The sequence below is a fragment of the Pelobacter seleniigenes DSM 18267 genome (assembly GCF_000711225.1).
Classification (GTDB): Bacteria; Desulfobacterota; Desulfuromonadia; order Desulfuromonadales; family Geopsychrobacteraceae; genus Seleniibacterium; species Seleniibacterium seleniigenes.
On the sequence record NZ_JOMG01000004.1, the window covers coordinates 631,706 to 689,376 of the forward strand.

At 53.5% G+C, this 57,671-nt stretch carries 49 protein-coding genes, 2 tRNA genes and 1 other RNA gene (2 of these 52 running past the window's edge); 41 read left to right on the top strand and 11 right to left on the bottom strand.

Going from position 1 to position 57,671, the window contains the following annotated elements:
• From N909_RS0119880 to prsR, 4 genes are all read left to right on the top strand, one after another.
• Positions 1-581, top strand: partial view of an exosortase C-terminal domain/associated protein EpsI gene (locus N909_RS0119880; RefSeq protein ID WP_029917883.1) — the 3' portion only. Its footprint begins 58 nt before the window's first position; only the last 581 of its 639 coding nucleotides appear in the window; the start codon falls outside the window, past its left edge; its stop codon occupies positions 579-581.
• Between the two features lie 106 nt (positions 582-687).
• A complete protein-coding gene (locus tag N909_RS0119885) occupies positions 688-2,058 on the top strand; it encodes an MBL fold metallo-hydrolase (RefSeq protein WP_029917884.1) in 1,371 nt (456 codons plus the stop codon).
• A gap of 152 nt (positions 2,059-2,210) precedes the next feature.
• A complete protein-coding gene (gene prsK, locus N909_RS0119890; protein ID WP_051689978.1) occupies positions 2,211-4,286 on the top strand; it encodes an XrtA/PEP-CTERM system histidine kinase PrsK in 2,076 nt (691 codons plus the stop codon).
• A gap of 292 nt (positions 4,287-4,578) precedes the next feature.
• Positions 4,579-5,991, top strand: coding sequence for a PEP-CTERM-box response regulator transcription factor (gene prsR / locus N909_RS0119895; protein ID WP_029917886.1), 1,413 nt, complete (start codon positions 4,579-4,581; stop codon positions 5,989-5,991).
• 223 nt (positions 5,992-6,214) lie between these two features.
• On the opposite strand, the gene N909_RS0119900 is transcribed toward prsR, so the two are convergent.
• A complete protein-coding gene (locus N909_RS0119900; protein ID WP_029917887.1) occupies positions 6,215-7,093 on the bottom strand; it encodes a fibronectin type III domain-containing protein in 879 nt (292 codons plus the stop codon).
• Between the two features lie 367 nt (positions 7,094-7,460).
• On the opposite strand from N909_RS0119900, the gene N909_RS0119905 reads away from it, so the two are divergent.
• The 3 genes from N909_RS0119905 to N909_RS0119915 all read left to right on the top strand — a co-directional run bounded on the left by N909_RS0119905 (position 7,461) and on the right by N909_RS0119915 (position 9,630).
• Positions 7,461-8,138 carry a Crp/Fnr family transcriptional regulator gene (locus tag N909_RS0119905; RefSeq protein WP_029917888.1) on the top strand — a complete coding sequence of 226 codons (678 nt, stop codon included), beginning with the start codon at positions 7,461-7,463 and terminating at the stop codon, positions 8,136-8,138.
• 81 nt (positions 8,139-8,219) lie between these two features.
• The gene (locus tag N909_RS26510; RefSeq protein WP_029917889.1) at positions 8,220-8,594 is read left to right on the top strand and encodes a nitrous oxide-stimulated promoter family protein; all 375 of its coding nucleotides are present in this window, start codon (positions 8,220-8,222) and stop codon (positions 8,592-8,594) included.
• Between the two features lie 364 nt (positions 8,595-8,958).
• Complete coding sequence (locus N909_RS0119915) at positions 8,959-9,630, top strand: response regulator (RefSeq protein ID WP_029917890.1); 672 nt, start codon at positions 8,959-8,961, stop codon at positions 9,628-9,630.
• Positions 9,631-9,798: 168 nt separating this feature from the next.
• On the opposite strand, the gene tpiA is transcribed toward N909_RS0119915, so the two are convergent.
• Positions 9,799-10,554, bottom strand: coding sequence for a triose-phosphate isomerase (gene tpiA / locus N909_RS0119920; RefSeq protein ID WP_029917891.1), 756 nt, complete (start codon positions 10,552-10,554; stop codon positions 9,799-9,801).
• Between the two features lie 15 nt (positions 10,555-10,569).
• Positions 10,570-11,760 carry a phosphoglycerate kinase gene (locus tag N909_RS0119925; RefSeq protein WP_029917892.1) on the bottom strand — a complete coding sequence of 397 codons (1,191 nt, stop codon included), beginning with the start codon at positions 11,758-11,760 and terminating at the stop codon, positions 10,570-10,572.
• 272 nt (positions 11,761-12,032) lie between these two features.
• Here N909_RS0119925 and N909_RS0119930 point away from each other — a divergent pair, with 272 nt between their 5' ends.
• The 5 genes from N909_RS0119930 (at position 12,033) to pyrE (ending at position 18,833) form a co-directional block, all read left to right on the top strand.
• The gene (locus N909_RS0119930; protein ID WP_051689979.1) at positions 12,033-12,866 is read left to right on the top strand and encodes an MBL fold metallo-hydrolase; all 834 of its coding nucleotides are present in this window, start codon (positions 12,033-12,035) and stop codon (positions 12,864-12,866) included.
• Between the two features lie 124 nt (positions 12,867-12,990).
• Complete coding sequence (locus N909_RS0119935; RefSeq protein ID WP_029917894.1) at positions 12,991-15,972, top strand: phosphoribosylformylglycinamidine synthase subunit PurS; 2,982 nt, start codon at positions 12,991-12,993, stop codon at positions 15,970-15,972.
• Position 15,973: 1 nt separating this feature from the next.
• Positions 15,974-16,792, top strand: a complete 819-nt coding sequence (locus N909_RS0119940; protein ID WP_029917895.1) for a phosphoribosylformylglycinamidine synthase subunit PurQ — start codon at positions 15,974-15,976, stop codon at positions 16,790-16,792.
• A 24-nt stretch (positions 16,793-16,816) separates the two neighbouring features.
• Positions 16,817-18,226 (top strand): amidophosphoribosyltransferase, encoded by a 1,410-nt coding sequence (gene purF / locus N909_RS0119945; protein ID WP_029917896.1) that lies wholly within the window; start codon positions 16,817-16,819, stop codon positions 18,224-18,226.
• Between the two features lie 52 nt (positions 18,227-18,278).
• Complete coding sequence (gene pyrE, locus N909_RS0119950; protein WP_029917897.1) at positions 18,279-18,833, top strand: orotate phosphoribosyltransferase; 555 nt, start codon at positions 18,279-18,281, stop codon at positions 18,831-18,833.
• A gap of 63 nt (positions 18,834-18,896) precedes the next feature.
• Here pyrE and N909_RS0119955 read toward each other — a convergent pair whose 3' ends face one another.
• The 3 genes from N909_RS0119955 to nadB form a co-directional block, all read right to left on the bottom strand.
• Positions 18,897-19,106, bottom strand: a complete 210-nt coding sequence (locus N909_RS0119955) for a hypothetical protein (RefSeq protein WP_029917898.1) — start codon at positions 19,104-19,106, stop codon at positions 18,897-18,899.
• Between the two features lie 117 nt (positions 19,107-19,223).
• Complete coding sequence (locus N909_RS0119960) at positions 19,224-19,517, bottom strand: chorismate mutase (protein ID WP_029917899.1); 294 nt, start codon at positions 19,515-19,517, stop codon at positions 19,224-19,226.
• 11 nt (positions 19,518-19,528) lie between these two features.
• Positions 19,529-21,145, bottom strand: a complete 1,617-nt coding sequence (nadB, locus tag N909_RS0119965; RefSeq protein ID WP_029917900.1) for an L-aspartate oxidase — start codon at positions 21,143-21,145, stop codon at positions 19,529-19,531.
• A 155-nt stretch (positions 21,146-21,300) separates the two neighbouring features.
• Between nadB and N909_RS0119970 the strand changes: the two genes are divergently transcribed.
• The 16 genes from N909_RS0119970 to N909_RS0120045 all read left to right on the top strand — a co-directional run bounded on the left by N909_RS0119970 (position 21,301) and on the right by N909_RS0120045 (position 35,970).
• Positions 21,301-21,858: a lytic transglycosylase domain-containing protein gene (locus tag N909_RS0119970; protein ID WP_051690019.1), complete on the top strand. Its 558-nt coding sequence runs from the start codon at positions 21,301-21,303 to the stop codon at positions 21,856-21,858.
• Positions 21,858-22,445, top strand: coding sequence for a CDP-diacylglycerol--glycerol-3-phosphate 3-phosphatidyltransferase (pgsA, locus tag N909_RS0119975; RefSeq protein WP_029917902.1), 588 nt, complete (start codon positions 21,858-21,860; stop codon positions 22,443-22,445). The genes N909_RS0119970 and pgsA overlap by 1 nt, the downstream gene beginning before the upstream one ends.
• Before the next feature lie 115 nt (positions 22,446-22,560).
• Positions 22,561-22,635, top strand: a tRNA-Gly gene (locus N909_RS0119980).
• A 299-nt stretch (positions 22,636-22,934) separates the two neighbouring features.
• Positions 22,935-23,009, top strand: a tRNA-Gly gene (locus N909_RS0119985).
• Between the two features lie 800 nt (positions 23,010-23,809).
• Positions 23,810-25,339, top strand: a complete 1,530-nt coding sequence (locus N909_RS0119990) for a sensor domain-containing diguanylate cyclase (protein ID WP_029917903.1) — start codon at positions 23,810-23,812, stop codon at positions 25,337-25,339.
• A 287-nt stretch (positions 25,340-25,626) separates the two neighbouring features.
• Positions 25,627-26,835 carry a type II secretion system F family protein gene (locus tag N909_RS0119995; RefSeq protein WP_029917904.1) on the top strand — a complete coding sequence of 403 codons (1,209 nt, stop codon included), beginning with the start codon at positions 25,627-25,629 and terminating at the stop codon, positions 26,833-26,835.
• A gap of 158 nt (positions 26,836-26,993) precedes the next feature.
• On the top strand, positions 26,994-28,712 hold the full coding sequence (locus N909_RS0120000) for a GspE/PulE family protein (RefSeq protein ID WP_029917905.1): 1,719 nt from the start codon (positions 26,994-26,996) through the stop codon (positions 28,710-28,712).
• A gap of 5 nt (positions 28,713-28,717) precedes the next feature.
• Complete coding sequence (gene pilM / locus N909_RS0120005) at positions 28,718-29,647, top strand: type IV pilus biogenesis protein PilM (protein ID WP_029917906.1); 930 nt, start codon at positions 28,718-28,720, stop codon at positions 29,645-29,647.
• Positions 29,648-30,196 carry a PilN domain-containing protein gene (locus N909_RS0120010; RefSeq protein WP_029917907.1) on the top strand — a complete coding sequence of 183 codons (549 nt, stop codon included), beginning with the start codon at positions 29,648-29,650 and terminating at the stop codon, positions 30,194-30,196. It abuts the gene before it with no gap.
• Entirely contained in the window at positions 30,196-30,777 is a 582-nt protein-coding gene (gene pilO, locus N909_RS0120015; protein ID WP_029917908.1) for a type 4a pilus biogenesis protein PilO, read from the top strand. The genes N909_RS0120010 and pilO overlap by 1 nt, the downstream gene beginning before the upstream one ends.
• A complete protein-coding gene (locus N909_RS0120020) occupies positions 30,774-31,541 on the top strand; it encodes a hypothetical protein (protein WP_029917909.1) in 768 nt (255 codons plus the stop codon). The genes pilO and N909_RS0120020 overlap by 4 nt, the downstream gene beginning before the upstream one ends.
• Before the next feature lie 43 nt (positions 31,542-31,584).
• Entirely contained in the window at positions 31,585-34,077 is a 2,493-nt protein-coding gene (locus N909_RS0120025; protein WP_051689980.1) for a secretin N-terminal domain-containing protein, read from the top strand.
• Between the two features lie 14 nt (positions 34,078-34,091).
• Positions 34,092-34,574, top strand: a complete 483-nt coding sequence (locus N909_RS0120030) for a type II secretion system protein (protein ID WP_029917911.1) — start codon at positions 34,092-34,094, stop codon at positions 34,572-34,574.
• A complete protein-coding gene (locus tag N909_RS0120035; protein ID WP_029917912.1) occupies positions 34,575-34,988 on the top strand; it encodes a type IV pilin protein in 414 nt (137 codons plus the stop codon).
• 56 nt (positions 34,989-35,044) lie between these two features.
• The gene (locus N909_RS0120040; RefSeq protein WP_162179143.1) at positions 35,045-35,560 is read left to right on the top strand and encodes a type II secretion system protein; all 516 of its coding nucleotides are present in this window, start codon (positions 35,045-35,047) and stop codon (positions 35,558-35,560) included.
• A gap of 179 nt (positions 35,561-35,739) precedes the next feature.
• A complete protein-coding gene (locus N909_RS0120045) occupies positions 35,740-35,970 on the top strand; it encodes a hypothetical protein (RefSeq protein WP_029917914.1) in 231 nt (76 codons plus the stop codon).
• Between the two features lie 720 nt (positions 35,971-36,690).
• Here N909_RS0120045 and N909_RS0120050 read toward each other — a convergent pair.
• The 3 genes from N909_RS0120050 to N909_RS0120060 form a co-directional block, all read right to left on the bottom strand.
• Entirely contained in the window at positions 36,691-36,975 is a 285-nt protein-coding gene (locus tag N909_RS0120050) for a YkgJ family cysteine cluster protein (RefSeq protein WP_029917915.1), read from the bottom strand.
• Between the two features lie 5 nt (positions 36,976-36,980).
• A complete protein-coding gene (locus tag N909_RS0120055; protein WP_029917916.1) occupies positions 36,981-37,322 on the bottom strand; it encodes a zinc ribbon domain-containing protein YjdM in 342 nt (113 codons plus the stop codon).
• A gap of 244 nt (positions 37,323-37,566) precedes the next feature.
• Positions 37,567-39,792: a vitamin B12-dependent ribonucleotide reductase gene (locus tag N909_RS0120060; protein ID WP_029917917.1), complete on the bottom strand. Its 2,226-nt coding sequence runs from the start codon at positions 39,790-39,792 to the stop codon at positions 37,567-37,569.
• 369 nt (positions 39,793-40,161) lie between these two features.
• On the opposite strand from N909_RS0120060, the gene N909_RS0120065 reads away from it, so the two are divergent.
• From N909_RS0120065 to ssrA, 13 genes are all read left to right on the top strand, one after another.
• Positions 40,162-41,328, top strand: coding sequence for an aminotransferase class V-fold PLP-dependent enzyme (locus N909_RS0120065; RefSeq protein ID WP_029917918.1), 1,167 nt, complete (start codon positions 40,162-40,164; stop codon positions 41,326-41,328).
• Between the two features lie 51 nt (positions 41,329-41,379).
• Entirely contained in the window at positions 41,380-42,699 is a 1,320-nt protein-coding gene (locus N909_RS0120070; protein ID WP_029917919.1) for a PhoH family protein, read from the top strand.
• A gap of 26 nt (positions 42,700-42,725) precedes the next feature.
• Positions 42,726-43,739, top strand: coding sequence for a tRNA (adenosine(37)-N6)-threonylcarbamoyltransferase complex transferase subunit TsaD (gene tsaD / locus N909_RS0120075; protein ID WP_029917920.1), 1,014 nt, complete (start codon positions 42,726-42,728; stop codon positions 43,737-43,739).
• Between the two features lie 14 nt (positions 43,740-43,753).
• Positions 43,754-44,236: a DUF2062 domain-containing protein gene (locus N909_RS0120080; protein WP_029917921.1), complete on the top strand. Its 483-nt coding sequence runs from the start codon at positions 43,754-43,756 to the stop codon at positions 44,234-44,236.
• A gap of 2 nt (positions 44,237-44,238) precedes the next feature.
• A complete protein-coding gene (rsmA, locus tag N909_RS0120085) occupies positions 44,239-45,030 on the top strand; it encodes a 16S rRNA (adenine(1518)-N(6)/adenine(1519)-N(6))-dimethyltransferase RsmA (RefSeq protein ID WP_029917922.1) in 792 nt (263 codons plus the stop codon).
• Between the two features lie 124 nt (positions 45,031-45,154).
• Positions 45,155-49,918: an NAD-glutamate dehydrogenase domain-containing protein gene (locus N909_RS0120090; protein WP_051689982.1), complete on the top strand. Its 4,764-nt coding sequence runs from the start codon at positions 45,155-45,157 to the stop codon at positions 49,916-49,918.
• 536 nt (positions 49,919-50,454) lie between these two features.
• On the top strand, positions 50,455-51,258 hold the full coding sequence (panB, locus tag N909_RS0120095; protein ID WP_029917924.1) for a 3-methyl-2-oxobutanoate hydroxymethyltransferase: 804 nt from the start codon (positions 50,455-50,457) through the stop codon (positions 51,256-51,258).
• 15 nt (positions 51,259-51,273) lie between these two features.
• Entirely contained in the window at positions 51,274-52,128 is an 855-nt protein-coding gene (panC, locus tag N909_RS0120100) for a pantoate--beta-alanine ligase (RefSeq protein WP_029917925.1), read from the top strand.
• Positions 52,121-53,779, top strand: a complete 1,659-nt coding sequence (gene panP / locus N909_RS0120105) for a pyridoxal-dependent aspartate 1-decarboxylase PanP (RefSeq protein ID WP_029917926.1) — start codon at positions 52,121-52,123, stop codon at positions 53,777-53,779. The genes panC and panP overlap by 8 nt, the downstream gene beginning before the upstream one ends.
• On the top strand, positions 53,776-55,047 hold the full coding sequence (locus N909_RS0120110) for an amidohydrolase family protein (RefSeq protein ID WP_051689983.1): 1,272 nt from the start codon (positions 53,776-53,778) through the stop codon (positions 55,045-55,047). Before panP ends, N909_RS0120110 begins: the two co-directional genes overlap by 4 nt.
• A 56-nt stretch (positions 55,048-55,103) precedes the next feature.
• Positions 55,104-55,538, top strand: a complete 435-nt coding sequence (locus tag N909_RS0120115) for a SoxR reducing system RseC family protein (RefSeq protein WP_029917928.1) — start codon at positions 55,104-55,106, stop codon at positions 55,536-55,538.
• Between the two features lie 15 nt (positions 55,539-55,553).
• A complete protein-coding gene (gene smpB / locus N909_RS0120120; protein ID WP_029917929.1) occupies positions 55,554-56,009 on the top strand; it encodes an SsrA-binding protein SmpB in 456 nt (151 codons plus the stop codon).
• 89 nt (positions 56,010-56,098) lie between these two features.
• Positions 56,099-56,452: a transfer-messenger RNA gene (ssrA, locus tag N909_RS25105) on the top strand.
• A 419-nt stretch (positions 56,453-56,871) separates the two neighbouring features.
• Here ssrA and N909_RS0120125 read toward each other — a convergent pair.
• Entirely contained in the window at positions 56,872-57,294 is a 423-nt protein-coding gene (locus tag N909_RS0120125) for a hypothetical protein (RefSeq protein WP_011700568.1), read from the bottom strand.
• Positions 57,291-57,671: the 3' end of a recombinase family protein gene (locus N909_RS0120130; RefSeq protein ID WP_029917930.1), read on the bottom strand. The gene runs 1,206 nt beyond the window's last position; the window shows 381 of its 1,587 coding nt (coding positions 1,207-1,587); its start codon lies beyond the right edge, outside the window; the stop codon is at positions 57,291-57,293. The genes N909_RS0120125 and N909_RS0120130 overlap by 4 nt, the downstream gene beginning before the upstream one ends.

Below are 57,671 nucleotides of genomic sequence, written 5' to 3' on the forward strand. Positions count from 1 at the left end.
CATTGTATGTTCATACCCGTTCTGAGGCATCGGTGCCGGTGAATAAACCCCTTAATCTTTTTCCGCAAAAACAGGGGGATTGGGTAATGACCGGGCAGGCGCGGTTCGATACGCGGGTGCTGGAAGTTTTGCTACCGACGGATTATCTGTCACGAACCTATCAGGACAGCAGTGGAGATGTCGCTTCACTTTATGTCGGCTACCATGACGGCGGGCCTGACAGCGGGCCGATCCATTCTCCCAAGCAGTGTCTTCCGGGAAGTGGCTGGGATCGGGTCAATGCTGAAGTTCACCAGCTGGATGTCAATGGCACGGTCGTTTCCTATGTCAGCTCGCTGTATCAAAAAGATAGTGAGAAGCAGCTGTTCCTGTACTGGTTCCAGGTTGGGGATCGGTATCTCACCAACGAATATGCCTTGAAATTCTCCATGGCCAAAAATTCCATGTTGCATAACCGGCGCGAATCGTCTTTTATTAGAATTTCCGTGCCGGTCACCACCTCTGAAGAGGCGGCGCTGGAGATAGGGAAATCATTTATTAAGGGCTTTGCCCCGACCATTTCTGCATCTTTACCGAAATGAGATTTCAAGCCTCACCTGTACACTCTTAATTCTGACGAATTTGTTTTCAATTTATCTGCGATAATCTGTGTTCATCTGCGGCTATTCTTAGGGAGAGGGGAAAGTGATTTATCCGGATATTGTCTTCCATGGTGCGACCCAAGGTGTCACCGGTTCTTGTCATGAGCTGCGTGTTGATGCCGATCATTCCATTTTGATTGATTGTGGACTGTTTCAGGGGGATGAGAATCATGCTCTTGAAATGGACTTTCCCGTTGGGCAGATCAAGGCTCTGGTTTTAACCCATGTCCACATTGATCATGTCGGCCGTATTCCATACCTGTTGGCGGCAGGGTTTAGCGGGCCAATTTATTGCTCTGAGGCAACTGCAGCGCTGTTGCCGCTGATGTTGGAAGATGCCGTTAAAATTGGTTTTACCAGGGATCAGCGGCTGATTGAAAAATTCCTGGATAAAATAAATGCGTTGTTACGCCCGATCAAATACGGGCTGTGGCAGAATATTCCTCTGGGGGCAGCCCCGTTGCAAATCAAGCTTAAACCGGCCGGTCATGTTCTTGGCTCTGCGTATGTGGAATGTGACTGCGCTGGAAAGCGCCTGGTTTTTTCCGGCGACCTTGGGGCTCCATATGCTCCGCTGCTGCCAGCGCCCAGATCGCCTTATCGGGCGGATATCCTGGTTCTGGAAAGCACTTATGGCGACCGCTGCCACCCGTTGCGCCGGGATCGTCGTCGGCACTTGCAGCGTGTTATTGAGAAGGCTCTGGAAAACCGCGGTGTCGTTTTGATACCGGCCTTCAGCCTGGGCAGGACTCAGGAATTGCTGTATGAACTGGAAGATATCATTGACCGGTCAAAAGGACGCAATGCCGCAGCCGGGCTGCCTTGGCATGACCTGGAGATCATTGTTGATTCGCCGTTGGCCAGCCGATTTACTGAATCATTCCGGCAACTGAAGCCGTTCTGGGATGCTGAGGCGAGAAAGAAAGTGGCAGCCGGAAGGCATCCGCTCTCTTTTGAACAGCTCACCACCATCGGATCGCACGCCGATCATCTGCATACGGTTAAATACCTGAAAAAAACTGGGCGGCCCTGTATTGTCATAGCCGGTGGCGGAATGTGTAGTGGCGGTCGGATCGTCAATTACCTGAAAGCCTTGCTGGGCGATGAACGGACTGATGTCGTTTTTGTCGGTTATCAGGCAGCCGGGACTCCCGGGCGTGCCCTGCAGGAATACGGCCCGAAACATGGTTATGTGGTGCTGGAGAACAAGCGCTATCCCATTGCCGCTGCCGTTCACAACCTTTCCGGATACTCTGCCCATGCCGATCAGCATAACCTGGTCAACTTTGTCAGGAGAATGCGCAAAAAACCGGAAAAGATCTATCTGGTCCATGGGGATGCTGCGGCCAAATCAGCATTGAAAGATGAATTAAGCTTGTTGTCAGCACAGATTGAGATTGTCATAGCAGGTTCCTGAAAACCTGCCTGTTAAACCCGTTTTTCAACAACCTGATTCCTCAGTAATTTGTGACTGTTGTCCTCATTAATGGCATGGTAGACTGTTCAGAATTGTGAAGCACTATTGGTTTTTATTCACGATTCATTCATCACGTTTCAGGGTGCAGGCACATGCTCACGATTTTATTTCTGTCATTGCTGATTATTGTTGCTTTAATCGGGGCGTGCATTCTTTTTGTAAATCGCCGTTCCTACCCGGTGGCGACCTATCTTTATGTTCTTTCTTTACTGGTTCTGGCCGGCCTCTCCTTTGCTGATATTCATCTCTTGCTCAGCAACGCTGATTTTGTCATTTGGCAGAAGATAGCCGTTACTGGCGATGTCCTATTGGCGGTGTGTTTGTATTTTTATACCAAAACCATATTCCGGGATAACTCAAAGATTTACCTTGGTTTTGGTTTTTGGGCTTCGGTTGTTGTCGCTTGTGGAATGCTGGTTTATGTTGTCATGACCCCGCTAAACCAGTTGATCTTTGCCCCTGATTTTGCACAGGAAAAGATGTTTTTCCTGACCGATCAGGGATTTTGTGTTTATTTGTTGCTGATGGTTTTTCTGGTCTTCGGCCTGGTTCAGTTGGAGCGAACCTTTACCGGGCTGCACAGTTTGCAGCGCTGGCGCGTTAAAATTGAAATCATCGGCAGCGGTTTGCTGCTTGCCTCCTGTGCTCTGTACTACAGTCATAGTCTTCTGTACCGCTCCATCAATTTGAGTTACCTGGAACTTCTGGTCCTGGCGGCCCTGGCGGCGATAGCATTGGTTTGTTATTCAAGGCTTTTTCGAGATAAGCAGGGGGGGCGCTTAGCATTATCGCGGGGGATTGCCCACCGTTCTTTTGTTCTGCTTATTGTCGGGGGGTATCTGATTATCCTGGGCATTGTTGGTGAAGGACTTCGATATTTGAATGTCAGCAATGCCAAGCCGGTTTTTTATATCATCATGATCGTTGCCAGTCTTGGCTTGGTCGGTGTTTTTGTATCGGAGAAGTCCCGCCGTAAATTCAAAGTCATTTTGCATAAAAATTTTTACCAGAGTAAATACGACTATCGCGACCAATGGGAAGGCTTCGTAAAAAAAATCACGGTCAGTGACTCTTTGGCTGAACTTCAGCAAGGCATTCTTGATCTGTTCTGCGAGCCGTTGGCATGCAAAGGGGCCGCTCTTTATTTACATGATTCGGAAACCGGTGAATATCTCCCGAGCGCGGCATTCAATCTTATGAGAGATTGGCGACCGTTTCCGTTGGATGACCCGCTGATCGAAAAGCTGCAACAGAAAAACTGGATTGTGAATATGCGGGAAGAAAATCCGGATCTGGACGGGTCTATGATTCATACCTTTGGCCATTCTGGTATCTTCCTGGTTGTGCCAATGTTTTTTGATGAAGAATTGGCCGGCTTTGTGATCCTGGCTGAGCAGATCAATCCTGAAGAATTGTCCTATGAGGACTTTGATCTGTTGCGGATGCTGGCCGGACAGTCCATCGCAACGGTGCAGGGCCTGCGTCTGTCTGAACAGTTGACAGCAACTCGTGAACTAGCGGCGATCGGCAAAGTCGCGACGTTTGTTTTGCATGACCTTAAAAATCAGGTTTCAGGGTTATCGTTGATGTTGGATAACGCCCGCGAATACATCACGGATCCTGAATTTCAAAAAGATATGCTTGAAACGATCGGCAATACTGTTACAAATATGAATGGGCTGATTTTGCGCCTGAAAAACCTGAAAGAAAAACCGGTCCTTGTTGTTGCCACTGCCAATCTTGAAAAAATTGTCAATGAGGCTGTTGAAACTGCCGGTGGACATATTTCCGCTGCAGGTGAGCCGGTTGAGATCGCTGCCGATGATGAGGAGATCTATAAAGTCATTCTCAACCTGCTGGTAAATGCTCTTGAGGCCTCGGCTGACAGTCATGCGGTCACAATCGAATATGGCCGGGCTTCCCGGCAGGCGTTTGTCCGGGTCACCGATAAGGGCTGCGGGATGACGGCCGAATTCATCGAGGAAAAATTATTCAAACCCTTTGCCACGACCAAAAAACACGGCTTCGGAATCGGCCTGTATCAATGCCGGCAGATTATGGAAGCCCATGGTGGAAGTATCGATGTCGTCAGCCAGCCGGAAGAGGGCACGACCTTTACCTTGCTACTGCCGCTGGCTGGCGAGGCGTATGCGAACCTTAAGACGTAATGGATTTCGTGGGGATCCACTGAATGGCGCTAGTTTAAGAGTCGCTGGCAGCAAAACCGGGACTGTCCCCGCACGGGGGCTGTCCCAGGTTTTTGCGGTGCTAACCGCGACAGTTTCATGGCTCGCAAACTCTTGGGACAGCCCCCGATGACCCTGGGGACAGTCCCGAGTTTACTGCAAAGTTACTTAAACAAGCGCCATTCGGGGATGCACTGTAAACCTTTTCGCACTTCAAGACTTACACGATATAAATGAAAACCTTGCAACAGGGAGTGAGATCCAGGAGAGGGCTTTGGAAAAACTACTGATTGTTGACGATAGCAGTGAAATCAGAAAACAGCTTAAATGGGGGCTGGGTAAGGATTATCGCATTCTTTTGGCCGAGTCCGTGACCGAGGCGATCAGCTTGTTTGAGCAGCACCAGCCAGCTGTTGTGACCCTTGATCTGGGACTGCCGCCGGATATCGACGGCGCGACCGAAGGGCTGCGCTGTCTGCAACTTATTCTGCAAAGGCATCCTGAGACCAAGGTGATTGTTCTGTCCGGCAATGAGGAACATCAGAACGCCCTGGCGGCAGTCGATATGGGCGCTTACGATTTTTATCATAAACCCATCGACCTGGCCGAGTTGAAAATTATCCTGTCGCGGGCTTTTCATGTCGCCGCACTTGAGCAGGAGAATCGTCGCTTGCAGGAGGCAACCTCACAGCGTGACAAGGGGTTTAGCGGTATTTTCGGCCAGTGCCCGCAAATGCAGAAGGTGTTTGCCACCATCAAAAAGGTGGCCTCGATAAATGTTCCGGTGCTTATTCTTGGAGAAAGCGGCACCGGCAAAGAGGTTGTGGCTCAGGCTATTCACCGGCAGGGGGTGCGTGGGGAGCATAATTTTGTCGCCATAAACTGCGGGGCTATTCCGGAAAATCTCTTGGAATCAGAACTGTTCGGTCATGAGAAGGGGGCTTTTACCGGTGCCCAAAGTCGCGTTCTAGGCAAGGTTGAGTTTGCCGGGGGCGGAACCCTGTTTCTTGACGAAATCGGTGAAATGCCGACTTTGCTGCAGGTGAAATTGCTCCGTTTTCTCCAGGAAAAAGTCATCCAGCGGGTCGGCGGACGCGAAGATATCGCCGTGGATACGCGGATTATCGCTGCGACCAATATCGATATTGAACAATCGATCCGCAAAGGAGAGTTTCGGGAAGATCTTTTTTATCGGATCGGAGTTATTGCCATTGATTTGCCGCCGTTGCGCGACCGTGGTGAAGATATCGAACTGCTGGCCAACGTTTTTTTACAACGTTTTTCCCAGGAATTCGGGAAGAAGGTTCGAGGCTTCAGTTCCACGGCCATCAAGTGGCTGTATGATTATGACTGGCCGGGAAATGTGCGGGAACTGGAAAATAAAATCAAACGAGCGATTGTCATGGCAGAGAATCCCATTGTTGAACCTTGGGATCTTGGTTTTATCGACAGAGAAGAAGAGGACGTCAATGGCACTGCACCTGCCCAGTCGGTCGGGGTCGCTGATGCCTTTCTGCCTGAAGGCCTGACCTTAAAAGAGGCCCGCTATCAGGTTGAACATCGCCTGCTGCAAGCCACCCTTGAAAAAACTCAAGGGAATATTCAGAAATCAGCTGAAATCCTGGGAGTCAGTCGACCGACTTTTTATGACCTGCTGAAGAAACATGGACTGCATCAGCCGGAATGACAAATAGAACTCAACGTTTCATACTGCTAGTGTCCCGTTCGGTTAGTTATTTGAATTAATTTTGAGTCATTTTTGTTGCTGTCAAGGCGTGCCGCCGCAGGCCTATCTGGGGCTAAGCCGAGAAGGCAGAAGGTAGACAGCGGCAAAAATGACCGGAATTGGGATAGAGAACTAACCGTACGGGAGACGAGGGTAGAGCGACGTCCTCTGTGCTGCTTGCTATTCAATTGGTCGTAAAGCTGTAAACGTCACTCTGATACTCAAGAGCAGCATTTGTTTCATCAACCGCGACAACTTTCCAGTAGTAGGTCGTTCCCGTTTCCAAATCATAGATGGTCTGAGAGGTGACCGTCCCCGTATCGACGGAACTGAACACGGTGCCCGAGGGTGTGGACCCGTTATCTACCGTGCTGCCGTTATCACTGCCGCTGCCACTTCCCCCTCCGCCACCGCAGGCGGTCAGGGCAAGGCTTAAGGTCAGCAGCGCCCCTGCCATAAGGGGAGCGGGGTTCAGCCGTTGCCGGATTACTTTTATCCGCCCGAAAAAGAACACCAGCAAGGCGCTGAAAAAGAATGTTGGCAGCAGTTTGTGCGGAGGTGGGAGCTTCTTGATGGGAGAGACCGGAGGAAGCAATCCGGCGTTTTCGACTTCTTGGCGATCTGTGCCATAAAAAAGGATATAGGATACGTCATATCCGACCGGAGCGGCCTCCCATTCAAAAAGGACCGGTGAGAAAGCAGCCCTCTGTTGGTTGCTCGGTGAGACCAATTGCGGCTGCCAGCTGTTATTCACGATGTTGGAGAAGGTGCTTTCGTTGCCGCTGCCATCATAAGCCGTAACCGAGAAATAATAGACGGCATTGTCATCAAGCCCCGACAATTTTGCGCTGAGATTGTCTCCCACATCAATCGGCGAGTCCCCTTCGATGGCTCCTGTTCCTTCCAGAGGGAGTGTGTCATCGCCTTTGTTGTAATAAACCTTGTATCCGGCAACGGAATCCGAAGGGCTGGCATCCCAGGAAAGGGTAATATCTAAAGCAAAAGAGGGTGACGCCAGGCAGACCAGGAGGGTTACGAGGATTGAAATTAAGGATATTTTCATATGGGATCAACTTTTCATTTGTGATGAATTATTAATTTGGCAGTTGCAAATTATCGATTTTATAACAGATGCTGTTGAGAAAGTAAACCCTGCAAAGTGTTGTTTTATAAGAAGTTTTATTTCTTATGAATTGGTTAATAATTTAAGATACTTGCACGTCTGGTGATGAAATGGCAGGCTGACTCATTAAAATATTACCCTTTTTGTCTTAAATAGGGTCGATAATTCGGCAGGTGTGACCAGTCCTTGCTCCTGCTTGGATCACCAACTGCTTTGCCACGGTTGAGGGGCTGCTCTGGTGTATCCGATGCCTATATGATATTTTGGCAATTCGTGATGGGAGCATTCATATATTGATAGGAAGATTATGATTCGTTTTGATGTGATACAGCATTGTCACCTGTTTGCCGGGTTGACCGAGGGTGATATCGGGCTTCTTTCTTCGATTATCAAAGTGCGCTCATGCTCTCGCGGGGAGATTCTTTTTGAGGAGGGGGAGCGGGCTACAGGCTTTTATGTCGTGGCCACAGGGAAAGTCAAAATCTATAAATTGTCTCCCGGCGGCAAGGAGCGAATCCTCCATGTGGTCCAGCCTGGGAATAGTTTTGCTGATGCAGCTATTTTTGCCGATGGCTGCTATCCCGCTTTTGCCGAAACCCTGACAGCGGCGGAGCTGTATTTTTTCCCAAAAAATGACTTTCTGCAGCTGCTCCATGACCATTCACAGTTATCAATCAATATGATTGCAGGCCTGGCCAGGTATCTGCGCCAGTTCACGACCCAGATTGAAGACTTGACCTTCAGGGATGTTCCAGCCCGGCTGGCCCGTTACTTACTCAGTCTGGCCGACCATGGCAAGGGCAGCCTGAGCCTCCCTGTGGCCAAAGCCCAGCTTGCCTCCAATTTGGGCACCACCAGTGAGACTTTGTCGCGAACGTTGCGGAAACTGTCCGATGAAGAAATCATCCAGGTAGCTGGGAAAAAGATTGAGATCCTGGATGCCGATCGCTTGTATGAATTGTCGGAAGGTTTTCGTGATGAGTGAGGGAGCGTCTCAAATGCCGGCAGTTCAAGAAATTTGACGGAAATCAATTTTTGCAGGAATCGTTTCTGTTATTCTGGCGGTATGAATCGAGATCTTGCTGAGCATTCCGAATTAACTTCCAGGGAAAAAAAAGACCTGAAGGTTTTGGCCTTATTTACCTGGGTTTATTGCCGTGACCATCATCGTGACCAGATTGTTGAGAAGAATGATCCGACAGTCGCTTCCTTTCAAATTCCAAAACGTTTTCGCTATTGCCCTGAATGTTGGAGTTTTCTGAACTATGCCATCAGTCGGCGTCTGCAGTGTCCGCTGGAGGATAAGCCGACCTGCAAACACTGTCATATTCACTGCTACCGTCCCGGTCATCGGGACAGGGTTCGTGAAATCATGCGCTATTCCGGTAAGAAACTGCTGAAAAGAGGGCGTCTTGATCTCTTGGTGCATTTTCTATTCTGATGCTTTCTGCTCAGCTCTTCACCCTTGGCAATTGTCAAGTCCGTTGACGCCGCGGCTGTTTTGGCTGTGGCGCGGGGGAATGTCGTTTTTTATTTAAAAGAATCAATAGGTTAAGAGCATATCGTTGGTTCCGATGGCTTACTCCTCGTTGCTGCTGGCGGCATTTTTAATCTTCTGTCAGATCCCGTGCCTGCCCTGGATTTTTAATGTAACGCGCTAAAATAACTATTTTATCTTGAGTGACAGAGCATATCCTGCTAGTCTTGTCTAATAAGAGAGTTATTATTATAATTTTCAGGTTGCGTGCGACTGATTATCCAGGTTTTAGGTCTGCGTAGCTATATTTACCAAAAGGAGACGTTGAATGCAGATTCTCGTTGTAGAAGATGAAAAAAAGGTAGCAAGTTTTATTCAACGGGGGCTTGAAGAGGAAGGTTTTACGGTCGATGTCGCCTACGATGGGGAAGAAGGAGTCACGAAAGCCACGGCCAAGACTTTCGATTTGATCCTGATGGATGTCATGCTGCCTAAAAAGGATGGCCTGACCGCCATCAAGGAATTGCGTGAAAAGGACATTTCGACGCCGGTTTTGTGCCTGACTGCACGTGATTCGGTTGATGACAAAGTTAATGGACTTGATATCGGTGCTGACGACTATTTAGCCAAGCCTTTCGCTTTTGCCGAGTTGGTTGCGCGTTGCCGTGCATTGATCAGAAGAGGATCGAAAGATCGTGGTGCGGAAATCTTTTTTGCCGATCTGCGTCTTGACCCCGTTGCTCACAAGGTCTGGCGTGGAGACCATGAAATTGATCTGACCTCCAAAGAATACGCGCTGATGGAATACTTCATGCGCAATCCCAACCGCGTGTTGACTCGGGCCATGATTGCTGAAAACGTGTGGGATTATACGTTTGACTCATTCACGAATATCATTGATGTTTATGTGAATTACCTGCGTAACAAGGTTGATCGTGATTACGAGAAGAAACTGATTCATACGGTGCGGGGGCAAGGCTACATGCTCAAGGAATCCTGAGCAGCTGTTTTTTGATTTAAAACCGATAACCACCAAAGCGATCAGCGTCATGCTGGTCGCTTTTTTTGTAGAGGTCTGTTCGTTTAACCTGAAATGATCCGGGCAGGCAAACTGATTTGTTCGCCTGCCCGGAATTGAGTTCAGGAGGAGCTGATTTTCTGCTTCGAATTAACTCTGAAACTTAATAATCCGCAAGAAATCCTCAGCATTAAGGCTGGCGCCTCCGACCAGCGCACCGTCAATATCGTCCTGGGCCATCAAGCCGTCCACATTACCGGGCTTAACACTGCCGCCGTAAAGAATGCGGACCGCAGCGGCAACCTCGGGCGTAAACAGTCCCTGGACGAGGCCGCGAATAAACGAGTGTGCTTCCTGGGCCTGCTCATCTGTCGCGGTTTTTCCTGTGCCGATCGCCCAGACCGGTTCGTACGCGATGACAATCCGCTCCATCTGCTCTGCGGTCAGACCGGCGAGGCCGCCTTTGACCTGGCGGGTTAAGACCTCCAGCATCTGATCCGTTTCGCGCTCTTCCAGGGTTTCGCCAATGCACAAAATCGGGTTCAAACCGGTTTCGAGGCACTTGAGGACTTTCTGATTGATGAACTCATCTGTTTCGGAAAACAGCTGGCGCCGTTCAGAGTGGCCGATGATGACATAGCCGCAGCCGGCGTCTTTGAGCTGGGCCGGGGAGACTTCTCCGGTAAATGCTCCCTGATCGGCAGGATAACAGTTTTGAGCGGCCAGCCCGATGTGGGTGTCACCGACCACCTGATTGACGGCGGCGAGGGCGGTAAAGACCGGGGCAATGACAATATCGCGATCCTTGACGTCGGCCGTACCGACAAACAGCTGCTGAGCCAGGTCGCGGGATTCCGCGAGGGTTTTATGGAGTTTCCAGTTACCGGCAATAAATGGTCTGCGCATGATGTTCTCCTGTTATCATTTGTCAGTGAGGGCAACAACTCCAGGGAGGGCTTTGCCTTCCAAAAACTCCAGAGAGGCACCACCGCCGGTGGAAATATGGGTCATTTTGTCCTGCAGGTTGGATTTGTTGACTGCGGCGACGGAGTCTCCACCACCGATAATAGAGAGACAATCCGCCGCAGCCAGTGCTTCGGCAACGGCAAAGGTTCCCTTGGCAAAAGCGTCGAACTCAAACACGCCCATCGGCCCGTTCCAGACTACCGTTTTTGCCGTACTGATTTTTTTTGCATAGAGCTTGATGGTCTCCGGGCCGATATCCAGTCCCATGCCGACGGCGGGAAAATCGGCGTTGCCGGCAATCTTACTGGGACTGTCCGAGGCAAAGGCCTCGGCAACGACATGATCCGTCGGCAACAGGAATTCGACCTTTTTCTCCTTGGCCATGGTCAACAGATCGCCTGCCAGGGCAATGCGGTCCTCTTCGACCAATGATTGACCGACCTCTATCCCCTGGGCTTTCAGGAAAGTGTAAGCCATCCCGCCGCCGATGAGAATACTGTCGACTTTGCTCAGCAGGTTTTCAATGACGGTAATCTTGTCACTGACCTTGGCCCCGCCCAGGATGGCGACAAACGGTCGTTCCGGGTTGGCCAGGGCGCTGCCGAGATACTGCAGCTCTTTCTGCATCAGATAACCGGCAACTGCCGGCTGGAGCAACCGGGCGACTCCTTCGGTTGAAGCATGGGCGCGATGGGCAGTGCCGAAAGCATCGTTGACGTAGATTTCGGCGAGTGATGCGAGCTTTTTCGCAAACTCGGGATCGTTCTTGGTCTCGCCCTGATGAAAACGGACATTTTCCAGCAGCATGACCGAACCGTTGTTCAACTGCTCGGCCAGCATGTTGATGTTTGGCCCAACGCAATCAGGGGCCATGATGACCTGTTTGCCGAGCAGGTTGCTCAGATGGGTGGCGACCGGGCACAAACTGAAAGCCGGATCCGGAGCTCCTTTGGGGCGGCCGAGGTGGGAGGCCAGAATAACCTTGGCGCCCTGGTCAACCAGGTAACGGATGGTCGGTAAGGCGGCCTGGATGCGTGTGTCATCGGTGATTGTTCCTTCATCGTTGATGGGAACATTGAAATCGACCCGGCAAAACACCCGTTTCCCGGTTACGGCGATATCTTCTATGGTTTTTTTTTCGAACATGCTGACTCCTTGCACTGGTGAAAAAATCCTTGTTGCTTCATAGTATAAAAGATCAGAACATAAATGCGACATTGAATAATGTTAATTTCTGCTGCCTTGGGCAGCCCGTTGCCCGCCCGGGTGGATACCTGCTCAAGAGTACATAAAAACAGGGCCTTTGCAAATCTCTTTTGCGCTAAAATCCTGACCCTTGGGGGTGCTTTTCTACTTGCAGCAGGAGAGGAATTTAGGTATAAGGGCAACGCCTTCAGGTGACGAAAGGAAACGGTGTCGTGCGGGTATGTTTACTGGCCAGCGGAAGTCGCGGGAACAGTGCTTTAATTGAGGCAGACGACTGCAGGTTATTGATTGACGCCGGACTGTCGGGGAAAGAAACGGAACGCCGTCTGGCCACGCTCGGCCTGACCGGGGAAGACTTGAACGCCATCCTCGTGACCCACGAACACCATGATCATGTCGGCGGTATCGGCCCATTGGCGCGCCGTTACAAGCTGCCGGTCTATATTGACCGGCAAACCCATGCCGCCTTACCAAAACTTGGAATCATTGAAGATTTGCATCATTTTATTGCCGGGGAAAGTTTTTCTTTCCGCGGGTTAGCCATATCTTCATTTTCCACGACCCATGATGCCGTTAATCCGGTCGGTTTCACGATTGATTCGTCCGAAGGAAAGATCGGGTTTGCCACCGACCTGGGCATGCCGACCCGGCTTGCCGCAGACCAATTGAAACAGTGCCGGGTGCTGGTTCTCGAAGCCAACCATGATGAACAGATGCTGCAAGACGGGCCTTATCCCTGGTCTTTGAAACAGCGCATTCGCAGTCGTCATGGCCATTTGTCCAATGTCGAAGCCGGCCGCTTGCTGGAGGATATTCGTTGGCCAGGACTGGAGGCTTTGTTTCTTGCACACCTGAGCGAGGAGAACAACTGTCCTGACCTGGCGACGACATTTTTTACCGGAGCCTTTGAACCTTTCGGGCTGTTTCCTCAAATCATTATCGGTAGGCAGCATGAAGCAAGTCTATGTTTTTCCAGTAAAGAAACGGACGGAGGATCGTTTGGGATGCCCGGGGCAGGCTATCCCCAAGTGAATGATATCTCCTGAACTCCTGGGTTAAGGCAATAGATCGGGCCTCATTTTTTAGCACGAATTTGTTAAATGTCCCGCTACAGCGGGCTTCTCAATGAATCGGTTGAGAAATCAGAATTTAAACTGATGGAGCAAGTAAATGGCTTTTAGAATCGTTGTCGGCTTTAAACCGGGTGTCAAGGATGCCCGTGGGGAAAGGGTACAAAGGGAGCTCAAAGAACATTTGGGGCTCAAAGTCAAAGCAGTGCGTACCCTGGACGTCTACACCGTTGATACCCGACTGAGCAATGAAGAGGTGGAAAAGGTGGCGGCGGGTCCGTTTTCAGACCCCGTTATCCAGGAATACGCCATCAATAAGCCCCTGGCCGATGATTTTGATATGTTGATCGAGGTTGGCTATCGCCCCGGGGTTACAGATAACACCGGACGGACCGCAAAAGAGGCGATCCAGTACCTGACCGGGCGACCGTTTGCCGCCGGAGAAGGGGTGTATACCTCGACTCAATATCTGTTCAGCGGGTTGACTGATAAGGCCCTTGCCGAAAAAGTCGCGCGGGACTTTCTGGCGAACGGGCTGATTCAGCGCTGGACCATCCTCAGTGCTGCAGAGCTTGATCCGCAGACCGGTGTGCCGGCGACTGTTCCTAAAGTTGTCAGCGATACGGCTCCGGCGGTCACCAGCATGAATTTGGATATTCCGGACAGTGAACTGCTCGAAATCAGCCGGCAGGGGATGCTGGCCCTCAACCTGGAGGAGATGGCCTGTATTCAGCGGCACATTGCCGATCCCCAGGTCGTCGCCGAGCGGGAGCGGATTGGACTCGGGGCGGAACTGACCGACGTTGAACTGGAAGCCATTGCCCAGACCTGGAGCGAGCACTGCAAGCATAAAATCTTCTCTGCCAAAGTCGAGTATGAAGACCAGGAAGGCAACCGTGAGGTCATCGACTCTCTGTTTAAAACCTATATCATGGGGGCCACTGCCAAAGTCAGGGAAAACCTCGGGGACAAGGATTTTTGTCTGTCGGTGTTTAAAGACAATGCCGGGGTGATTGAGTTCAACTCCGATTGGAGCGTGGTCTTCAAGGTTGAAACCCACAACTCGCCGAGCGCCCTTGATCCGTACGGCGGCGCCTTGACCGGCATTGTCGGGGTCAACCGCGACGGCATGGGAACCGGCATGGGTGCCCGGCTGATCTTCAATACCGATGTCTTCTGTTTTGCTTCTCCCTTTATGAAAAAAGAACTTCCGGCCCGGTTGCTGCACCCGCGGCGGATCTTCGAAGGTGTTGTCGAAGGCGTTGAACACGGCGGCAATAAAAGTGGTATCCCGACGGTGAACGGCTCGATTCTGTTCGATGACCGTTTTGCCGGCAAACCGCTGGTGTATTGCGGGACCGCTTCTTTCATGCCCCGAATGCTCAACGGCAAACCCTGCCATGAAAAAAAGGTCCAGGTCGGTGATCATATTGTCATGACCGGTGGTCGCATCGGCAAGGATGGAATTCACGGCGCGACCTTCTCTTCTGAGGAACTGCACGAAGGCTCGCCGGTGACCGCGGTGCAGATCGGCGATCCCATTACCCAGCGGAAGATGTTTGACTTCCTGATCGTGGCCCGGGATCGCGGGCTGTATAACTCGATCACCGACAATGGCGCGGGCGGATTGTCGTCCTCGGTCGGTGAAATGGGCGAAGATACCGGCGGCTTTGAACTGCACCTTGACCGGGCACCGTTAAAGTACCCGGGACTGCGACCCTGGGAAATCCTCATTTCCGAGGCCCAGGAGCGTATGACCCTGGCGGTTCCGCCGGACAAACTGGCTGAGCTCATGGAGCTGGCTGCCGATATGGACGTGGAAGCCAGCGATCTCGGCGTCTTTACCGATTCCGGTTATTTCCATTGCCTTTACCAGGGGAAAACCGTTGCCTACCTGAGTATGGAGTTTATCCATGACGGCCTGCCGCAGATGGTGCTTAGCGCCAAGTGGCAACCCAAGGGCCTGGAAGAACCGGTGCTGATGCAACCGGAAAATATGGGCGCTGAACTCCACAAGCTGCTCTCCCGGTTGAATATCTGCTCCAAAGAATCCGTGGTCAGACGTTACGATCATGAAGTGCAGGCGGGGACCGTAATCAAACCCTTGACCGGGGTGACCAATGATGGACCTTCCGATGCCGCAGTGTTCAGACCTTTGCTGGACTCCTTTGAAGGGGTTGTGGTCGCCCATGGGATCTGTCCCAATTACAGCGATATCGATACCTACCATATGATGGCCTGTGCCATTGATGAAGGCTTACGCAACTATGTTGCGGTCGGTGGCAATGTCGATCATGTTGCCGGTTTGGATAACTTCTGCTGGTGCGACCCGGTGCAGAGTGAAAAGACGCCTGATGGTGCCTACAAGGCTGCGCAGTTGGTTCGGGCCAACCAGGCTCTTTACGATTACTGTGTCGCTTTCGGGGTTCCGCTTATTTCCGGCAAGGATTCGATGAAAAACGATTACCAGATCGGTGAGAGCAAGATCTCCATCCCGCCGACCGTGCTGTTTTCAGTCATTGGCAAAATTGACGATGTCCGCAAGGCAACCTCCATGGATGTCAAGCGCCCGGGCGATCTGGTCTATCTGCTGGGCATGACCCGTGATGAACTGGGCGGTTCGGAATATTATGCCGAATACGGCGCCTTGGGACGGAATGTCCCACAGGTCGACGCCAAACAGGCCCTGTTACGCTATCGAACCCTGAATCAGGCCCAGCAGCAGGGGTTGGTTGCCTCCTGCCACGATCTGTCCGACGGTGGTCTCGGGGTTGCCCTGGCCGAAGCGGCTTTTGCTGGCGGGTACGGGCTTGACATCGATCTGAAGGCGGTGCCGGCGGAGCAGGTCAAACGCGAAGATAACCTGCTCTTTTCCGAGTCGCAAAGCCGTTTGCTGGTGACCGTTCACCCGCAGGATCGGGAGGCTTTTGAAGAGCTTTTTGTCGGTCAATGTTGTTCTCTGATCGGTACCGTCTGCACAGAGCAGACCTTGACCATCCACGGGCTGCAGGGACAGCTTCTGGTTGATGAGTCGTTGGAAACGTTGAAAGAGGCGTGGCAAGCGCCGTTGCGGGAGATGTAGTATGGCGAGTCAAGTCAAAGCAATCGTTATCGCCGGGTATGGAACCAACTGCGAACGGGAAGTTGCGCATGCCTGTCGGCTTGCCGGAGCGCAAGCGGATATTGTCCACATTGCCGAGTTGCTGGCCGGGCGTGTGCAACTGAGCGATTATCATTTTCTTAATCTGGCCGGAGGGTTTCTCGATGGCGATGACCTTGGCAGCGCCAAAGCCGGAGCTAATCGGTTGCTGTATGCACCGGTCAAGGGCAGCCGGGATTCCATTGCCGACCAGCTCAAGCAGTTTATTGCTGCCGGGAAGTTGGTCATGGGGGTTTGCAACGGTTTTCAGTTGTTGGTGAAAATGGGTTATCTGCCCGCTTTAAACGGGGACTATCGCCAGACCTGCACTTTGACCTATAATGACGGCGGACGCTTTGAAGACCGCTGGTGCCGGTTGCAAGTCGACCAGGATTCTCCTTGTGTTTATACCTCCGGACTCGAAGAGCTTTATTTGCCGGTCCGACATGGGGAAGGAAAATTTCTTACCATTGATGCCACCACCTTGGAACAGCTTGAGAAAAATCATCTGACCGTCTTGAAATATGCCGATGCTACTCTTCAGCCGACCATGAACTATCCGGACAATCCCAACGGCAGCGAAGCAGCCATCGCCGGTATCTGTGATCCGAGTGGTCGGTTGTTCGGTCTGATGCCGCACCCTGAAGCTTTTGTCCACCGTACCCACCATCCGCGCTGGACCCGTGAAGAACTGCCGGAAGATGGCATGGGCTTGTGGTTGTATCAGAATGCGGTCCGGTTTATTGAAAAAGAGTTGTTGTGACCTTAAAAAGGAGCCTTAAGCTCAATGTTTGATAAATTACACGAAGAATGTGGCGTTTTTGGAATCTTCGGCCACCCGGAAGCAGCCAATCTGACCTATCTCGGGCTCTACGCCTTGCAACATCGCGGGCAGGAAAGTTGCGGTATTGTCGCTTCAGACGGTATGCGCTTGAAGGCCCATCTGGGTATGGGGCTGGTGGCGGACGTTTTCAAGCGGGACGATATTTTCGAACGGCTACCGGGGAGTTCGGCTATCGGCCATGTCCGTTATTCGACGGCCGGCGGCAACGACATGAAGAACTGTCAACCGATCATGGTTGATTATGCCCGGGGCAGTATTGCTGTGGCTCATAACGGCAACCTGGTCAATGCCCAGGAGATCCGCAACACCCTGGAACAGAGCGGCTCAATCTTTTCGACCACTGCGGACACTGAAACGATTATCCACCTGATTGCTAGGGCGCAGTCTGATTCATTGATTGAACGGGTCATCGAGGCTTTGAATCAGGTTAAGGGGGCTTATAGCCTGGCATTTCTGACCGAAACCCGGATGATTGCGGTGCGCGATCCCAATGGGTTCCGGCCACTGAGCCTGGGCAAGCTGGACGGCGCTTTTGTGGTCGCTTCGGAATCCTGCGCTTTCGATCTGATCGAAGCCGAATATCTGCGGGAAATAGAGCCGGGTGAGATGATCATTGTTGATAAAAACGGCATGAAATCCTATTTTCCCTTTCAGCAGGAATCCCGCAATACACCGTGCATTTTTGAATATATCTATTTTGCTCGGCCGGACAGCCGAATTTTCAACCGGATGGTTTATCCGGTGCGCAAAGAATTCGGTCGCCAGTTGGCGCAGCAATATCCGGTCGATGCCGATCTGGTCATGGCGGTCCCTGATTCGGGAATGCCAGCGGCAATGGGCTATGCGGAAGAGGCCGGTCTGCCCTTTGAGCTGGGGCTGATCCGTAACCATTATGTCGGCCGGACTTTTATTGAACCGCAACAATCGATCCGCCATTTTGGAGTCAAGCTGAAACTTAACCCGGTGCGTGAAATCATTGAAGGCAAACGAGTGGTCGTGGTCGATGACTCCATTGTTCGCGGAACCACCTCGCGAAAAATCGTCAAAATGATTCGCAATGCCGGAGCCAAAGAGGTGCATGTGCGGATTTCCAGTCCGCCGACCAGTTTCCCCTGCTTTTACGGGATTGATACGCCGTCGCGCAAAGAGCTGATTTCCGCTTCCCATACCATTGAAGAAATCGCCCGTTATATCACCGCTGACAGCCTTAGCTATCTGAGCCTGGAAGGGCTGCATGCTGCGCTGGCTAAATTCGGCGACCACAAGGTCGATTTCTGTGAAGCCTGCTTCAGCGGCAACTATCCGGTTAAATTCCCCCGGCTGAAAGATACCAATCAGCTGGGCCTTTTTTGAAAAAATTGAATAATTTGGAATACTTGCTGATATAGAATCAAGGAGGTTGGTGATGAGCGTAAAAGATGAACTGAAGGCTATTATCCGTGAGCTTTCCTATGAGGAACGCGAGGTCACCTTGGCCTCAGGGCGGAAAAGCAATTTTTATTTCGACGGTAAACAGACCACCCTGCATGCTCGCGGTGGCTTGCTGGTGGGACAGGCTTTTTGGAATGAGGTCAAAAAAATTGATGATCAGGTGGTCGGAGTCGGTGGACTGACCCTCGGTGCAGACCCGATTGCGACGGCGACCTCGATTGCGGCCCAGTTGGAAGGGTATCATGTGCATGCGTTTATTATTCGCAAAGAGCCGAAAGGGCATGGTACCGGGCAATGGCTGGAAGGGCGCAAAAACCTTCCGCCGGGATCAAAGGTCGTGATTGTTGAGGACGTGACCACCACCGGCGGTTCCTCCATGAAAGCGGTGGAACGTGCCGAAGAAGAGGGGCTGAATGTTGTGGGCATTGTAACCCTGGTGGATCGCGAAGAAGGCGCTCGTGAAGCCATTGAAGGCGGCGGGCAAATTCTGCGGGCGGTTTTTACTAAGGCCGAAGTTGTCGGAGCGTAAGCGCTTTTTCTCATCAAATAAAAAAAATCGGGACGCGCTTAAGTCGCGCTGTCCCGATTTTTTTTACTCTTCAGCGGGAATTCGATAAATATCCAGCACCCCTGGGATTTTTCTTAACTCGTCGCAATCTATGTTGTTTGTCGCACCGACGACCCCGAGAATAATCCGGTCGGCACCAGTTGATTGGTGGAAATCGCAATCCTGCTCAACCAGGTATTGTTTCACCTCTTCAAGTTCATGTTCCATAACCCGTTTTTTCATGATGACCAGCATGTCTGGCGTTCTCCTTAAGAAGATTGCTGCAAAACTGCGCCTCGGGGCTTTTGCGATCAAGTCAGGGGAAGGGCGATTTCCCTGGTATACCGCAATGATTTGTCTTCATTCAGGTAATCATAGCTGCGGAGGGCTCTCTGCTCGCCGATTGGCATGGGCGCGTTCCAGGCTGCGGCTTTCATCAATCACCCGTTCAAACAGCCGGATAATTGCGGAATTTTCCAGCGGTCCCTGATTGTTCAGCTGCATCCGTTCAAAGATCAGTTTTTCCCGGCGGGGATCGTAAATCGGCAAATCAAGCTGCTTTTTCAGCTGGCCAATCTGCAGGGCGAGGGTGGCTCGCTCATTGAAAATTCTCAGCAATTCATCGTCGAGTTCGTTGATCCTGGTGCGGATTGTATCAATATCCAAGGGGCAGTCCTTTAGCTTCCGGACGAGCAGTACTCGGCGCCGGGGATGATGGTGTCATGCTGGAAGTTTTGATCATCGCGCTCCGGGTGGTCAATGGTGAAGTGGAGGCCGCGGCTTTCGTGGCGGGAGAGAGCGCTTTGAACGATCAATTTGGCGACAGTGGCGATATTGCGCAGTTCGATCAGGTCTGAAGTGAGCAGGAAATCCCAATAGTATTCGTCGATCTCCTGCTGGATCAGCAGGATCCGGTTCATGGCCCGCTGCAGGCGTTTGTCAGAGCGGACAATACCGACGTAATTCCACATGCAGCGGCGGATTTCATCCCAGTTGTGGGCGACAATGACTTCTTCATCGCTGTCGGTGGCATTACCGCTATCCCAGGTCGGTACCGGTGGGTTAGGGGGGTATTGTTTGTCGAATCGTTCCAGGGATAATTGTGCTGCTCTTTTAGCAAAAACAACTCCCTCAAGCAGACTGTTGCTAGCCAGGCGGTTGGCTCCGTGCAGACCGGTGCAGGCGACCTCGCCGATGGCGAACAGATTGTCAATGTTGGTTTCTCCGTCCTGGTCGACGCGCAACCCGCCGCAAAGGTAATGCGCTGCCGGCACCACAGGAATCGGTTCGCGGGTCATGTCGATGCCGTATTGCAGGCAGGTTTCATAGATCATCGGGAAATGGTCTTTGATGAAGGCCGCTCCTTTATAGGTGATATCAAGGTAGGCGCAGTCGTCACCATATTTTTTCATCTCGCTGTCGATGGCTCGAGCAACGATGTCGCGGGGGGCAAGATCCTTAAGCGGATGATAATCAGCCATAAAAGCGTAACCATCCGAACGTTTGAGGATGGCTCCTTCGCCGCGCACCGCCTCCGAGATCAGAAATGATTTTGCATTCGGGTGATACAGGGTGGTGGGGTGAAACTGCATGAATTCCATGTTGGCGACATCCGCACCGGCCCGCCAGCCGATGGCTACGCCGTCACCCGTGGCGATGTCGGGATTGCAGGTATACAGATAGACTTTTCCTGCTCCGCCCGTGGCTAGAACCGTAAAACGTGCCCCGAAGGTGACGACTTCTTCATTCTCTTTATCAAAAATATAGGCGCCGAGGCAGCGGTTGGGAGAGACCGGCCGCTGGAGGACTTTGGCTTCGGTAATCAGATCGACCGCGATATGATCCTGAAAGAGAGTGATATTGGGGTGCTGTTGGGCCGCTTCAACAAGAGCGCGTTCAATTTCCCGGCCGGTGGCATCCTTGGCATGGAGAATTCGGCGGTGGCTGTGGCCGCCTTCCCGGGTGAGATCATACTCGTTGTCCTGGTTGCGGCTGAACTGAACGCCCCAATTGATGAGATCACCGACCGCCGCGGGTCCGGACTGGACTACCAGCTCGACAATCTCCGGCTTGGACAACCAGGCTCCGGCGACCATGGTATCTTCTGCATGGGCCCCAAAGCTGTCTTCTTCTGAAAAGACCGTGGCGATTCCACCCTGTGCCAGCTGGGTTGCTGTAATGTCTATATTCCGCTTGGTTACCAGCGAAACCGTGCCCCGATCAGCAACTTTCAGAGCATAGGTGAGCCCGGCAATACCGCTCCCGATAACCAAAAAGTCAGTTTCTATTTTCATTGTTTTCTCCCGGCCGAAACCGACCGTTATTATTTGCATATCAGCACGTCTGCGGCATTATCGGCGGGGCTTTCAAGGTTGTCAAGCAATAGACCGGTACAATGGCGCTTGACTCTGCTTAGGGGCAAGGTTATAAATTACTCATGTTTGCTGATATGAGATTGATTTCAATATATTTTCTGGTTGCTTTGGTGTTTTTGCCGAATATTGTCGCTGCCGGTATTTATCGCTATGTCGATGCGAACGGAGGGGTTCATTTCACCAATGTCCCGACTTCATCGGAATATCGTTTTTACCGGACCGAGGGGGACCGCTATCGGCTGGAATCGCTCATCGCTCACAGCGCTGAGACCTTTCAACTGGATCGAGCCTTGATTAAGGCGGTTATCAAGGTCGAAAGTGACTTTGATCCGCAGGTCATTTCCAAGCGTGGCGCCCAAGGGTTGATGCAACTGATGCCGGAAACCGCTGTGGAAGTTGGGGTTAATAATCCTTTCGATCCTTCTCAATCCATTTACGGCGGTTCCATGTACTTGCGAAAAATGCTTGATTCTTTCAATAGGAACTTGGATTATGCTCTTGCCGCTTATAATGCCGGCCCCAATGCGGTACGCAAATATGGTGGAATTCCCCCTTTTGAGGAAACCAGGAATTACATCAAGCGGGTCAGGCATTATTTCGATTTCTACCGCCGCAATGAGAGTACATTCTGATGACTCGAACAAGAGAATTGTTGAACCTGCCAAATATCCTGACCTTATCCCGTATTGTTGCCGTGCCGGCAGTTGTCCTGCTGTTGCTTTTTGAGTCGAGGGAAAACTGTTTCTGGGCTGCAGTGGTGTTTACTGCTGCGTCCGTGACCGACTGGCTGGACGGATACCTGGCCCGGCGCTGGGGGATCGTGACCATCCTGGGGAAATTCCTTGACCCTTTAGCAGATAAGCTGATCGTTATGGCTGCCCTGATTATGCTGATCCCCCTTGATCGCGTCCCGGCCTGGGCGGTTTTCGTGATTCTGGCCAGGGAACTTATTGTCTCCGGAATCAGGTCGATCGCTTCGTCCGAAGGGATCGTCATTGCGGCCAGCAATTTAGGGAAATACAAGACCATCTTTCAGATGATCGCCATTGTTGGATTGCTGCTTCATTATCGGTATTATTGGTTTTTTGGGGTAGAAGCTAATTTCCTTTACCCGTCAATGCACAATGCCGGCATTTTTATCTTCTACATTTCCCTGGTTTTGACCATCTGGTCCGGGTTGGACTATTTTTTCAAGTTTTTCAGAATCTTTGTTCGTTGATTAACCTGCTGAAATTACACGGGAAAGACTTTTGTAAAAAAGAAGAATTTTTTGTTGACACTTGTCGAAGCGTTTTGCTATACATACACCCGCTCGACGCAACGAGCTCCACTGTGCGGGAATAACTCAGTGGTAGAGTGCAACCTTGCCAAGGTTGAAGTCGCGGGTTCAAATCCCGTTTCCCGCTCCATAAAAATTCAAGCGACCGGATCATTAATCCGGTCGCTTTTTTTTTGTTGTCTGACGGAATTATCCATGGGGCCGCGCTTGACTGTGTTTCTTGATCCCGGCCCATTGGCTTGAGGCAGAGCCTCTTTTAAACGGACAAGCTCAACCGGCAATAGCGTAAATTTAAAATACCCCGGAGCCAATGCAAAGGGGTAGCCACCCCATTATCTGGAAAAGATCGGTTAAAGCACCTAAAGGTATTGACACCTGTTGAAGCGTTTTGCTATACATACACCCGCTCAACACAACGAGCACCACTGTGCGGGAATAACTCAGTGGTAGAGTGCAACCTTGCCAAGGTTGAAGTCGCGGGTTCAAATCCCGTTTCCCGCTCCATCAAAAATTCAAGCGACCGAATCAGCGATTCGGTCGCTTTTTTTTTTATCTTTACACCATCCGAGTAACCGTAACCTCTAAAATTTTTTTTGAACGGTCATCCCCATGGGCCGACGGAATGGAATCCCGAAAGAGGTTCTGTCGAAGGAATTGGTTATCTCACCCCCATCCCGACCTTCCCCCATCAAGGGGGCAGGAGCATGACACTGTCATAATCCATAAATCGTTGGCAGTGTTGGGTTTTAGGCGAGTACGGGACGATATTCCATCAACCCGCGACTCTTGCAATTCCGCAGCCCCTCCGTCCGCCAATACGAGAAGCGAAGCTTTTCGTTCAGGCGCATTCGACGACGTTATGGTTAGTAGCGGCCATACTTCGTGATTAAATGCAGCGGTGACCAACCCTGCCCAACTATCAGCGACCAGCGCGTAGCGATATTGCTCCCGAAACAAACGAAACTCCCGAGCAATCAAAAGGCCATTTTTTGCCATCTTTTTGTTGGCCTGGACAAAAAGGTGGGCGGCGTGCGGGGCCGAGCCCCCGCGACCTTGACTTTGATTTGGAGTTTTTTCTACTGAACCGAAACAACTCGTTGCTCAACGAGAGAAACCGAAAAGCCTCTTTTTATCGACCAGTAAATATTTTGTATTTCTCACCCAAAACAAAACCAATAACCACTTTATTGGCATATCCAGATTTTATTCCTTGAACTGAGCAGTAAAAACGAAGACCATGGAAATCATTTCAGATATGTTAAGATTTGTATTTATTGTATGCGAACTGGCCGGAGGTTTGTTGCATGGATTCCAGACTTGCGAGCAACAATGACGTTGACCGCCTTATTGAGGAGCAGATCAAGCTCCCTTCACCACCGACTATTGCTGTGCAGATCCTGAATACTGTGCAGGATGAAGCCGCTTCGCTGCAGGATTTGACCCAGATTATCGCTGCGGATCCGGCCCTGACGCTCAAGATGTTGCGCGCGGCAAATTCCGGCTTGTATTCGATGCCCTATGAGATTTCTACCATCGAGCGGGCGGTGAGTATTCTGGGGACCAATGTCGTAAAAAATATCGCTTTATCTTTTGTCATTGCCAAAGACCTGCGTGGAACGGAGAGCGGGCAATTCGATTTTGATTACTTCTGGAGACGATCAGTCACCACGGCGGTTGCTGCCGAACTCCTATGCAAACTGCTCAAACACGACAATCACGATATTTTTGTCACCGCTCTGCTCCAGGATATCGGAGTTCTGATCCTGTTTTTGGGAAAGGGCAGCGAATATAGCGGCCTGTTGGAAGAACGGATGTTGTTGGAAAGGACTTTGCGGGATCTGGAAAAGGCTAAATTCGGCTTCGACCACCAACAAGTCGGTGCTGCACTGTTGAAAGCCTGGGGGGTGCCCGACCGGATCTCCGAACCTTTAAAGTTTCACCACGAATCTGTCGCTGCTCCAGATTCATATGTGCAAACCGCACAGATTCTGAGAATTGCCGACCAATTGGCGTCAATTTACAGTGAGATCAACAGCGCTGAGAAGGTTCGTCATCTGCAACACGAGTTGTTTAGAACTTTTCGCTTCAGACCTGACCAAGTCCGTGATCTGGTTGACGATGTTGCAACCAAAAGTGTGGAGTTCCTCGAGGCTTTCGATCTGGATCCTGGAGAGATCAAGCCCTATTCGCAGATGCTGCAGGAAGCCAACGAAGAATTGAGCCGACTCAACCTGTCTTATGAACAGGTGGTGCTGGAGCTTAAAGAAGCCAAGGAAAATGCCCAGAACCTTGCCAATGAACTTCGCGAAGCGGTGGCGCGCTTGAAGGAGCTTGTTTTTCGCGACAGCCTGACCGGCCTCTATAATCATCGCTATTTCCAGGAAATTTTTGAGCAGGAACTGGCCCGGTCTTTGCGCTATCAATCTTCCGTCGGTCTGCTCCTGTTTGATATCGATAAGTTTAAAGATGTGAATGATAATTTTGGTCACCCGGCCGGTGACCTGGTGTTGATGAATATTTCAAAAGCAGTGCAGTGCGCCGTTCGGCCGACGGATGTCGTCGCCCGCTATGGTGGTGAGGAATTTGCCGTCGTTCTCCCTCACACCAATCAGGCCGGCATGCGGGTGTTTGCCGAGCGGTTGCGGCGCAGCGTCGAAGGCATCGCTACTGTTTCCGAAGGTGTTGAACTCAGAGTGACGATCAGTATCGGCGGGGCCTGCTGGACCCTTGACCGCCCTCAGGTCAGTAAAGAGCAGCTGATTCATACCGCGGATCGGGCACTTTACATGTCCAAAAGAAACGGGCGCAATCAGGTGACAATTCTTGAGCCTTAATCTGCGTTTGGCATATTCAGGTGTCTTATCAGTCTACAGACTGGTTCCTGATGCTGGTTGTCCCGCGTTTATAACTATCAGGCTATTGAAAATGACTATCCATGGACTCAGTAGCCTGTTTTTTTAACAGCCTTCTATTTATTTAGCTGATGAAAGATGCTGATTGGATCGAAATTGATAATAGCTTTTGACTTTCACAGATATCGCAGCAATAATATAAAACAGCGTTATTGATGTTTTTTTCGAGTGAGTATGCTGGATCGACTTATGCCGGAATCAGAGTAATCATGCCCACTTATCAATGTAAAATAGGAACCGTCGACGGACGTATTGTCGAGAAGGTCTATGAGTCGGGATCTCGTTTTCAGCTGAAAGAGAATCTTGAGGACCAGGGCTTTCACGTTTTTTTGATTCGCCGACATTATTTGTCCTTTCTCGATGGAGGAAAGGGCAGGGCGGTGCGGCTGAGCGGTCGGCAGTTTTTGAGCTTCAACCAGGAACTGCTGGTGCTGCTGCGCTCCGGGTTATCGGTCCTGAAAATCTTTGACACCCAGCTTGAGCAGATGGAGGCAGGCCCGTTTCGTGATGTCATCGCTGAAATCAGGGAAGACATCCGCGGCGGCAGCTCCCTCTCGGAAGCTTTTGCCAAGCATCCCCGTTCCTTTTCGCCTCTTTACATTGCGGCGCTGAAAGCCGGAGAAAAAACCGGCGATCTTCCGGAAACCCTGGCGCGCTTTCTGGCCTATCAAAAGCGGGTCGAGGCCATTCGTGCCAAAGTCCGCAGCGCCTCGTTCTACCCCTTGCTACTGACCACCGCCGCCATTGTGGTGGTGATTTTTCTGATGCTCTACGTGGTCCCGCGTTTCAGCCAGATTTATGCAGACGCCAATGTGCAACTCCCGCTGATCACGCAGATTCTGATTCTTGTTTCAGATATTGTCGGGCGCTATTGGTATCTGGTGATCGGTGCTGTGGTTCTGGCCATAGTGCTGTGTAAACCGATATTAAGAACGTCCCAGGGACGCCTGCGGATTGACGGGCTGTTGTTGAAGATCCCTTTCTTTGGTCGGCTGGCCATTGATTATGCCTTATCCAGTTTTGCCCGGACCCTGGGAACCATTTTAAACAGTGGAACCCCGCTGGTCGAAGCCATGAAAATGGCGCGGGGAACCCTGAACAACCTGCGCCTTGAACAAGGCATGATCCAGGCGATTCAGCGGGTTGAAGAGGGGTCTGCGTTGTCTGACGCGTTGGGGCGGACCGGTTACTTCCCCGCTTTGGCGTTACGCATGGTCAATGTCGGAGAAACCTCCGGATCGCTGACTGAAATGCTGAGTGATATCGCGGATTATTACGAAGCCGCTGTCGAAGCCCGTTTGAACCGACTGACCACGATGATTGAGCCGGTGCTGATGATGGTGATGGGGCTGCTGATCGCATTCATTATTGTGGCGATGTACGTCCCGATTTTCCAGTTGGCCGGGACCGTCGCTTAAGCAGCAACTGTTGCAGCAGACAGTCGCAGGGTCCAAGAGAGGGCACTTAGAGCTTTAATTCATTGACTATTTTTGAGATCGGTAAAGTGTCATCTTCCCGATTGTTGATTGCATGAGTCCCTGGCTGGACTTATGCAGCTATCTGCTAAAGGACCGCTATGGTGTTTCAGAACAGACAGATTGGACGCATCCTGGCAGATATGGGGGCGATTGCTCCTGCGGAAATCGATCTGCTTCTGGAAAAACAAAGCCAGACCGGACAGCGTTTTGGAACGATCGGCGTTGAGACCGGGATGTTTACCGATATTGAATTGGCACAGGGCCTGGCCGAGCGTTTTCAGTATGATTTTATTGATCTGAAAGATGTGGCGCTTGATCCTGAGCTGGTGGCCTCTTTACCTTCCGATCTCTCCATCAAGTACAACCTGGTTCCCTTGGACCGGCATGAGAATACCCTGGTGGTGGCCGTTGCCGACCCGACCGACATTGCCGTGCTGGATAAGCTGGAGTTGCAGCTGGGTTGCCGTCTCGAGATTAAAATCGCCGCGCAAAGTCAGATCGAACGGCTGATCGAACGCGGAGCCGGTTCCCAGCGGGTGCTGCGGGAGGCCTCGGAAGATTTCAAGCTGCAGCTGATCAAAGAGACCGAAAAAGGGGATGAAGTTCTCTCCATTGACAAACTCACCGCTGATACCAGTCCGATTATTCGGCTGATCGATTCGACCCTGTTCGATGCCCTGAAAAAGCGCGCCAGCGATATCCATATTGAGGCGACCAGTGACGGGGTGGTGATCAAATACCGGGTCGACGGGGTGCTTTACCAGGCGACGGAGACCATCGACAGCCGCTTTCAAAGCCCGATTATTTCGCGGATCAAGGTCATGAGCGAACTCGACATCTCCGAGCGGCGCATTCCGCAGGACGGACGCTTCAAGGTCCGGCTGGGTGATAAATCCATCGATTTCCGGGTTTCGATCATGCCGACCAGTTACGGTGAAGATGCGGTCATCCGGATTTTGGACAAAGAATCGATTGCGGCTGACATGAAGGGCCTGACCTTCGAATCGCTGGGCTTTGCCGAGCGGGAAATGGCGCGAATGCGGGCCCGGATTCGCGAGCCTTACGGCATGGTGCTGGTGACCGGGCCGACCGGTAGCGGCAAAACCACCACCCTCTATGCGGCCTTGTCGGAAATCAATTCCACGGAAGAAAAGATCGTCACCATCGAGGATCCGGTTGAATACCAGGTCAAGGGGGTGGTTCAGGTTCCTGTCAACGAGAAAAAGGGCCTGACCTTTGCCCGCGGCTTGCGTTCGATCCTGCGTCACGACCCGGACAAGATCATGGTCGGGGAGATCCGTGACCCGGAGACCGCGCAGATTGCCGTCCAGTCGGCGTTAACCGGGCACCTGGTGTTCACCACGGTCCATGCCAACAATGTTTTCGATGTGCTCGGGCGTTTCCTGCATATGGGGATCGATCCCTATAATTTCGTCTCCTGTCTCAACTGTGTCATGGCGCAACGGCTGGTCCGGGTCCTCTGCCGGCACTGCAAAACCCCGGTCACCTATGAGCGTGATCTTCTGGCGTCTTATGGGTTGAGCGAAGAACAATGCGCCCGCGCCAATTTTTATGAAGCGCCCGGCTGTAAAGAGTGTGGCGGGCTCGGTTTTTCCGGGCGCAGCGCCATTGTCGAACTGCTGGAGATGAATGATGACATGCGCGAGTTGATTGCCGCCAAAAGCCCGATCTCGGAGCTGAAGAAAAGAGCGCTGCAGAACGGCACCATCTTCCTGCGTCAGGCCGCGCTGGAAAAGGTTTTACGGGGCGAAACCACCTTTAAGGAAATCGACCGCGTCACTTTTGCAGAAGGGTAGAGGCCATGCTGCGTCGTACATATATCGGTTTGGATATCCGCGAGCAAGGGTTGCGTGCTATGGCCATTCAACGGCGTGGCCATCAATTGGCCCTGGCTGGCGCTCAGCAGGAAGCATTTGCAGGCCAGGTTCTGTCGGCCCATTTCAACCAGCTGAATATCCATGACGAAGACGGCTTCTGCACAACGTTGAAGACAACCCTCGCCCCGCTGACCGGCCGCAATGAAAGAGTTTCCGTTGCGCTGCCGGACCGGGCCGGGCAATTATTCCTGGTCGACGTGGAAACCCCTTTCAACAGCCGCGCCGAAGGGGTGGAAGTGCTGCGTTGGCAGTTGAAGGATTCCTTGCCGGGGAAGGCCCAACAGTTCGCCCTCGATTTTCAGGTCATGGACGAACGTGAACCGGGACTGAAAAAAGTATTGGTCGCGGTGATTTCACGCGCCGTTCTTGCCCAGTACGAAGACCTGTTTGCCCGGGCCGGCTATGCCGCAACCGTGATCGATTTTCATTCCCTCAGCCTGTATAACGCCTATCGCTCCAAAATTGATCTGGGGCAGGACTTTATCCTGATCGGAGTTGACGGTTCCCAGCTCAGTCTACAGGTGTTTTTCGATCGGGTTCTCAGCTTTTGCCGCTGTCGCAGCGTTGACATCGATCCGGCCGGGGTCTGCCGGGAACTGAATCGATCGCTGGTGGCTTGCCGCAGCCATTTTACCGGGTTCGGCAGATTGCCGGTGTACCTGCATACGGATTGGGACAAGCAAGGCGAGCTGTTCGACGCGGTGGATGATGTGTTCGAGCAGAGCGTACAACTGCTGATCTCACCGGTCAGCAAGTTGCAGAACGGTTTCGGCAATCATCTCTCAGCGGAGCGCACCAGTGGAATGGTGGCCGCGTTGGGAGCGGCTGAGCGGATGATGAAAGGAGGCGCCTGAATGCAGTTGACGATCAATCTGGCCAGCCGCAGATACCTGAATCGGCGTCTTTCCCAACTGATTTTCTGGGTCCTGGTGCTGTTGCTGTCCGGCATTATCACCTGGCAGGTCAGTTCTTTCCTCGCTGCACGGCAACAGGAGCGGGACTATCGATCCCATCTGCAGGCGTTGCAGGAACAGCTGACCGGAAAACGGCCGGAACAGCAGAGCGCCGCGGGGCTGGCCCAGCAGCAGACCGCTTATGATCGCGCCGCAATCCTGTTGCAACAGGATGCGTTTCGCTGGACCCTGTTGTTTGACCGGATGGAACACCTGCTGCCCACGGGCATCAGCCTGCGCAGTTTTAATCCCGATTATGAGAAAAACTCCCTGGTGCTGACCGGGGTGGCCAAGGATCTGTCCCGCTTGCAGGCTCTTTTGGATAACCTCCATGGCGCGGATTTTCAACATGCCTACCTGATCAATCAGGGCGAAGTCCAGGTCGATGACGGGCGGGGCGGCAAGCGGACCGCATTGAGTTTCTCCATCAATCTGGCGGGGGTGTTCTGATGCAGCAGAAATTTTCCCTCTTGCAAACGGTCTGGGAGCAACGGCGTGGTCAGGTGATCTGTGTCGGCGCTTTGCTGCTGGTGATCTGCGCCCTGGGAGCGGTCCACGGCTGGTCTGTCGCTCCGCGGCTGAGTGAGCTGCAGGATGAACAGCTGCGCCTGCAGAAGGAAGTCCGTGAGCGTCAGCTTGAATTCGCCCGTAGTGGCGTTCCGGTCTCCACCGCGGAACAGCTCAAGAGTAACCTGCAGCGTTTTCAGGAACTGATTCCGGCGATTAACCAGTTTTCCCTGTTTGTCGGCGAGCTGTTTTCCTGGGCCGATCAATCCGGTCTGATGATTCATCAGATCAGTTATCGGCCCGAAGGGGACGAGGCCATTGGCGATATCCGTTATGGTTTGAGCTTCTCCGTCGATGGTGACTATGGCGATGTCAAAAAATTCCTTTATTTGCTCGAGAATACCGACCGCATCCTGATTATTGAAAACATCTCTCTGTCCGGTCGGGAAGGGGCCGGGCGGGGCGAGGATACAGTCAGTTTGCGAATTCAATTGGCCACGTATTTCAGGGAGGAAGCGACATGAGCCGGGCCCGGATACTGACGCTTCTGGTGCTGCTCTTGGCGGCAGCAATCCTTTACGCCTGGTGGGCAACGCCCAGGCAGCGCAGCATCGCGAGCAGCGGCAAGCGGGCGGACAGGCCTGCTGCTCCTGGGAAGCCCGGGCAGGGCCTGACCGTTCCCCCCGCGGTTGCTGACCTTAATTTTAAGCATTCGCCCGCTCCGGCTTATCAGCCACCGCAGAAAAATCTGTTCGGCCCCCTTTATCTGCCGCCGAAACCCGTCACGCCGAAACCTGTGGTTCACCGCCCGCCACCGCCACGGATGACTCCACCGCCGCCGCAAGTGATCACCCGGCCGATCCAGCCGGTTTTGCCTGATCCTTTCCCGGCGCTCAAGGTTCTGGGGTTTTTAAAAAAGGGGAATGATTTTACCGTGTTCCTGGCGGATCGGGACGATAAGATTTTCCTGGTCAGCCCCGGCGAAACGTTTGGTCCGGAATTGCAGGTTGAAGCCATCGATGGCAAAAAAATTACTTTGAAGCGGTTGTCGACCGGCCAGACCCAGGTGCTGGCTTTGGGAGAAGCCAAATCGCAGCGGATTCCCAATGTCAAATTTCAATCAGGTCGGCCGGGTTTTGAAGCCCCCGCTGACCCGGAAGTCGACCCCCGGCGACCGACTCAGCCGCCGGGACAACCCGCTGCACAGGAGCCACCTGCGGCTCCTTCTCAGCCAGAACAAACCAATCAACCGGGGATCATGCTGGTGCCGGGCGGAGCGATGAATTGATGAAGATTGATTGCCGTCGTGCTTTTTGCGTTATGGAGAGCTTATGACCTTGAACAGACAATACTACGGGAGGTTCCGATTAATTCTTCCGGTTTTACTGCTGTCTTTCCTGCTTGCCGGTTGTGTGGCCGGGCAGAAATCTTTCAACCGGGGAGCGCAGGCTTTTGAACAGGAGAATTATGATCAGGCCGTGGCCGAACTGCTTACCGCGGTCGAGAAAAATCCGGGCGAGCCTCAGTTCAGGCTCAAATTGAATCAGGCCCGCAACCGGGCGGCGCTGGAGCACAAGAAAAGCGGCGATGATTTTTTCGCTCATCAGCACTATCGTGACGCCATCCGTGAATATCAGTTAGCTGCCGAACTGGACAAGTCTCTGTTTGCTGCGACGGACGGCCTGCAAACCGCAAACGCTTATCTCCAGGCCCGGGAGCTGGTTGATGAGGCCGAAACCTTGCTTCAGAACAGCCGCCTGGACCAGGCCCGCGAAGCGGTCAATCAGGCCCTTTCCCTGGTACCGGACTATCAACCCGCACTCAAGATTCAACAAAAAATCAAACAGAGTCAGTTCGCCTTGGTAGACGGGGTTCAACTGGAGGTCAAGTCAACCCAGCCGATTAACCTGAACTTTCGCGACACCAAGCTTCCGGATGTGTTCGATATCCTGACCCGGCTGTCCGGCATCAATTTCATTCTTGATGAAGATATTCGTAACGACAAGACCACGCTGTTCCTGGAGCAGGCCACCTTTGCCCAGGCCCTGGAATTATTGTTGCGGATGAACAAGCTCGACAAAAAGATTCTCAACAGCAAAACCATTATTTTGTTTCCAAAAACCAGGGATAAGCAAAAACAGTTTGAAGATCAGATTATCCAGACCTTTTACCTGTCCCATATTGATGCCAAAAAGGCGGTCAACCTGCTGCGAACCATGCTGCAGGTCAGAAAAATCTATGTCCAGGAAGAGCTGAACGCCATTGTCATTCGCGACCAGCCCGATGTCATCAAGCTGGCCCAGAAAATGATCGAAGCCAATGACCGGGGTAGCTCCGAAGTCGTCTTTGATCTGGAACTGCTTGAAGTCAACCACAGCGACACTCGCGAACTCGGTCTGAAACTGAGCAACTATTCCATCGGCGCGGGACTGAGCGTGGAGAACAGTGGTAAGATCGCCGATGCAGGACTGTCGGCCGGGGGCAGTACCGCGAACCTGGTTGACTTCACCAAAAACCTCGATCCATTTTATTCCATCCCGACCGCGGCGTTCCGTTTCCTGAAAACCCTGGTCAATGCTGAAGTCCTGGCCAACCCAAAAATCAGGGTCAGAAACCGGGAGAAGGCCAAGGTGCATGTCGGCAGCCGGGAGCCGGTGATCACGGTGACCATTAACGACACGCTGACCTCGGAAAATGTCCAATACATTGATGTCGGCGTCAAACTGGATGTTGAACCGACCATCCAACTGGACAAGACGATTGTCACCAAGTTGGGGCTGGAAGTCAGCAACGTCTCCGGGCGGGAGAAGACCACCAACGGCACGGCCGTTATCACCATCTCCTCGACCAATGCCGACACCACTTTAACCCTGCGCGACGGTGAACAGACCATCATTGGCGGCCTGATCAGGAATGATAATTCATCGACCAAAAACAAAATCCCCTTGCTGGGGGATATTCCGGTGGTCGGGGAAATTTTTAACGGGACCGATCACAGCAAAATCAAGCGGGAGATTCTGCTCTCCATTACCCCGCACATTGTGAAGTTTGTTTCGGTCCCCCAAGGGGACACGGCCAGCATCTGGTCGGGCGGAGAGGATGACCTGAAATTCGGACGTAACTTTGGAACCTTTGCTGACGAATATGCCAACGGGCAAGGGGGTATCCAGGAGGGCACAGCGGCTGCGCCCGAGGGCTTGACAACTCCGTCACCCGAGCAACCCTCTTTACCAGCACCAGCACCAGCACCAGCACCAGCACCAGCACCAGCACCAGCACCAGCACCAGCACCAGCACCAGCACCAGCACCAGCACCGGATGCGATGAATATCCCGGAGCCGCCGCCACCAGCCATGGCTGTACCTGAGCCGTTGATAGAAGAGAATATCCCTGCAGAAGGAGCGATTATTGCCCCTCCGGCCGCAGCGCAGGTTTTTTTGCTGGGGCCGCCCGCTTTGGCTGTCGGTGATGTGGTGAATGCCGGTCTGGAGATCAGAACCACGGATGATCTGGCTGATCTGACTCTGCACCTGAGTTATGATCCAGCCCTGTTTGAATTGGTTGATGCCAGTCCGGGATCTCTGTTTCGGACCCTTGATGACGCGTTGGTTTCGGTCTCCGTTGACCCACAGCAAGGACTTGTTGCTCTGGAAAAAACAGCTGGTCCGACAGTCTCCGGCAGAGGGCAGCTGTTGTCCTTAAAATTGAAAGCGCTTGCGCCAGGGAAAACACAGCTTGTTCCTGCTGTACTGCAAATGAGCAATAGCCGGGGGCAGGAACTGAGCCCGAACGTTGCTGGCTATTACCTGACGATCGTAAATTAAAGGCTATTGCCCGAATGCTCAGACGTTTACAACAATCAGCCGGACTCACTTTGATCGAGATGCTGATTGCATTAGCGATCCTGGCCGTTTTGGCCACTGCAGTTCTGCCGATGGCGGAGGTCACAGTCAAGAGAACCAAGGAACTGGAACTCCGCCGGGCTTTGCGCGAGATTCGTTCCGCGCTGGACGAATATAAAACCGATTATGATAAGGCCGCCAATGAGAAAAAGATCTTTGTGACGGTTGGCGAATCGGGTTATCCGGCGGAACTGGAAACTCTGTTGACCGGAAATGACTGGGGGGGGTTGTATCAATATCCCCGAAAGTACTTGCGCAGAATTCCCCGGGATCCGTTTGATACCGACCAGGAAGGCTGGGGCCTGCGTTCCTATACTGATGAAGCCGACTCTTCAGTCTGGGGGGGGGAGGATGTTTATGATGTCTATAGCCAGAGTGATGAGATCGCTCTTGATGGAACCTATTACAGGGACTGGTGAATGACTGAATTACGCTGCTCAATTCTCAAGAATCAACGGGGGTTTACCCTGTTCGAACTGCTGGCTGTCATGCTGATCATGGCGGTCCTGGCGACGATTGCGGTTCCCAGCTATAAACGAAGCCAGATCAAAGCGCAGGAAACCGTGCTGGCAGAGGACCTGTTTCAGATGCGGCGTGCTATTGATGCTTACTTTTCCGACCATGCCCGCTACCCGGACAGTTTGGATCAACTCGTGGAAAACAAATACCTGCGGGGAATTCCCCGCGATCCGTTTACCCGAACTGAAGACAGTTGGAAATGCGTTGCCCCGGAACCGGGAGAATCTGGTGCAGTGGCTGAGGGAGGCTGTTTTGATGTCCGTAGCGGAAGCGATCTGATCGGGTTGAATGATACCCCTTATCAGGATTGGTGACAGACCAGGTACGTATTGAGATGAAGCAGGTTGAAACGAACAGGATGAAATCTGCATTGTCGAATCAGCGCGGCGCTGTTTTGCTGATGCTGCTGGTCATTGTGACGCTGGTGGGCCTGTTGACGGGGATTGCCGGGTCAAGCTGGCAAACGATCGTGCAGAGAAGCAAAGAGGAGGATCTGCTTTGGAAAGGGGGGCAGATCCGCAAGGCCATCGGTCATTATTATGACGCTGTCCAGAAAACCGGCAAGGTCCTGAAAAAGTATCCGCCGGAATTGACGGATCTGTTGCTGGACCCACGCTTTCTGGAACCGACCCGGCATTTGCGTCGTTCCTATCCTGATCCCATGACCGGAGCGGACTGGGATATTATTCAAGCCCCAGGCGGAGGAATTATGGGGGTTCGTTCCACGTCCTTGAAAAAACCTTTTAAGCAAGATGGTTTCAGTGACCAGGATAAGGATTTTGTCGGTAAGCAGACGTATCTGGAGTGGGAGTTTGTTTATCGGCCGCTGGAGCAGAACAAAAAGAAAATCGTACCGGGGATTAAGGCGCCGGCGATGTACAAGTAACAGGGGCTATCCGTTTGCCGGGGTGTGACCTGCCAGATTTGATGAAATTTCGCTCCTTACTCATCTAAAATCCAACATTGCCAACTATTTATTGACTATGACAGTGTCATGCTCCTTCCCTCTTGATGGGGGAAGGTCGGGATGAGGGGGAGACCAACCTTACCGCACTGTGACCGTTTATGCCGAAAATCTTCAAATTCTTGAAATCAAAGCCAAAGTCGCGGGGTCTCGGCCCCGCCGCCGACCATCTTTTTGTCCAGGCCAACAAAAAGATGGAAAAAAATGGCCTTTTGGCTGCTCGGGAGTTTCGTTTACTCCAGGTGCGGGATAGCTGCTCGTTGGTCGCTGATAGTTGGGCAGGGTTGGTCACCGTTGCATTTAATCACGGAGCATGGCCGCAACTGGCCTGACCGTCGTCGAATGCGCCCGACGAGAAGCTTTGCTTCACGTACTGGCGGACAGAGGGGCTGCGGAATTGGAAGAGTCGCTGGCTTGACGGAATTTTGTTCCGTACTCGCCCAAAATCCAACATCATCAAGCCGTTATTGACTATGGCAGTGTTGTGCCCCTTCCCCCTTGATGGGGGAAGGTCGGGATGGGGGTGAGATCGACCTTACCGCACTGTGACCGTTTATGCCGAAGATCTTCAAATTCTTGAAATCAAAGTCAAAGTCGCAGGGTCTCGGCCCCGCCGCTGACCATCTTTTTGTCCAGGCCAACAAAAAGATGGAAAAAAAATGGCCTTTAGAATGCTCGGGAGTTTCGTTTACTCCAGGTGCGGGATAGCTGCTCGTTGGTCGTTGATTCTTGGGCAGGGTTGGTCACCGTGGCATTTAATCACGGAGCATGGCCGCGACTGACCGCGGCGTCGTCGAATGCGCCCGACGAGAAGCTTTGCTTCACGTACTGGCGGACAGAGGGGCTGCGGAATTGGAAGAGTCGCTGGCTTGACGGAATTTTGTTCCGTACTCGCCCAAAATCCAACATCATCAAGCCGTTATTGACTATGGCAGTGTTGTGCCCCTTCCCCCTTGATGGGGGAAGGTCGGGATGGGGGTGGCCAGGCTCAATTCTTTAAGTGGCGCTTTTGAGGATATTTCCTATCTATCTGAAATAGTGGAATTGGATATTTATTTATCCGAAAGATTCCGGTACGCACACCCTTCCGGTAACCAATCAAGCTCAGCGACATTCTCCGGGGTTAACTTGATGCAGTCCTCTTCATGTTTGAAGCGGTCGGGATAAATGCGACAGCGGCGGGTGTGAATATCCAGAAATCGACAGGGGATGGCGGTGGTAAGGATCTTCCCGCGGGAATTGATGGTTTTTTCGAAACAGCATTCCCCGCATTGATGACAAAGATCTTCCCAGGCGGCGTCATCGGTCTGTGGCTTATCTTCCGGACGATCGCACATCGGCGTTATACCTTTTTAACAAATTCCGATTTCAGTTTCATCGCCCCGATCCCGTCGATTTTGCAGTCGATATCGTGATCCCCCTCGGTCAGGCGAATATTCCGGACTTTGGTGCCGACTTTGACCACGGTGGAACTCCCTTTGACCTTGAGATCCTTGATTACGGTGACCGTGTCCCCGTCGACCAGGATGTTGCCATTGGCATCTTTAAACTGGGGGCTGTCTTGAGTATCCGTCTGCTTGATCGCGAGCCATTCGTGGCCGCATTCGGGGCAGATCAACAGGTCGCGATCAGCATAGCCGTATTCCGAGCGACATTCCGGGCAGGGGGGGATCGTTGTGTCCATTATAGGTTTCCTTCCAACGGGGTTGCTATAGCAAGGTGTTGAAAAATTATCTGCGTTGCAATTACTGCGTTAAAAATAGCCTCAAAATCCTCATTTACTGGATGTAAACTGCGCTTCTTCGGCAATTTTTCCTTGTCCTTGCTGCCTCGAAAACGTTTTTCAACACCCTGCCAGGCAAATAAAAAATCAGGGGGCAGCGAAGCGGACGCTGCCCCCTGAAAATGTGCTGACCTGTGCTGTTAGCTCAGGCGCACTCGGAATAGCCGCAGGCGTGGCAGACGCAGCAGCCGCCTTCATGTTCGATCGGGCCGCCACATTCCGGGCAGGCGCCGCCGTTATTAACGAAGCGGGTCGGGCTCTCTTCATCATTGAGCATGTGCAGCTCAATGGCTTTGGCCACCGCGTCAGCGCAGGACGTGATGCGGTTGTCACCGAACCCGGCCGGTTTGTGGCAGGTGATCCCGATCAGCTGTTTGACCGCCTGACGGGCCTGCACCCCGCTACGCCAAGCCAGCGAGACCAACCGCCCGATGGCTTCACATTGGGACGCTGCACAGCCGCCGGCTTTGCCCATGGTGGTAAACAGCTCGAAGAGGCCGTTCTGGTCCTGGTTGATGGTGATATAGAGGGGACCGCAGCCGGTCTCCATCTGATAGGTGGAGCCGGTGAGCGCCCGCGGCCGCTCCCGTTTGCGGGATGCTTTACGGCTTTCCATCGGAATAACCGCCTCGTTTTTCTTTTCTTCTTCTTTTTTGGCGACGGACAAAACCTGCATGTCGCGGGAGCCATCACGGTAAATAGTCACCCCTTTGCAGCCTTCCTTGTAGGCCATCCGGTACACGGTGGCGACATCTTCACGGCTGGCGTCGTGACAGAAGTTGACCGTTTTGGAGACCGCGTTGTCGGTGTATTTCTGGAACGCGGCCTGCATCAAAACATGGTCTGCAGGAGTGATGTCGTGGGAGGTGACGAAGACCCGGCGAACATCCTCGGGAACAGCATCCATCCCCTGAACCGTGCCTTTTTCAGCAATCTTCTGCATCAGTTCTTCGCTGTAGAAACCGCGCTCGCGGGCGATCTTTTCAAACAGCGGATGGACTTCGATGAGGCGATTGTTGTCGAGCACTTGACGCACATAGGAAACTGCAAACAGCGGCTCCACGCCGCTGGAGCTGTTGGCGATGATGGAGATGGTACCGGTCGGCGCAATAGTAGTGCAGGTGGCGTTGCGAATCTTGTCGGCGCCTTTTTTATCGAAAATACTCCCTTTGAAGTTGGGGAAGGCGCCGCGTTCTGCTGCCAGCTGGATCGACTCCTCATGGGATTTGTCATTGATGAATTTCATGACCTTTTCACCTAGGGCGATGGCATCCTTGCTGTTGTAGGGGATGCCGAGGAGAATCAGCATGTCGGCCCAACCCATGACGCCGAGACCTATTTTACGGTTGGATCGGGTCATTTCATCGATTTCCGGCAGCGGGTATTTGTTGGCTTCGATGACGTTGTCAAGGAACCGGGTTGCCAACCGGACGGTCTGCTCCAGTTTTTTCCAGTCGACATCGCCGTTGCTGATCATATTGGTCAGGTTCAGCGAACCGAGGTTGCAGGATTCATAGGGGAGCAGGGGTTGCTCGCCGCAGGGATTGGTGCTCTCGATTTCGCCGACGTGGGGAGTCGGGTTGTCGCGATTGAGACGGTCAAGGAAGATAATGCCGGGTTCACCGTTGGTCCAGGCCATATCGACGATCTGGTTGAAGACCTTGGCGGCGTTGAGCTTTTTCATCACCTTGCCGTTGCGCGGGTTGATGATGTCGTAATCCTGATCCTTTTCCACCGCCTTCATAAAGGCCTCGGTGAGGCCAACCGAAATATTGAAGTTGGTTAGGATGGTCTGGTCGCGTTTGGCCATGATGAAATCCATGATATCCGGGTGGTCGACCCGCAGGATCCCCATGTTGGCCCCACGCCGGGTACCGCCTTGTTTGATGGTTTCAGTGGCAGCGTCGAAGACCCGCATGAAGGAGATCGGTCCTGAAGACACCCCGCTGGTCGACTGCACTTCGTCGTTGGCCGGGCGGATACGGGAAAAGGAGAAGCCGGTGCCGCCGCCGCTTTTATGAATCAGGGCGGTGTTTTTAATGGCCTCGAAGATGCTTTCCATGGAATCGCCGACCGGCAGGACAAAACAGGCGGACAACTGCCCCAGTTCCCGGCCTGCGTTCATCAGAGTCGGGGAATTTGGAAGAAAGTCGAGCTGGGTCATCATCCGGTAGTAATCTTCTTCGTGGTCCGCCTTTTTACCGTTGACCGCAACTTCCGCAGCGTTGATGGCTTTTGCGACCCGTCGGAACATGTCTTCCGGGGTTTCGATGGGTGTCCCTTCACTGTCGCGCTTCAGGTAGCGTTTGGTGAGAACTGTCATGGCATTCTGGGACAACTTCGGCCCGGCTGACGCATTCGCTTGTGTCATCGAGGATTCCTTTCTGCAAATACTTGGTAAGGTATTGATAAATAACTGGATTAGTAGGATTTAAACACTATATATGATGTGCAGGTAGAATATAGACTACTACATATGGGGGTTGTCAAGTTTGAAAATTTAAATATCGGAGCTTTTATCGAGAGCCCCGCAACGCGGGCGGACGGGTGGATTTGGCAAAATGAGTGCAGGGGTGACATTTGTCCGGCAATCAACAATAATGGTGAAAAGAGGCAGTTATGCTTGTCGTGCAAATGAATATTCAGTATTCTGCCGCAGTTCTTAACTTCTGTGACCGAATCGTTCCTGAAAATCAGCAAGACCCACGCAGGTTTTGGCATCCGAACAGAGTCATACCCAATGTCTGAACAAAAACTGCTTTATCTCGATAACGCTGCCACCAGCCACCCTAAACCGGAAGAGGTCTATCGCGCGGTTGACCTGGCGTTAAGACATGGCGGCAGTGCCAGTCGCGGGACCCATCGGACCAGTCTGGCCGCCGATCAGTTGGTCTTTGCGACCCGGGAGTTGCTGGCGGAACTGTTTCACTGTCCTGATTCGGCCCGCTTCATCTTCACCTTCAATGCGACCATGGCTATCAATCAGGCCCTGTTTGGGCTGTTGCGACCGGGTGACCGGGTGGTGACCAGTAGCGTTGAGCACAATGCCGTTGCCCGGCCTTTGCAGGCCTTGACGGAGCGAGATGTTGAGGTGGTCAAGGTTGCGGCTGATCCTTGTACCGGCCTTGTTGCCAGGGAAGATCTGTACCGCGCTTGTCTGGAACAGCCGACCCGGTTGCTGGTGATTAATCATTGCTCCAATGTCTTTGGAACGCTGCAGAATCTGGTCGGGCTGGGAAGTTGGTGCCATGAACATGGTGTCCTGTTGCTGGTTGACGGTTCGCAATCGGCCGGCGCGGTTCCCATTGACCTGGCCGCGCTCGAGATCGACCTGTTCGCCGCCCCCGGTCACAAAGGGCTGCTCGGACCGCAGGGAACCGGCTTTCTTTATTTACGGGAAGGGATCGAACTGACCCCGCTGCTTTACGGCGGCACCGGCGCCAATTCTCATTCTGTGCATCAGCCGGCCGAATTGCCGGAACGACTGGAAAGCGGGACCTACAATATGCCCGGTTTGGCCGGACTGCACGCTGCGCTGGAGTTCGTTCAACGAACCGGGATTTCAACGATTCGGGCCCATGAACAGGCCCTGGTTGAACAATTGGTCCGTGGTCTGGAGCAGTGCCCCGGGTTGACAATTTATGGCAGCAAGGATTTTTCCTTGAGAGGAGCCGCGGTTTCATTCAATATTGACGGTCGCGATCCGGCTGAGATCGGTTACTTGCTTGATCAGCAGCAGATCGCGGTGCGGGTTGGACTGCATTGTGCTCCGGATGCGCACCGCAGTATCGGTACTTTCCCCACCGGGAGTGTCCGAGTCAGTCCCGGCTACTTCACCCGGGAAGATGATATCGCCCGCTTTATCAAGGCCATTGACGGAATCAGCCGCTGCGCCGGGTCGCTCTGACCGGTTTCGGCCAGCTGTCCCGACGGGCTTTCCAGAGGATATTATTCGACTATGAAAAAACATTACGTTCTTGATACCAATGTGCTGCTTCATGATCCCCAGGCTATTCTGAAGTTTTCCGACAATCACGTGATTCTGCCGCTGACGGTGATCGAAGAGATTGATCGGTTTAAGAAAGATCAAAGTGAAACCGGCCGCAATGCCCGGCACATCTCGCGGATGATCGATGAGTTTCGTCTCCAGGCCAAACTGGTAGAGGGGGTTCCGCTGGAAAATGGCGGCGTGCTGCGGGTTGCGATCTATAAAGAAGAGCTGATGCAGAAACTGCCGCCGGAGCTGCGCGTTGATCGTGGCGATAACCGGATTATCGCGGTGGCCAAGGATCTGCAGGAGAATTCTCCGAACGGCCCGGTGATCTTCGTCACCAAGGACATCAACCTAAGGATCAAGGCGGATACCATCGGTTTACGCACCGAAGATTATCAGAATGACAAGATCCCGGTGGAAGATCTTTACACGGGGACGACCGAACAGCTGGTGCCGGCCGAACAGGTTGACCTTTTTTATGAGCAGGGGGCGCTGGCAGTGACCGGCGAGTTTTACTCCAATCAGGGGATAACCCTGGTTGATGAGACCAACCCCTCGCATACCGCCATCGGCCGCTACGACAGCGTCGGCAAGAAAATTGTTCCGTTGCTGAAAATTCCCAAAGAGGGAATTTGGGGGATTCACGCCCGCAACCGCGAACAGCAGTTCGCCTTCGATCTGTTACTGAATGACGATGTGCAGCTGGTCTCACTGGTTGGAAAAGCTGGCACCGGGAAAACTTTGCTTGCTATTGCGGCAGGATTGTTGAAAACTGCCGACGAAGGCGCTTATAATCGGCTGCTGGTGTCCCGCCCGGTGTTCCCCATGGGGCGCGATCTCGGTTTTCTGCCTGGCGATATCGAAGAAAAACTGTCTCCCTGGATGCAGCCTATTTTTGACAATGTGGAATTGTTGCTGTCCTCCTACGATGAAGCCGGCAAAAGAAAACGCGGCTATCGCGAACTTATCGACCTGGGCTTGATGGAGATTGAGCCGCTGACTTATATTCGCGGCCGGTCGATCCCCAAGCAGTACATGATTGTCGATGAAGCGCAAAACCTGACTCCCCACGAGATCAAGACCATTATCACGCGGGCTGGGGAGGGGACTAAAATTATTTTGACCGGCGACCCCTTCCAGATCGACAATCCTTATGTCGATTCGGCCAGTAACGGATTGACTTATGCTGTTGAACGACTGAAAGGGCATGATATTGCCGGACACACGACCTTAAGCAAGGGAGAGCGGTCGGCCCTGGCCGAACTGGCAGCGAATCTGCTGTAATGGAATGAATGGAATGATGAAATAACATGTTGCTGCTGGCTCTTGAAAGTTCCTGCGACGAGACCTCCGTCGCAGTTGTCCGCAATGGCGCGGAGGTGCTCTCCAACCTGATATCCTCCCAGGTTGATCTGCATGCGGTGTACGGGGGAGTTGTTCCGGAACTGGCCTCGCGCCGCCATCTCGAAGTGATCAATCCCCTGGTGGCTCAGGCGCTGGCGGATGCTGGTGTGAAACCGGGCCAGCTTGAGGGTGTGGCGGCCACCCGGGGGCCGGGTCTGATCGGCGCTTTGCTGGTCGGCCTGTCCTTTGCCAAGGCCTATGCCTATGCCCTGGGTGTTCCCATGATCGGGGTACATCATATTGAGGGTCATATCCTCGCCATTCAGCTTGAACGGCAGGTCGAATTCCCCTTTCTGGCCGCTGCGGTTTCCGGCGGGCATACCCATCTGTTTCGGGTCGACGGAATCGGCCGTTACCGCTTGCTGGGCCGCACTGTTGATGACGCTGCAGGGGAAGCTTTTGACAAAGTGGCTAAAATGCTCGGACTCGGTTATCCGGGCGGCCCGATTATTGACCGCCTGGCCAAGTCCGGGGATGACGGGGGAATCGTGTTCCCGCGACCGCTACTTAAAAAAGACAATTTCGATTTCAGCTTTTCCGGCATGAAGACAGCGGTATTGAATTATCTGCACGGACTTGAAAACCGGCCGGATGACCAACATATCGCTCAGGTTGCCTGTGCCTTTCAAACCGCGGTGGTCGATGTCCTGACCCGGAAGATCATCCGTGCCGCGCGGGCGGAAGGGTTGTGCCGGATTGTGGTGGCTGGCGGGGTTGCCTGTAATTCAGGTCTGCGTGCGACCCTGACCCGTTTGGCTGCCGAAAAGGGTCTTGAAGCTATCTTTCCATCTCCCGGGCTTTGCGCCGATAATGCCGCCATGCTGGCGGTGGCAGGGGATTACTACCTGTCGCGCGGACAGCGCTCCGGACTTGACCTGAACGCTGTTTCCAGCTGGCCGCTGGAACAGGTCCGGGGTTGAGGTTGTTCTGAGTTATGTGGCGACGCTGGGGTTTCTTCAGACAATTTAAATTGAATATGATTCGACTGGCGCGCATCCAGTCCGAACCGGATGCCGTCGCTCGCGGCATGGCCCTGGGTCTGTTCATCGGTTTTACACCGACCTTCGGGGTGCAGATCATCCTTGCTCTCTTGTTCGCTTTTCTGCTGCGGCAGAATAAGATTGCAACTTTTATCGGGGTCTGGGTGACCAATCCGCTGACCGCCCCATTCATTTACGGCCTTGAATACGAAATCGGCCGCGTTCTCCTCGGATACCCATCCATCGGCTCGCCTGATTTCAGTGCCGATCTGAGTTGGAAAATGGGTGTTCAGGTCGGCGAGCCGTTACTGCTTGGTTGCCTGGTGCTGGGCATACCGGCGTCCATCATCGGCTATTCACTGACCGTCAGATTCATTCCCAGCCTGCGCCAATGGAAAATTCCACGCTGGCCGCGCCGGCGCCAGAAACCTGAATAACCATGGAATATCGCACTAAAAAGCGTTTCGGTCAGCATTTCCTGCACGATCAGGGAGTGATCGACAAAATCATGACCGCCGCCGCCCTTGACGGCAGTCAGCGGGTGGTGGAAATCGGCCCCGGTCTTGGGGTCCTGACCGACCGGCTGTTGCCGCTGGCCGCACAGGTGGAAGTCATGGAGATCGATCGTGACCTGATTGAACGTCTCAACCAGCGCAGCGATCCCGGTCTGATCGTTCACGGGGGGGATGTCCTCAAGCTGCCCTGGGGAGAGCTGTTCAACCAGCCTCCTTATATCATGGTGGCCAATCTGCCTTACAATATTTCCAGTCAGGTGGTGTTTCGGATTCTGGAGTACCGCCATCTGTTCGAACGCCTGGTGCTGATGTTTCAGCGTGAGGTCGGTGAACGGTTGCTGGCTGCGCCGGGTAGCAAGGATTACGGTATCCTGTCTGTGCTCTGTCAGCTCTGGTTTGACCTGCGCAATGTCACCCTGGTCAGGCCCGGGGCCTTCAACCCGCCACCCAAAGTCGATTCCATCGTACTCCATTTTCAGCGTCGTGTTACACCGCGGGTCGACCCGGTTGATGAGGGTCTGTTCCGGAAGGTTGTCAAGGGGGCGTTTACCCAGCGCCGCAAAACCCTGCGCAACAGTCTGCAGGGGGCCGGTTTTATGGCCGCGGAGATCGACATCGCGCTGGACACAACCGGAATTGACCCCGGCAGACGGGGCGAAACTCTCCACCTGGAGGAGTTTTCCGCCCTGACTCGCGCTTTTTTTAGCCGCTCTTAAATTTTATTTGCTCTCTGACTTGATAAGCCTATTTCACTGGTCTATGATTCGAACGTCGCCGCGGGTAATTCCGTCCGTGGCTTGATCTTTTCCCCTTATTCAATGATGAAACAGGGAGTCGAGCATGAAGGTGACTGTGGCCCGCAAAGGTCGTACGTCAGAGCAGAGAGAGCAGCAGTTTCAAGATGAGAATATCGAGCAGGAGCTGAACCGTCTGGGTGAAACCAGGATGCTGTCCCTCAATCTCGAGCTGGCGCGCATCCTGCGCCAGGAGATTCCGTCCAACATCCTCAACCAGCTAAGCCTGGAGACACTGGTCCAGGACCTTGTTCAGGCGAGTAAGTTTCTGGAGCGAAGGGATGACAGAGTTAAGGTCCAAATGGTTCCGCAACAGGAACCGGGCCGTTATTACCTGTTTGCCAACTCTCCCGATGCCAACCATATCTTCTTCTCTCTACAGGAATTTCTTCACCGTCGTTCAATTCATTTCCGGGTGGTTTGTCACCCGATCCTTTCCGTTGATCGCAAAGGCCCGGTGCTGGAACGTCTGGCTGAAGCGGACAGCGAGTTGCCCAGGGAATCCTTTGTCTGGATCGAGCTGCAACGCTTCCCGGCGCGCCTGACCGAAAAACTTGAAAATGCCGTACGCACCGTTATCGCTTCCACGGTGCAGATTTATCAGGATCGTCCGGCCATGCTGCGCCAGTTTGCGGCACTGAATAATATCAAAGGGTTGGACCGTTATCGTGATCTTTATCAATGGCTACAGGAAGAAAATTTCATCCCGGTGGCCAGCCGTACCTTCACCTATGTGGCCGGAGCTCAAGTCGACGCTTTCAAAGAAGACAGCTCCCGGGCGCTTGGCCTGACCGATTTTTACGAGAACCCCTTTTATCAGGATACGACACCTGTTCCGCTGACTGCGGAAAAGGTCTTCCCGTTGCTTGGCCACGGCAAAGATGTCGATCTGGAAAAAACCGACCTGTATTGCCCGCTGCATCGCTTTGAGCGACTGACCTATCTGGGCTTTCGTGAAGAGCTTGCCGACGGAACCTTTCGGGAACACTGCTTCTGGGGTTTCTACACCCAGAAAAGCGTCGATGAAACCAGCTATTCGATCCCGGCCCTGCGACGGCGTATTGAAACGGTTCAGCAACAGCTGAAAATCCATCGAGACAGCCACAATTACCGGAAAACCGTGCAGATTATCAACAGCTTCCCGAAAATTGAGCTGTTCCTGATGGGGGATGACGAACTGCGGCGGATGCTGCGTTCCTTCACCCAGATGCACCGCCAGGCCGGGGTCAAGGTGGTGATTGCGCCGAGCGCCTCCGAAAACGGACTGACCCTGTTGCTGATCATGCCCAATGAATATTATCTGCCGGAACACATCGAGCGCATGGAAACCTATGTGCGCCGTTACTTCAAGGCAGTGCGGGTCGAATCCCGATTGATTCACATGGCTTCGGACTACCTGAGCATGCATATTAATCTGCTGTTGACCCAGAACCAGGTTCAGGTTGATCTCATCCAACTGGAGCAGGGGCTGACCCGACTGGCCATGCCCTGGAAGCTGAAGTTCCGGGAACTGCTCGAAAAACAATTCGCCGACGATTCCTTTGCCATCTGGGATCGTTACAGCAAGGCCTTTCATCAGGACTATCGAACCCGTAATCACCCACGCTTAGCGGTCCGCGATGTGCGCAACATTGAACTGCTGTGCCGGGAGCGCAAGGATATCTTCGATCTCTGGGGACCTTTTCATGAGCAGGATGATTACTATCGGCTGCAGTATTACAGTTTCAAGCGCAGCTATCTGAATGAGCTGATGCCGTTTTTGCAGAATCTGAATCTGGATGTGTTGCATGAAATCGATTCTGATCTGGAGATCGGCAGCGAGCGGGTGCATATCAAAAGTTTCGCTATCCGCCTTGATTCAGACAAGTGTCTGCCGTTTACGGCGATCAAGGACCTGCTCATTGCCACCCTCACGGCACTGTGCAAGGGCGAGGTGGAGAACGACTACCTGCATCGGCTGTTGCCGCTGACCGGCCTGTCCTGGCGTGAAATTGACGTGTTCCGCGGCTATCGCAATTATTATTTCCAACTCGGCAGCCCTTTCACCAAGCGTCGGGTCGCCGACACCCTGGTCAACAACTCCAAGGTCGCCCTGCTGCTTTATCGTTACTTTGAAGGGCGCTTCAAGCCGGCAGCGGAGTGGTCCGATCCCATGGTGCGGGAAATCGAGGTTCTCTCTCCTATCCGCCAGGAACTGGTGACCGCCCTGGAAGAGGTCAGCGATCCCAACGAGGACCGGATTCTCAGAACCCTCTTCAACCTGATGGATTCAACCATCCGCACCAATTTCTATCAGCGCTACCAGCAGGATGATTATTTCCTGTCCTTCAAGGTCAATTCGCTAGGCGTTATCGATATGCCCGCGCCACGCCCCCTCTACGAAGTCTATGTCCATTCCGCCACCATGGAGGGGATCCATCTGCGCGGCAGCAAGGTGTCCCGCGGCGGTATCCGCTGGTCGGACCGGCCGGATGATTTCCGTACCGAGGTTCTCGGTCTGGTCAAGGCGCAGATGGCCAAGAACGCCGTCATCGTCCCGGAAGGCTCCAAAGGCGGGTTTGTCAGCAAACTGAGCAGTCCGGATCGCGACATCATGACCGGCTACGTCAAGGATGCTTACCGGACCCTGATGCGGGGCCTGCTCGACCTGGCCGACAACCGGGTCGGCAACCAGGTGGTGCGGCCGGAAGGGATCATCGCCTATGATGATGAGGACCCCTATCTGGTTGTCGCCGCTGACAAGGGTACGGCACAGCTCTCCGATACCGCCAACGCGATCAGCGAGTCTTATCACTTCTGGCTCGGTGATGCCTTTGCCAGTGGCGGTTCCCACGGTTATGATCACAAAAAGCTTGGTATCACTGCCCGCGGGGCTTGGGAGAGCGTCAAACGCTCGTTCCGGGAAATGGGGCACGATATTCAGAGCGAGCCTTTTACCGTTATCGGTATTGGCGATATGAGTGGGGACGTGTTCGGCAACGGTATGCTGCTGTCACGGAAAATCAAGCTGTTGGCTGCATTCGACCATCGGCATATTTTCCTCGACCCGGATCCGGACCCGGAGATCTCGTTCCGGGAACGGCAACGATTGTTCAATCTGCCGCGTTCCAGCTGGGATGATTACAATCGCGAGCTGATTTCCGAGGGTGGCGGCGTTTACTCGCGTCAGCTCAAGGAGATTCCGCTCTCTCCGCAGGTGGCTCAGCTTTTGGGAACCAGGCAGGGTAGTATTGACGTGCCCGGCCTGATCAAGCTGCTGCTCACCGCCCAGATCGACCTACTCTGGAATGGCGGGATCGGCACCTATGTCAAAGCCACGACGGAAACCAATGAAGACGCTGGCGACCGTGCTAACGATGCGGTCCGGATCGATGCGGTCGAATTGCGCGCCAAGGTGGTGGGTGAGGGGGGCAACCTCGGTCTGACCCAGCTTGGGCGGATCGAATATGCGCTGCAGGGTGGGCGGATCAATACCGACGCGATTGACAACTCCGCCGGGGTCGACACCTCCGACCATGAAGTCAACCTCAAGATCCTGCTTCGGGAACTGCGCAGCGAGGGCAAGGTTAAGGATCTGCAGGAAGGCTATCAACTGCTGGATGAAATCGAAGAGACGGTCTGCCAGGACGTGCTGCGCAACAACTACACCCAGACCCTGGCGTTGTCCCTGGATCAGGTCCGTTGTCAGCAAGACGTCGATCCGTATCTTGAGCTGATCGACCGGCTCGGCCGTTCCGGCCTGCTCGATCGCCGCGGCGAGTTTCTGCCGAGCCGGAAAGATGTCTCCGCCCGGCAGCCCGGGCGGCTGTTGCGGCCCGAGTTGTCGGTGTTGCTGGCGTACAGCAAAATGTTCCTGTTCCGGTCGGTTCTGGATTCCAAATTGCCGGAGAGCAGTGTTATCCATAATCTGCTGCTGGAGTATTTTCCCCAGGAAGTCGTTGACCGCTACCGGGATGTCCTGCCAAACCATCCCTTGGCCAGGGAAATCACTGCTACCATGCTCACCAACCGGGTTATCGACCAGGCCGGGGGCACCTTTCTCCAGACCACCAGCCGGATCACCGGTTGCAGTCAGGTGCAGGTTGCCAATGCCTACCTGATTTTCGACAGTCTTCTCAAAGGGCGCGATTTACGCCAGGCTATTTATAGTCTGGACAATGAAATGCCGGCAGCGCGGCAACATGAGCTGCTGTTGCAGCTGGAGAGCCTGCTGAGCTCGTTCTGCAGCTATGCACTGAGCAACGGTATGCCGATCCCGACCAGTGAGCAGGAGCTGGCTCGAATCGGTCAGCAGCTGGACCATTATTCCGGTGCGCTGTCAAGTACCCTCAGCAGTGAAAAATGGCAGGACTGCCAGGACCGGCAGACTTGCCTTGAAGAAGAGGGTTTGCCCCGGGATGTGGCCTTCAGGTTTGCGGTCCTCGATTCTTTGGTTGACTTCCTGCCCTTGCTCTGCATGGTCGAATCTTCGGGTCTTAAGCTGGATCAGCTGGCCAGGATTAAGGTGTTGGTCGATGATAAGGTCAAAGGTGCTGCGGTGCTTGAGCTGATCGGTTCGGTGCCGGTGCGGGACCATTGGGACCGGCGTGCCCGCGAATCGCTGCTCAGCGCATTGCAGGCGGTTAATGTGCGGATTGTCCAGCAGGTTGCTCTTGAGCAGCCGGACTCCCCGGAAACTTTTTTCAGCATCAGGCGGCAGAAAATGAGGATATATGAAGAGCTGCGCCAGAGTCTGTTAGGAGAAGACCCGGGCACCTTCCACCCCTTTACGGTGTTGTTGCGCACCCTGGAAGGGTTGTTGACCAGCTGAGCTGAGCTTTTTCACAGCCTGTTCATGTTTCGACAGGTATAACCCGGCCTCAGGCGGCAGTATCGCCTGCCTCCTGAGGCCTTTTTTGCGAGCTTTGTTGACCTGGCCTGGAAAGAGGTTTAAAACGAAATTTGACAACGGATGCCGCCACGATCAGTCGGCTGTCCTTTGTTTGTTCCGTTCTCTTTTTCGGAGCGGGAGAGTCTTTATTTTTCTATCAGCATAAATAACACATTGTTATATTTGCTCTCTTGCTGCTTTGACGGCAACTTGGCGAGCTCTTGACAGGAATTTCAAAAGATCTGGACAGTCGATTATGACTGTGTTATACCGGGATCGTTTTTTCCCGGAAGACGGTAGCTGACCCGGTACAGGAACTGGAGTCGATGTGCGAATGTCTTCCGAAACACATACCGCCTGGATCGTTAATGACCGGGACGGAAGGTATTGAAAGATAGATCACAGGGTCTTGTCCGCTCTGCGTGTGCCTTTCGTTTCGGCGAACGGCATTTTTTGTTTTAGAAAAGGAATTTATCGTGAAAAAACGCAGGACTATCCTTGATATGGCAGAAATGAAACAACGTGGCGAAAAGATCAGTGTGCTGACCGCTTACGATTATCCCTTTGCCCGGCTGATGGACGCTGCCGGGATTGATATGATTCTGGTCGGGGATTCAGCCGGTTCGGTCTTTTCCGGTTACGACAACACCCTGCCGGTCACCCTTGAAGAAATGCTTTATCATACCCGTGCCGTTGTGCGCGGCAGCGAGCAGGCCCTGATTGTTGCTGACCTGCCGTTTATGACCTATCAGATCGATATCCCTGATGCCCGCCGCAATGCCGGCCGCCTGATCAAGGAGGGCGGCGCCCATGCGGTCAAGTTGGAAGGGGGCGAACCCATGGCGGAAACCATCCGCGCCATTGTCGATATCGATATCCCTGTTGTCGCCCATATCGGGCTGACTCCGCAGTCGGTGCACCGGATGGGTGGGTTCCGGGTCCAGGGACGTGAGGAAGAGCAGGCCCGTAAAATCATGGCAGATGCCCGGGCCGTGGAAGCGGCCGGCGCCTGTGCTGTGGTTCTGGAAGCCATCCCTCGCGACCTGGCCCGCCAGGTCAGCGAGAGCCTGACCATTCCCACCATTGGGATCGGTGCCGGTCCCGCTTGTGATGGTCAGGTGCTGGTGATTCACGATATCCTTGGTCTGTGCGATAAATATTCACCGAAATTCGTCAAGCGCTATGCCGATATCGCCGACACCATCAGCAAGGGCATCCATCACTATATCGAAGACGTCAAAAGCGGCCAGTTCCCGACCGCTGAGCACTCATTTAAATAAGGAAGATTTGCTCTCATGGAGATTTTGCAAACCGTTCAAGAGATGCAGTCCTGGAGCCGGGCGGCTCGGCAGGACGGGCGGCGGATCAGCTTTGTCCCGACCATGGGCTTTTTGCACCAGGGACACCTGTCATTGTTGCAGGAAGGGCGCAAGCGTGGCGACCTGTTGGCACTGTCGATTTTCGTCAACCCGACCCAGTTCGGCCAGGGTGAGGATTTCGAGGATTACCCGCGCGACCTGCAGCATGACAGCGAGCTGGCTGCAACCGCTGGTGTGGACGTGATTTTTGCGCCGAGTGCGGCGGAAATGTATCCCAAGGGCTACGCCAGCTATGTGCAGGTTGAAGGTTTGACCGAGACCCTGTGTGGAGCAAGTCGACCAGGGCATTTTCGCGGGGTCTGCACAGTGGTGAGCAAATTGTTCAATATCATCCAGCCCCATGTCGCCATCTTCGGAAATAAGGATTTTCAGCAACTGGCGGTGATCAGACGGATGACTGCGGACTTGAACCTGCCCGTTGACATTGTCGGCATGCCAATTTTCCGGGAAACCGATGGCCTGGCCATGAGTTCGCGGAATGTTTATTTAACTGCGGAGCAGCGTCGGCAGGCCTTGGTTTTGTCGGCAGGCCTGGCCGAAGCTCGGCAACTGGTGGCGGCGGGCGAATCAGCCAGTGCCGTTATCCTGGCGGACCTGAGCCAGCGGATCATTGCCCAGCCCGAAGCGCGCATCGATTACCTCAAAATCTGCCATCAGTACAGTTTGGCCGAGCAGGAGCAGGTCGATGGCGATTCCGTGTTGCTGATGGCGGTTTATTTCGGATCGACCCGACTGATTGATAACGGCTTCCTGGTGCCGAGCGATGACTGAGACCGCCCTTGCCAACCTGAAGACGCTCTACCGGATTTTCACGGTTCCGGAAGCGCCCGATTCGACCCTCGGTAAGATCGATCAGGCCATCACCGGCAATGTGGCGGAATTTCTGCAGAAACACATTGTCGCTCTGGAACGGAGCCTGGAGGACATTGAGAAGGATTTTTCCTGCGCCGCTGTCCCGGAAGATCCGACCTTTGTCTCCGAATACACAAAGTTTGTTAAAGAGAAGCTGGTCGCCCAGTCGGTCCACACTGCCGCACCGGGGTTTGTCGGCCATATGACTTCGGCGTTACCGTATTTTATGCTGCCGTTGTCGCGGATCATGACCGCCCTTAATCAGAACCTGGTCAAGGTGGAGACCTCCAAAGCCTTCACTCCCCTTGAACGGCAGGTTCTCGCTATGTTGCACAATCTGATTTACCGGCAGGATAATAGCTTCTACCAGCGCTGGATTCACGACAGTGACCACGCTCTCGGTGCCTTCTGCTCCGGTGGCACCATTGCCAATACCACCGCCTTCTGGGTCGCGCGTAATCGTCTTTGTGCCCCCAGCGGGGAGTTCCGCGGAATCGCCCAGGAAGGGCTGTTCAAGGCATTGCAGCATTTGGGCTGTGAAGGCCTGGCGATTCTGGCTTCGCGTCGGGCGCACTACTCCCTGGGCAAAGCTGCCGACTTGCTGGCTATCGGCCGCGACAATCTGGTGCTTATCGATACCGACGATCATAATCGCATCGACATGCGCGCGCTGCGTGAGGAATATCGTAAGCTGTGCGACCGCAACATTCGGCCGCTGGGGCTGCTCGGTATTGCCGGCACCACCGAAACCGGCCATGTCGACCCGCTGGAGCAGCTGGCGGATTTTGCCGAGGAGATCGGCTGTCATTTTCATGTCGATGCAGCCTGGGGCGGTCCGACCCTGTTTTCCGATACCCATCGCTCATTGCTGGCCGGGATCGAACGGGCCGATTCCGTCACCATCGATGCCCACAAGCAACTTTATGTCCCCATGGGGGCCGGGATGGTGCTGTTCAAAGATCCCCATGCCCTGACCGCTATCGAACACCACGCCAACTATATCCTCCGCCATGGCTCCAAGGATCTCGGCAGCCACACTTTGGAAGGGTCCCGGCCGGGCAAGGCGTTGTTGGTCCATGCCGGCTTGTCGATCATCGGCCGTAAGGGCTATGAGCTGCTCATCGACCTGGGGATTGAAAAGGCCCGGTGTTTTGCCGAGCTGATCAACCAGCATCCCGACTTCGAATTGATTTCCGCGCCGGAACTGAATATCCTGACTTATCGCTATCATCCGGCTTGGCTGCAGGCACTTATGCCCGGTCTTGACCTTGAGCTGCAGCAGCAGGTTAACCGACATCTGGATGCTTTGACTCAGGCCGTGCAGAAGATCCAGCGCGAGGCGGGCAAGACCTTTGTCTCGCGGACCCGGTTGCGCTGTTCCCGCTACGGCAGCGAGCAGGTCACCGTATTCCGTTCAGTGCTGGCCAATCCGCTGACTACTGTTGATATCCTGAATACAGTGCTGGCTGAACAATGCGCCATTGTCAGCGCCGAACCCGAAGCCCAGGAACAGCTTCAGGCCATTGAAACGCTTCTCGCTGGCAGCAAGGACAGCGCAACCGCACAATGACACGTCTGTATCGGGGGAAATATCTGATCACCGGTGATGCCGCGCCCATTGAAGACGGGGCGTTGCTGGTTCGTGACGGCATCATCGAGGCCCTCGGCCGGGCAACGGATCTGCTGCGTCAGTACAGCGGGGTTGATATTGTCGATTTCGATAATGGCCTGCTGGTGCCATTGCTGGTCAATGCCCACACCCACCTGGAACTGACCGATTATCCGCAATGGGCCGAACAGGCAGGGGAGACTACGGAACCGAGCAGTTTTGTCGACTGGCTGCTGCAGCTGATCCGCACCAAGCGTCATCTGGATCGCAAACAATATGCTCTAGCCCTGAAAAATGGTATTGATCTGTCCCTGGCTGCCGGAACCGGCGCGGTCGGCGATATCCTTGCTCATCACCCGGCGCGGGAAGCTTACATCGGGACCCGGCTGGGCGGATGTCTCTATCTGGAAACCCTCGGCCGCGACCCTGCGGTGATCCTCAGACTCAAGGACGGTTTGGACAAGGCCCTTGTCGACCGGCGGATCGGGCAGATGAATGTCGGTTTGTCGCCCCATTCACCGTACACCATCAGCCGGGATTATCTGCACGAAAGTTATCAACGCTGTCAACGGCAGGGCCTGCCCTGTACCACCCACCTGGCTGAATCGCCGGAAGAGGTGGAATTTGTCGAGCAGAGCAGGGGGGCCATGGCCGAACGCTTTTATCCTGCCATCGGCTGGGAAACATTTATTCCCCCCGCAACCGGGCTGCGGCCGGTGGCTTATCTGCAGCAGGCGGGCGGGCTCTTCCCTGGTAACCTGCTGGTTCACGGCGTACAACTTGAGGACGACGAAATCGAACTTCTCGCCGCGCAAAAGATGCGCCTGGCCCTCTGCCCCCGTTCCAATGCTCGCCTCAAGGTCGGCACTGCGCCGGTAGGGAAGCTGTTGCGGGCCGGGGTCAAGCTCTGTCTGGGGACTGACAGTCTGGCCAGTTGCGCCAGTTTGTCGATCTGGGATGAAATGGCCTACGCCAAACACTGCTTCGGTGATGAGATCGATGCGCCGACCCTGTTTACCCTGGCGACCAGGGGAGGGGCCGAAGCTCTCGGTCTGCAAGCCGAGTTTGGGACTTTAAAGGCAGGCATTCCGGCAAGGTTTCAAGTCTTGCAACCAAAATCAACTGTTGCCGGGAAAGATATTTTCGATTATTTTGTAGCGCCTGGCTGTCAGGATGATATTGTGCAGATCTATCATCAGGGCCAGCCCTTGTTGTCGGGAATCGCCTGAAGGGTTAAACTGGAATCACAAACAACCGGATAACCCATACAGTGAAGTTGTAAATTATGATTGAAGAACACGGAACCATTGTTGATATCAAGGATAACCGGGTGGCCATTGTCCAGTGCGGTCGGAGTAGTGCCTGCCAGCATTGCCCGTCCATGGAATCCTGCCATATGGGGGAGGACAAGGAGACCATGCTGATTGAGGCCGTTAACGAGGTCGATGCCAAGCTGCACGATCGGGTTAAAGTGGTGACCAGCACCCGCAATTTTCTGCAATCGTCCTTTATGCTGTACATCATCCCGGTCATCGCCCTGCTGGCGGGCGCATTGGTTGGACAATATCTTGGCGAACAAAGCCAGAGCATCGATCCTTCGCTGCTTTCGGCACTGCTCGGCTCCTTTTGTCTGGTCGTCAGTTTCTTCGGCATCCGTCTGTTGACCAGGAAGTTGCAGAAAGAAGCTTACATGCCGCGTATCATTGCCATCGAATCCTAGGAAAGCCACTGTCACATGGGAATCAAGATCATCGCCACCAACAAAAAGGCTTACCACGATTATTTCATCGAGGAGACCTTTGAAGCCGGCATTGTGCTCACCGGAACCGAGGTCAAGTCGATCCGTGACGGCAAGGTGAATATCAAGGAATCGTTCTGCCGCATCAAGGACGGCGAGGTGTTCATCAATAATATGAATATCCCGGAATACGCTTTCGGCAATCGGGAAAATCATGAACCGACCCGGATGCGCAAGTTGTTACTGCATCATGTCGAGATCGACAAACTGATCCGTCAGACCGAACAGAAAGGGTTGGCACTGATCCCGACCAAAATCTATTTCAAAAACAACTACATCAAGATGGAGTTGGGGCTGGGCCGGGGCAAAAAACTGCATGATAAACGGGAAACCATCAAACGCAAGGAGGCCGACCGCGAAATGGCCAAAGCCATGAAGAACGCTGTCCGCTGATGTTAGCGCTTGGAAAGTCCGTTTAAGTATGAGATAATGCTTGAACAGTAAATCGATAACAGATTAGAAAATAAACATTTTTACGATTTGGGGGTGTCAAGGTTTCGACGGGGGACGGAAACGAAAGTCGCATGCCGGAGTGGGCTGGCTCCGAAACAAAGCCCAACTTAACTAAACGCAGACTCTGACGTTAGTTACGCACTGGCCGCTTAATTAAGCGACCACGTTTCATGACTTATCGCCCATGTAGGACATGAAACGTAAAGCAGTGGGATAGTCCTCAAGAAAGTCTGTGGCTTGAGGGCGAAACTTAAAGCAGACTCGTCGGTTGAATATCCTGTCTGTGGGAGCTTCTACCGGTTAAATTAATATGCAGACTAAGCATGTAGAAGCTTTACGTGGAAAGCTTTCGGACGCGGGTTCGATTCCCGCCACCTCCACCATTTAGAAAAGACAAACCCGTCTCTCTGGGGTCATTCTCCGGGGTGACGGGTTTTCTTTTTCCCCTTGTTTCTAAAGGGTTTGCGCCCGTTTCACATCTTTCCAAAGCACCTCTCCGCACCATCGATTCTCCCCATCTTCCAGCCTTTCTTTCTCTGTTTGGCCCCTGATTCTCTGTTTTCTCCGGACCAAGTCCGAAGCTCGTCCGGAAAGCTACATCCTTGATTGATATGGGTTTGCGGCTGATTGCCATTTTGGGCGGTTGTCTTAGGTCATCGTTCGATGCCGCAACCGGACGTTTTTTTCGAAATCGCCCGCCTCGGCCATGAAAAGAAGCGTGGTCAACTCCGGTTTCCTGCCCCCTAAAGTAAAAAAGCCGACGCTGATGGTCGGCTCTCTGTGGTGGTCTCCGGTCCGGTCGTCAGTCGGTGGCGAAGCCGAACTGGCGGCGCTGCTCGGCCCAGTCCTCGGGAAAGGTCTGGGTCAGCTTGGCCAGCGATAGCCCGTTTGGTTCCTCGCCGTTGATCAGGGCTTCGACGATGTCGGGGGCCAGGGTCGTCAGCTTGAGAATGCGGGCCACATACGAGCCATCGACGTCGAGGGTACGGGCAAGCTCGCTGATGGACTTGATCTGGCCGGATTCGAGGATGTCGGCCCAGGAAAAGGCCCTGCCCAGCGCCTGGAGGACGGCGGACTGCACCGGTTCCTGCGCTCCGGTGATTTCTCCATCCAGGGCCTGGGGAGCGATGACCGTCTTGCGGCCGCGCATGCGCCGGATCAGCATCGGGATGTGGATCTGCAGGTTGCCGTTGTCGGCAACGGTAATGGTCGGCTTCATTTTCATCGGTTTGTCCTCCGTTCAGTGACTTCGCATGCCAGACCAGCCAGCTCGGCGATGAGCGTTGTCAGTCCGTTGGTGCGCAGCTCCATGTCGATTCCGGTCTCGCGGATCTCCACCTTGTCCACCAGGAGGCGGATGAGGCGATTCCGCTCCACCGGGAAAAGGTCTTCCCAGAAGCCCTCCACATTCTGGAAGGCCTCCGACACATCCTGTTCCGTGATGCTGTTCCCCTGGTAGGCTCTGCAGCGCTCGCTCACATGGGTCAGTTGTTTCGAGAGCTCGACCGCCTGGCGGTTGACGGTCGTCAGCATCTCGGCCTTGCCCGGCTGATCGTTGCCGGGCTTCATCAGTTCAAGTGCCTGCTCCCGTGCCTGCGACAG

Excerpts from the sequence above, each read along its gene's own strand:
- prsK (WP_051689978.1), top strand. The coding sequence starts at position 2,211 with ATGCTCACGATTTTATTTCTGTCATTGCTGATTATTGTTGCTTTAATC.
- N909_RS0119900 (WP_029917887.1), bottom strand. The coding sequence starts at position 7,093 with ATGAAAATATCCTTAATTTCAATCCTCGTAACCCTCCTGGTCTGCCTG.
- N909_RS0119905 (WP_029917888.1), top strand. The coding sequence starts at position 7,461 with ATGATTCGTTTTGATGTGATACAGCATTGTCACCTGTTTGCCGGGTTG.
- N909_RS26510 (WP_029917889.1), top strand. The coding sequence starts at position 8,220 with ATGAATCGAGATCTTGCTGAGCATTCCGAATTAACTTCCAGGGAAAAA.
- N909_RS0119915 (WP_029917890.1), top strand. The coding sequence starts at position 8,959 with ATGCAGATTCTCGTTGTAGAAGATGAAAAAAAGGTAGCAAGTTTTATT.
- tpiA (WP_029917891.1), bottom strand. The coding sequence starts at position 10,554 with ATGCGCAGACCATTTATTGCCGGTAACTGGAAACTCCATAAAACCCTC.
- N909_RS0119925 (WP_029917892.1), bottom strand. The coding sequence starts at position 11,760 with ATGTTCGAAAAAAAAACCATAGAAGATATCGCCGTAACCGGGAAACGG.
- N909_RS0119935 (WP_029917894.1), top strand. The coding sequence starts at position 12,991 with ATGGCTTTTAGAATCGTTGTCGGCTTTAAACCGGGTGTCAAGGATGCC.
- N909_RS0119940 (WP_029917895.1), top strand. The coding sequence starts at position 15,974 with ATGGCGAGTCAAGTCAAAGCAATCGTTATCGCCGGGTATGGAACCAAC.
- purF (WP_029917896.1), top strand. The coding sequence starts at position 16,817 with ATGTTTGATAAATTACACGAAGAATGTGGCGTTTTTGGAATCTTCGGC.
- pyrE (WP_029917897.1), top strand. The coding sequence starts at position 18,279 with ATGAGCGTAAAAGATGAACTGAAGGCTATTATCCGTGAGCTTTCCTAT.
- N909_RS0119955 (WP_029917898.1), bottom strand. The coding sequence starts at position 19,106 with ATGCTGGTCATCATGAAAAAACGGGTTATGGAACATGAACTTGAAGAG.
- nadB (WP_029917900.1), bottom strand. The coding sequence starts at position 21,145 with ATGAAAATAGAAACTGACTTTTTGGTTATCGGGAGCGGTATTGCCGGG.
- N909_RS0119970 (WP_051690019.1), top strand. The coding sequence starts at position 21,301 with ATGAGATTGATTTCAATATATTTTCTGGTTGCTTTGGTGTTTTTGCCG.
- pgsA (WP_029917902.1), top strand. The coding sequence starts at position 21,858 with ATGACTCGAACAAGAGAATTGTTGAACCTGCCAAATATCCTGACCTTA.
- N909_RS0119990 (WP_029917903.1), top strand. The coding sequence starts at position 23,810 with ATGGATTCCAGACTTGCGAGCAACAATGACGTTGACCGCCTTATTGAG.
- N909_RS0119995 (WP_029917904.1), top strand. The coding sequence starts at position 25,627 with ATGCCCACTTATCAATGTAAAATAGGAACCGTCGACGGACGTATTGTC.
- N909_RS0120000 (WP_029917905.1), top strand. The coding sequence starts at position 26,994 with ATGGTGTTTCAGAACAGACAGATTGGACGCATCCTGGCAGATATGGGG.
- pilM (WP_029917906.1), top strand. The coding sequence starts at position 28,718 with ATGCTGCGTCGTACATATATCGGTTTGGATATCCGCGAGCAAGGGTTG.
- N909_RS0120010 (WP_029917907.1), top strand. The coding sequence starts at position 29,648 with ATGCAGTTGACGATCAATCTGGCCAGCCGCAGATACCTGAATCGGCGT.
- pilO (WP_029917908.1), top strand. The coding sequence starts at position 30,196 with ATGCAGCAGAAATTTTCCCTCTTGCAAACGGTCTGGGAGCAACGGCGT.
- N909_RS0120020 (WP_029917909.1), top strand. The coding sequence starts at position 30,774 with ATGAGCCGGGCCCGGATACTGACGCTTCTGGTGCTGCTCTTGGCGGCA.
- N909_RS0120025 (WP_051689980.1), top strand. The coding sequence starts at position 31,585 with ATGACCTTGAACAGACAATACTACGGGAGGTTCCGATTAATTCTTCCG.
- N909_RS0120030 (WP_029917911.1), top strand. The coding sequence starts at position 34,092 with ATGCTCAGACGTTTACAACAATCAGCCGGACTCACTTTGATCGAGATG.
- N909_RS0120035 (WP_029917912.1), top strand. The coding sequence starts at position 34,575 with ATGACTGAATTACGCTGCTCAATTCTCAAGAATCAACGGGGGTTTACC.
- N909_RS0120045 (WP_029917914.1), top strand. The coding sequence starts at position 35,740 with ATGCCGAAAATCTTCAAATTCTTGAAATCAAAGCCAAAGTCGCGGGGT.
- N909_RS0120050 (WP_029917915.1), bottom strand. The coding sequence starts at position 36,975 with ATGTGCGATCGTCCGGAAGATAAGCCACAGACCGATGACGCCGCCTGG.
- N909_RS0120055 (WP_029917916.1), bottom strand. The coding sequence starts at position 37,322 with ATGGACACAACGATCCCCCCCTGCCCGGAATGTCGCTCGGAATACGGC.
- N909_RS0120060 (WP_029917917.1), bottom strand. The coding sequence starts at position 39,792 with ATGACACAAGCGAATGCGTCAGCCGGGCCGAAGTTGTCCCAGAATGCC.
- N909_RS0120065 (WP_029917918.1), top strand. The coding sequence starts at position 40,162 with ATGTCTGAACAAAAACTGCTTTATCTCGATAACGCTGCCACCAGCCAC.
- N909_RS0120070 (WP_029917919.1), top strand. The coding sequence starts at position 41,380 with ATGAAAAAACATTACGTTCTTGATACCAATGTGCTGCTTCATGATCCC.
- tsaD (WP_029917920.1), top strand. The coding sequence starts at position 42,726 with ATGTTGCTGCTGGCTCTTGAAAGTTCCTGCGACGAGACCTCCGTCGCA.
- N909_RS0120080 (WP_029917921.1), top strand. The coding sequence starts at position 43,754 with ATGTGGCGACGCTGGGGTTTCTTCAGACAATTTAAATTGAATATGATT.
- rsmA (WP_029917922.1), top strand. The coding sequence starts at position 44,239 with ATGGAATATCGCACTAAAAAGCGTTTCGGTCAGCATTTCCTGCACGAT.
- N909_RS0120090 (WP_051689982.1), top strand. The coding sequence starts at position 45,155 with ATGAAGGTGACTGTGGCCCGCAAAGGTCGTACGTCAGAGCAGAGAGAG.
- panC (WP_029917925.1), top strand. The coding sequence starts at position 51,274 with ATGGAGATTTTGCAAACCGTTCAAGAGATGCAGTCCTGGAGCCGGGCG.
- panP (WP_029917926.1), top strand. The coding sequence starts at position 52,121 with ATGACTGAGACCGCCCTTGCCAACCTGAAGACGCTCTACCGGATTTTC.
- N909_RS0120110 (WP_051689983.1), top strand. The coding sequence starts at position 53,776 with ATGACACGTCTGTATCGGGGGAAATATCTGATCACCGGTGATGCCGCG.
- N909_RS0120115 (WP_029917928.1), top strand. The coding sequence starts at position 55,104 with ATGATTGAAGAACACGGAACCATTGTTGATATCAAGGATAACCGGGTG.
- smpB (WP_029917929.1), top strand. The coding sequence starts at position 55,554 with ATGGGAATCAAGATCATCGCCACCAACAAAAAGGCTTACCACGATTAT.
- N909_RS0120125 (WP_011700568.1), bottom strand. The coding sequence starts at position 57,294 with ATGAAAATGAAGCCGACCATTACCGTTGCCGACAACGGCAACCTGCAG.